This is a genomic window from Treponema saccharophilum DSM 2985, from assembly GCF_000255555.1.
Taxonomy (GTDB): domain Bacteria; phylum Spirochaetota; class Spirochaetia; order Treponematales; family Treponemataceae; genus Treponema_D; species Treponema_D saccharophilum.
In genome coordinates this window covers 1-57,671 of sequence record NZ_AGRW01000040.1, presented here as the reverse complement: position 1 = coordinate 57,671, position 57,671 = coordinate 1, and the positions used below count along the sequence as shown (strand labels likewise).

General features: G+C 52.3%; 44 protein-coding genes and 1 CRISPR repeat array (1 of these 45 running past the window's edge). Of the genes, 25 read left to right on the top strand and 19 right to left on the bottom strand.

Features of this window, described 5'->3' with window-relative positions; all coding sequences use genetic code 11:
• Positions 1-195, bottom strand: the 5' end (the start) of a protein-coding gene (locus tag TRESADRAFT_RS04335; protein ID WP_002703217.1) for a sensor histidine kinase. It extends 1,149 nt beyond the left edge of the window; the window shows 195 of its 1,344 coding nt (coding positions 1-195); it begins with the start codon at positions 193-195; the stop codon falls past the left edge of the window.
• 99 nt (positions 196-294) lie between these two features.
• Entirely contained in the window at positions 295-978 is a 684-nt protein-coding gene (locus tag TRESADRAFT_RS04330) for a response regulator transcription factor (protein ID WP_217169667.1), read from the bottom strand.
• 149 nt (positions 979-1,127) lie between these two features.
• Here TRESADRAFT_RS04330 and TRESADRAFT_RS04325 point away from each other — a divergent pair, with 149 nt between their 5' ends.
• From TRESADRAFT_RS04325 to TRESADRAFT_RS14950, 5 genes are all read left to right on the top strand, one after another.
• Positions 1,128-2,777, top strand: a complete 1,650-nt coding sequence (locus TRESADRAFT_RS04325; protein WP_002703213.1) for a Na/Pi cotransporter family protein — start codon at positions 1,128-1,130, stop codon at positions 2,775-2,777.
• A gap of 285 nt (positions 2,778-3,062) precedes the next feature.
• Entirely contained in the window at positions 3,063-4,949 is a 1,887-nt protein-coding gene (locus tag TRESADRAFT_RS04320) for a methyl-accepting chemotaxis protein (protein WP_002703211.1), read from the top strand.
• A 506-nt stretch (positions 4,950-5,455) separates the two neighbouring features.
• Positions 5,456-5,701 carry a poly(ADP-ribose) glycohydrolase catalytic domain-containing protein gene (locus TRESADRAFT_RS04315; protein WP_141607115.1) on the top strand — a complete coding sequence of 82 codons (246 nt, stop codon included), beginning with the start codon at positions 5,456-5,458 and terminating at the stop codon, positions 5,699-5,701.
• Positions 5,702-5,803: 102 nt separating this feature from the next.
• The gene (locus TRESADRAFT_RS04310; RefSeq protein WP_002703207.1) at positions 5,804-6,562 is read left to right on the top strand and encodes a hypothetical protein; all 759 of its coding nucleotides are present in this window, start codon (positions 5,804-5,806) and stop codon (positions 6,560-6,562) included.
• A gap of 243 nt (positions 6,563-6,805) precedes the next feature.
• Positions 6,806-8,353 (top strand): P83/100 family protein, encoded by a 1,548-nt coding sequence (locus TRESADRAFT_RS14950; protein ID WP_002703205.1) that lies wholly within the window; start codon positions 6,806-6,808, stop codon positions 8,351-8,353.
• Between the two features lie 408 nt (positions 8,354-8,761).
• Here TRESADRAFT_RS14950 and TRESADRAFT_RS04300 read toward each other — a convergent pair whose 3' ends face one another.
• From TRESADRAFT_RS04300 to TRESADRAFT_RS04260, 10 genes are all read right to left on the bottom strand, one after another.
• Positions 8,762-9,196, bottom strand: a complete 435-nt coding sequence (locus TRESADRAFT_RS04300; protein WP_141607113.1) for a hypothetical protein — start codon at positions 9,194-9,196, stop codon at positions 8,762-8,764.
• Positions 9,197-9,296: 100 nt separating this feature from the next.
• Positions 9,297-9,920, bottom strand: coding sequence for an HNH endonuclease (locus tag TRESADRAFT_RS04295; protein ID WP_141607111.1), 624 nt, complete (start codon positions 9,918-9,920; stop codon positions 9,297-9,299).
• 110 nt (positions 9,921-10,030) lie between these two features.
• The gene (locus TRESADRAFT_RS04290; protein ID WP_002703199.1) at positions 10,031-10,423 is read right to left on the bottom strand and encodes a toxin-antitoxin system HicB family antitoxin; all 393 of its coding nucleotides are present in this window, start codon (positions 10,421-10,423) and stop codon (positions 10,031-10,033) included.
• A gap of 1 nt (position 10,424) precedes the next feature.
• On the bottom strand, positions 10,425-10,676 hold the full coding sequence (locus TRESADRAFT_RS15600) for a type II toxin-antitoxin system HicA family toxin (RefSeq protein ID WP_081478481.1): 252 nt from the start codon (positions 10,674-10,676) through the stop codon (positions 10,425-10,427).
• 42 nt (positions 10,677-10,718) lie between these two features.
• Positions 10,719-11,051, bottom strand: a complete 333-nt coding sequence (locus tag TRESADRAFT_RS04285; protein ID WP_040842273.1) for a DUF7683 domain-containing protein — start codon at positions 11,049-11,051, stop codon at positions 10,719-10,721.
• A 207-nt stretch (positions 11,052-11,258) separates the two neighbouring features.
• On the bottom strand, positions 11,259-11,624 hold the full coding sequence (locus tag TRESADRAFT_RS04280; protein ID WP_040842272.1) for a cupin domain-containing protein: 366 nt from the start codon (positions 11,622-11,624) through the stop codon (positions 11,259-11,261).
• Positions 11,625-11,742: 118 nt separating this feature from the next.
• Positions 11,743-12,417 carry a class I SAM-dependent methyltransferase gene (locus TRESADRAFT_RS04275; protein WP_002703197.1) on the bottom strand — a complete coding sequence of 225 codons (675 nt, stop codon included), beginning with the start codon at positions 12,415-12,417 and terminating at the stop codon, positions 11,743-11,745.
• A gap of 375 nt (positions 12,418-12,792) precedes the next feature.
• Entirely contained in the window at positions 12,793-14,487 is a 1,695-nt protein-coding gene (locus tag TRESADRAFT_RS04270; protein ID WP_040842271.1) for an ABC transporter permease subunit, read from the bottom strand.
• A 9-nt stretch (positions 14,488-14,496) separates the two neighbouring features.
• Positions 14,497-15,990 (bottom strand): sugar ABC transporter ATP-binding protein, encoded by a 1,494-nt coding sequence (locus tag TRESADRAFT_RS04265; protein ID WP_002703193.1) that lies wholly within the window; start codon positions 15,988-15,990, stop codon positions 14,497-14,499.
• Between the two features lie 85 nt (positions 15,991-16,075).
• On the bottom strand, positions 16,076-17,281 hold the full coding sequence (locus tag TRESADRAFT_RS04260; RefSeq protein WP_002703191.1) for a substrate-binding domain-containing protein: 1,206 nt from the start codon (positions 17,279-17,281) through the stop codon (positions 16,076-16,078).
• Positions 17,282-17,509: 228 nt separating this feature from the next.
• On the opposite strand from TRESADRAFT_RS04260, the gene TRESADRAFT_RS04255 reads away from it, so the two are divergent.
• The 10 genes from TRESADRAFT_RS04255 to TRESADRAFT_RS04210 all read left to right on the top strand — a co-directional run bounded on the left by TRESADRAFT_RS04255 (position 17,510) and on the right by TRESADRAFT_RS04210 (position 28,361).
• A complete protein-coding gene (locus TRESADRAFT_RS04255) occupies positions 17,510-18,049 on the top strand; it encodes a glutathione peroxidase (protein WP_002703190.1) in 540 nt (179 codons plus the stop codon).
• 84 nt (positions 18,050-18,133) lie between these two features.
• Positions 18,134-19,033, top strand: a complete 900-nt coding sequence (locus tag TRESADRAFT_RS04250) for an NAD(P)/FAD-dependent oxidoreductase (RefSeq protein WP_002703188.1) — start codon at positions 18,134-18,136, stop codon at positions 19,031-19,033.
• Positions 19,034-19,189: 156 nt separating this feature from the next.
• On the top strand, positions 19,190-20,311 hold the full coding sequence (locus TRESADRAFT_RS04245) for a cation diffusion facilitator family transporter (RefSeq protein ID WP_002703186.1): 1,122 nt from the start codon (positions 19,190-19,192) through the stop codon (positions 20,309-20,311).
• 88 nt (positions 20,312-20,399) lie between these two features.
• Complete coding sequence (locus TRESADRAFT_RS04240) at positions 20,400-20,855, top strand: MarR family winged helix-turn-helix transcriptional regulator (RefSeq protein WP_002703185.1); 456 nt, start codon at positions 20,400-20,402, stop codon at positions 20,853-20,855.
• Between the two features lie 154 nt (positions 20,856-21,009).
• Positions 21,010-22,023: a LacI family DNA-binding transcriptional regulator gene (locus TRESADRAFT_RS04235; protein WP_002703182.1), complete on the top strand. Its 1,014-nt coding sequence runs from the start codon at positions 21,010-21,012 to the stop codon at positions 22,021-22,023.
• Positions 22,024-22,077: 54 nt separating this feature from the next.
• The gene (locus tag TRESADRAFT_RS04230) at positions 22,078-23,370 is read left to right on the top strand and encodes an ABC transporter substrate-binding protein (protein WP_002703180.1); all 1,293 of its coding nucleotides are present in this window, start codon (positions 22,078-22,080) and stop codon (positions 23,368-23,370) included.
• Positions 23,371-23,499: 129 nt separating this feature from the next.
• Positions 23,500-24,591 carry a carbohydrate ABC transporter permease gene (locus tag TRESADRAFT_RS04225; RefSeq protein WP_002703178.1) on the top strand — a complete coding sequence of 364 codons (1,092 nt, stop codon included), beginning with the start codon at positions 23,500-23,502 and terminating at the stop codon, positions 24,589-24,591.
• Positions 24,588-25,487 carry a carbohydrate ABC transporter permease gene (locus TRESADRAFT_RS04220; protein ID WP_002703176.1) on the top strand — a complete coding sequence of 300 codons (900 nt, stop codon included), beginning with the start codon at positions 24,588-24,590 and terminating at the stop codon, positions 25,485-25,487. Before TRESADRAFT_RS04225 ends, TRESADRAFT_RS04220 begins: the two co-directional genes overlap by 4 nt.
• A 3-nt stretch (positions 25,488-25,490) precedes the next feature.
• Complete coding sequence (locus tag TRESADRAFT_RS04215) at positions 25,491-27,308, top strand: alpha-amylase family protein (RefSeq protein WP_002703171.1); 1,818 nt, start codon at positions 25,491-25,493, stop codon at positions 27,306-27,308.
• Between the two features lie 69 nt (positions 27,309-27,377).
• Positions 27,378-28,361, top strand: a complete 984-nt coding sequence (locus tag TRESADRAFT_RS04210; protein WP_002703169.1) for a carbohydrate kinase family protein — start codon at positions 27,378-27,380, stop codon at positions 28,359-28,361.
• A gap of 229 nt (positions 28,362-28,590) precedes the next feature.
• On the opposite strand, the gene TRESADRAFT_RS04205 is transcribed toward TRESADRAFT_RS04210, so the two are convergent.
• The 5 genes from TRESADRAFT_RS04205 to TRESADRAFT_RS04185 form a co-directional block, all read right to left on the bottom strand.
• Positions 28,591-29,616, bottom strand: a complete 1,026-nt coding sequence (locus TRESADRAFT_RS04205) for a TRAP transporter substrate-binding protein (protein ID WP_002703168.1) — start codon at positions 29,614-29,616, stop codon at positions 28,591-28,593.
• Between the two features lie 122 nt (positions 29,617-29,738).
• A complete protein-coding gene (locus TRESADRAFT_RS04200; RefSeq protein ID WP_002703166.1) occupies positions 29,739-31,364 on the bottom strand; it encodes an InlB B-repeat-containing protein in 1,626 nt (541 codons plus the stop codon).
• 14 nt (positions 31,365-31,378) lie between these two features.
• Positions 31,379-32,890, bottom strand: coding sequence for a hypothetical protein (locus TRESADRAFT_RS04195; RefSeq protein ID WP_002703164.1), 1,512 nt, complete (start codon positions 32,888-32,890; stop codon positions 31,379-31,381).
• Complete coding sequence (locus TRESADRAFT_RS04190) at positions 32,880-35,666, bottom strand: FecR family protein (RefSeq protein WP_002703162.1); 2,787 nt, start codon at positions 35,664-35,666, stop codon at positions 32,880-32,882. The genes TRESADRAFT_RS04195 and TRESADRAFT_RS04190 overlap by 11 nt, the downstream gene beginning before the upstream one ends.
• A complete protein-coding gene (locus tag TRESADRAFT_RS04185) occupies positions 35,629-38,043 on the bottom strand; it encodes an adenylate/guanylate cyclase domain-containing protein (protein ID WP_002703160.1) in 2,415 nt (804 codons plus the stop codon). The genes TRESADRAFT_RS04190 and TRESADRAFT_RS04185 overlap by 38 nt, the downstream gene beginning before the upstream one ends.
• A 618-nt stretch (positions 38,044-38,661) precedes the next feature.
• Here TRESADRAFT_RS04185 and TRESADRAFT_RS04175 point away from each other — a divergent pair.
• A complete protein-coding gene (locus TRESADRAFT_RS04175) occupies positions 38,662-40,437 on the top strand; it encodes a bifunctional metallophosphatase/5'-nucleotidase (protein ID WP_002703159.1) in 1,776 nt (591 codons plus the stop codon).
• Between the two features lie 396 nt (positions 40,438-40,833).
• Positions 40,834-42,045 (top strand): TM2 domain-containing protein, encoded by a 1,212-nt coding sequence (locus TRESADRAFT_RS16470; protein ID WP_002703157.1) that lies wholly within the window; start codon positions 40,834-40,836, stop codon positions 42,043-42,045.
• 81 nt (positions 42,046-42,126) lie between these two features.
• Here the strand turns inward: TRESADRAFT_RS16470 and TRESADRAFT_RS04165 are convergent, their stop codons facing one another.
• On the bottom strand, positions 42,127-42,879 hold the full coding sequence (locus TRESADRAFT_RS04165) for a response regulator (RefSeq protein ID WP_002703155.1): 753 nt from the start codon (positions 42,877-42,879) through the stop codon (positions 42,127-42,129).
• A gap of 179 nt (positions 42,880-43,058) precedes the next feature.
• Positions 43,059-45,965: a response regulator gene (locus TRESADRAFT_RS04160; RefSeq protein ID WP_002703153.1), complete on the bottom strand. Its 2,907-nt coding sequence runs from the start codon at positions 45,963-45,965 to the stop codon at positions 43,059-43,061.
• Between the two features lie 280 nt (positions 45,966-46,245).
• On the opposite strand from TRESADRAFT_RS04160, the gene TRESADRAFT_RS16200 reads away from it, so the two are divergent.
• The 8 genes from TRESADRAFT_RS16200 (at position 46,246) to cas2 (ending at position 56,413) form a co-directional block, all read left to right on the top strand.
• The gene (locus TRESADRAFT_RS16200) at positions 46,246-48,354 is read left to right on the top strand and encodes a methyl-accepting chemotaxis protein (protein WP_002703151.1); all 2,109 of its coding nucleotides are present in this window, start codon (positions 46,246-46,248) and stop codon (positions 48,352-48,354) included.
• 146 nt (positions 48,355-48,500) lie between these two features.
• The gene (locus TRESADRAFT_RS04150; protein WP_002703150.1) at positions 48,501-50,822 is read left to right on the top strand and encodes a CRISPR-associated endonuclease Cas3''; all 2,322 of its coding nucleotides are present in this window, start codon (positions 48,501-48,503) and stop codon (positions 50,820-50,822) included.
• 200 nt (positions 50,823-51,022) lie between these two features.
• The gene (gene cas5c, locus TRESADRAFT_RS04145) at positions 51,023-51,787 is read left to right on the top strand and encodes a type I-C CRISPR-associated protein Cas5c (RefSeq protein ID WP_002703149.1); all 765 of its coding nucleotides are present in this window, start codon (positions 51,023-51,025) and stop codon (positions 51,785-51,787) included.
• Positions 51,784-53,565, top strand: coding sequence for a type I-C CRISPR-associated protein Cas8c/Csd1 (gene cas8c, locus TRESADRAFT_RS04140; RefSeq protein ID WP_002703148.1), 1,782 nt, complete (start codon positions 51,784-51,786; stop codon positions 53,563-53,565). Before cas5c ends, cas8c begins: the two co-directional genes overlap by 4 nt.
• A gap of 1 nt (position 53,566) precedes the next feature.
• Positions 53,567-54,433: a type I-C CRISPR-associated protein Cas7/Csd2 gene (gene cas7c, locus TRESADRAFT_RS04135; RefSeq protein ID WP_002703147.1), complete on the top strand. Its 867-nt coding sequence runs from the start codon at positions 53,567-53,569 to the stop codon at positions 54,431-54,433.
• Positions 54,433-55,071 carry a CRISPR-associated protein Cas4 gene (cas4, locus tag TRESADRAFT_RS04130; protein ID WP_002703144.1) on the top strand — a complete coding sequence of 213 codons (639 nt, stop codon included), beginning with the start codon at positions 54,433-54,435 and terminating at the stop codon, positions 55,069-55,071. The genes cas7c and cas4 overlap by 1 nt, the downstream gene beginning before the upstream one ends.
• A gap of 9 nt (positions 55,072-55,080) precedes the next feature.
• Entirely contained in the window at positions 55,081-56,112 is a 1,032-nt protein-coding gene (cas1c, locus tag TRESADRAFT_RS04125) for a type I-C CRISPR-associated endonuclease Cas1c (protein ID WP_002703142.1), read from the top strand.
• A gap of 10 nt (positions 56,113-56,122) precedes the next feature.
• Positions 56,123-56,413: a CRISPR-associated endonuclease Cas2 gene (cas2, locus tag TRESADRAFT_RS04120; protein WP_002703141.1), complete on the top strand. Its 291-nt coding sequence runs from the start codon at positions 56,123-56,125 to the stop codon at positions 56,411-56,413.
• A gap of 192 nt (positions 56,414-56,605) precedes the next feature.
• Positions 56,606-57,610: a CRISPR direct-repeat array (repeat unit 31 nt; unit sequence GTCGCACCCTCACGGGTGCGTGAATTGAAAC).
• Positions 57,611-57,671 lie beyond the last annotated feature (61 nt).

Below are 57,671 nucleotides of genomic sequence, written 5' to 3'. Positions count from 1 at the left end.
TCCGATTGCCTCGGCATGCCCCGACGTGACGTAGTTTTCGAGGAAGTCGCTCTCCGCTTTCAGCTCGTTGAAAATCTGGTTCTCGAAATACCCGTACATGTTGCTGATGAACAGGAACGCGCATATGAAATAGACGAGCGTGCCGACAAAAAAGGTGCTGATGAAGATTCTGAATGTCAGTGATTTGATTTTCATGCGGAACTCCTGTTTCCGTTTTGCTTTTCCTTCGACGCGATTTCGGGCAGCCGCCCCTTTTCATTGAACCTGTTCGGAAAGCTCAGTTTCAGGGCAGGTCTATTCGTTGTTGATGACGTAGCCGACGCCGCGCACTGTCTGGATGATGTTCTCCGTCTCGCCGAGCTTCTGCCTGAGCGTCCGTATGTGGACGTCGACGGTGCGGCTTTCGATGTCCGCGTCGATGTTCCACACTGAATTCAGAAGCTGCTCCCGGCTCTGCACGTGCCCGCGGTTGCTGATGAGGATTGCGAGGAGGTCGAATTCCTTCACGGTGAGGAACACCTGCCGGTCGCCGACAAAGACCGTGTGCTTCGAAATGTCGATTGTGACTGACGCGGCCTTGAGGATTTTCGGCTCGGACGATTTCTCGTACCGGCGGAGGACTGCCTTTATGCGCGAGACGAGGCTCATCATCCCGAACGGTTTCGTCACGTAGTCGTCGGCGCCCGCGTCGAGCCCGGCGACCACGTCGAATTCCGTGTCCTTCGCGGTGAGCATTATCACGGGCACCGGACGCTTTTCCGCCCTGATTTTCTTGAGAATCGAGAAACCGTCCTCCTCGGGCAGCATTATGTCGAGCAGGATGAGCTTCGGTTCCTCCGCCTCCATCTTCTTCCAAAATTCAGACGGCAGCGCGAATCCCTCGCAGCTGAAATTCTGGCTCCGAAGCGTGTAAACGATTAATTTCCGTATGTTGTCGTCGTCTTCGAGAATGTAAATCATGCGGACAGTCTTTGCCATTGCTCGTAAATAATCAATGCGCGCAGTGTTAAATTTTTGTAAAAGCGTCGCGTTTCCGCCCGCGCCCTGCCTCATGCCGGAGAAAATTTACATTGATTTTACAGAACGGGAGTTATTCAGAGAGGGGGGATTTCCGTATAGTGGGAACCATGATTTTCAGCATCGTCGCACAAATTGCGTGCTTTGCGGGCGCGCTCTGCCTGCTTCTGTTCGGCATGAACATGCTTTCCGACGGAATCCAGAAAGGGGCGGGCGGCTCGCTTCGGAAGCTCCTGTCGAAAATAACGGGAAACAGGTTCTATGCCGTGCTCACAGGTCTTGGCGTGACGGCGTTCATACAAAGCTCCGGCGCGACCACGGTCATGGTCGTCAGCTTCGTGAACGCGGAAATCCTCACGCTCGAGCAGGCTGTCGGCGTCATTTTCGGCGCGAACATCGGGACAACCGTGACGGCGTGGATTGTCGCGCTTTTGGGGTTCGGCTTTTCAGTCTCGGCTGCGGCCGTCCCGCTTTTCGGGCTCGGCTTCGTGCTGAAATACTTCAGGAAATCGCGGATACACAATTTTGCCGACTGCTTCATGGGGTTCGCGCTCCTTTTTATGGGGCTGGGGCTTCTGAAGGAAAGCCTCTCGCTCGGCGGGGTGACGGCGGGAATCCTTTCCGCGATTTCCGGGCTTGGCATACGGGGAATCCTCATCGGCGTTCTTCTCGGCGCTCTTGTCACGGCGCTGATTCACTCAAGCTCGGCGATGACCGCTATTGTCCTGACGATGGCGGCGAACGGCTCGCTTTCCTGGGAGCTGGGCGCGGCAATCGTCCTCGGGAGCAACATCGGCTCGACCGTCGATGCCGTCATGTCGAGTTTCGGCGCGTCGACGAACGCAAAGCGCGCCGCGCTCGTGCATGTCGGCTTCAACGTCGCGGGGACGTTCCTCGCGCTCCTCGCGTTCGGTTTGTTCCTGCGCTTTGTCGATTTTATCGTTCCCGGGCTTCCGTCGGAGAACATAACTGCGCACATCGCCATGCTCCACACGGTCTTCAATGTGTGCGCGACGCTCGCGTTCCTTCCGTTCGTGAACCAGATTTCAGCCGCGACCCGCAAAATCATCCCGGAACAGGCGGGGGAGGACGACGGGCATTACCGGCTTCCTTCGATAATAACGTCTGCGCGCACCGGCGGCGACCTTTATTCCGTGCAGGTGAACCGCGAGATTTCGCGCATGGCGTCGAAAGTGATGGAGATGTTCGATTCCGCCTGCACCGTCTTCCGGAATCCGTCCGCAATCGACGGCGAGTGCGCGAGCGTTGCCCGCATCGAAAGCTACGTCGACGAGATGAACGTCGTGATAAGCGATTTCTTGCAGTACTGCGCGCGCCTTCCGAGCTCAAGCGCGGACGACAGGCGCAATTTCACTCGGCTGATGAATATTTCGGGGACGCTTGAGGATTTGAGCGACGAGACGTGCTCGCTCATGCACACCGCGAGGAAATTCATCAAGAGCGGCTGCTGTTCCACGTCCGATGCGCGCGTCGATGATATCTGCGATTACCTTGAGCTTGTCAGGGTTTTCTTCGAGCAGACGTGCTCCTTCTTCGCCGTCGGGATTTCCGATGACCAGAAAGCGTCGGGCGAGGTTCTCGAGCGGAAAATCGACAGGACGAAGCACAGGCTCAAGAAATCGAGCAGGAAAAGGATTGAGGCGGGGGCGGACGTGAAAAGCGAGCTCCATTACATCGACATCGTGCGGAAGATTGAGCGCGCGGGCGATTGCGTCTGGTCGATGATGCGGGAGCTGTGATGTGCGGCACGGGCGGGAATGCCTGTCCGTTTTTCCCCACTGCGGGCGCTGCCCCCGTTCGCGGCTGGCGTCCTCCGGTCGTTCCCCCGCCGAAAAAGGCTCGTAGCGCGGATGCTCCTCACTCCTCCCGGAACGCTCCGCTCCATTTTTGCTAGACAGATTGATATTATGTGCTAGACTTAATCTACTGTTTAATACTAGACCTGTTAGATAGCTTCGTTATCGCTCAGGTCGGCGAGTCCAGAAACTGAAGTTTCCGAACTCGTTTACTTATGGAGGAGTTCTATGGCTGATGTAAATAAACAGGGGTTTTTCGGCAGCTTGAAGATGAAGGTGGGCGCGTTTTCTGTCTGCATCCTTCTTGCAGTCGCGGCGGTGTGTACGGGTTCTGCTTTGAGAACGATTGTTATGCTTCAGAAGTATACGCTGCAGAAACAGCGTGATGTGATGCTTGATTCATATGACGAGAAAATACAGTGGCAGGTTCAGAACGTCCTTTCCCTCATAAAGACATATGACTCGATATATTCCGGCGAGGGGCTTTCGCTTGACGAGCGGAAGGCGCGCATAAAGGAAATCGTGCGCGGGTTGCGGTACGGCACGGAGGGATATTTCTGGATTGACACCTATTCCGGCGAGAACGTACTTCTTCCGCCGAAACCGGAGACCGAGGGAACGAACCGACTCGACTGGAAGGACGAGGACGGAAAGTTCATGGTCAGGGATTTCATAGAAATCGGAAAGAGCGCGGACGGCGGGTTCACCGATTTCAAGTTCCCGAAGCTCGGAAGCGACAAGCCCGAGCCGAAACGCTCCTACACGGCTCCGTACAGCGCCTATTCATGGGTCGTCGGGACGGGAAACTACATAGACGACATCGACGCGGCAATCGCCGAGGAGGAGAAGGGGCAGCTCGTGATGTTCAAGACGATTCTCTGGACGCTCGTCGCCCTTGAGTTCATTGTCGTCATTGTCGCCTGCGTCGTGTTCGTCCTTATAATAATGAGGATTTTCGTCCGCCCGATTGCGCGGATAACGGACAATTTCAGGGACATATCGGAAGGCGAGGGCGACTTGACGGCGCGGCTTCCCGTTTCGGGACGCGACGAGATTGCCCGGCTGAGCGAGTATTTCAACAGGACGATTGAGAAACTGCGCATGGCGATTTCCCACATAAAATCGAACGCGGTCGACATGCGCTCGCTCGGAGACTCGCTTGCGGACAACGCGACGGAAACAGCCGTCGCGATAAGCACGATAATATCGAACATCGACAGCATAAACGGTCAGATTGCCGACCAGAGCAACGGCGTCCACATGGCGGCGGATGCGGTCGACACCATCGCGGAGAACATAACGAAGCTCGACGGAATGATTGAGAACCAGTACTCGAGCGTCACGGAGGCGTCGAGCGCCGTCGAGCAGATGATTGGGAACATACTGTCCGTGAATTCTTCCGTCGACAAGATGGCGTATTCATTCACGACGCTCGCGCAGAAGACCGACATGGGTGTCGCCAAGCAGAAGGACGTCAACGAGCGGATTCAGCAGATTGAGGCGCAGAGCAAAATGCTTCACGACGCGAACCTGGCGATTGCGAGCATCGCGAGCCAGACGAACCTCCTTGCGATGAACGCGGCAATCGAGGCTGCCCATGCGGGCGAGGCGGGAAAAGGATTTGCCGTCGTCGCGGATGAAATCAGGAAACTGTCGGAGACGTCGAGCGTGCAGTCGAAGACAATCGGTCAGCAGCTGAGCAACATCAAGGATTCGATATCCGGCGTCGTCGTCGCTTCCACCGAGGCGAGCAGCGCGTTTGCGGTCGTCTCCGACAAAATCGGCGAGACCGAGCAGCTCGTCAGCCAGATAAAGAACGCGATGGAGGAGCAGAACGAAGGTTCCCGCCAGATAAACAACGCCCTCCGCGGGATGAACGACAGCACCGGCGAGGTCCGCCACGCATCAAAGGACATCGCGGGACGGAACAAGCTCATCCTTGAGACGATGCAGAGCCTCCGCTCCTCGACGGAGACGATGCGCATCGGCGTGGAGGAAATTTCCGGCGGCGCGCACCGGATTGGCGACAGTGGCTCCGTCCTCGAGAAAAAATCGAACGAGGTTCGCGACGCAATAGAGGATATCACATCTCAGATAAACATGTTCAAAGTCTGATTGAAAAGTCCGTGCCCGATGCGTTTTTCCGCGCGCCGGGCACGGACTTTTTTTTGCGGAAGCGCTTTTCGGTGAAAAGCAAATATGAAGATGGGCAACTCGTCCTAATGGTGCCGTGTTCGAGCCTGGATAAAAATTATCCAGAAATGATGCTTCTTTCCAGCTTAGCGGTTCCCAGCCCTGAAAATGTGCGGGATTGTATCCATAAGCAGCATTTGAATTTATGACTATAGATTAAAAATCGGTGGTGTTGCGAAAGGTATGCTAATAAGGCGGCTGAGCGTGGTATAAGCCCGTTCTGTCGTGCAAGAATTGGTCATTTCGGCTTCGCCCGATAATGATATTCCCCGTACGGACAGAAGCGATTCTGTCCATGTCTGTTTTAAAGACCGCGGGGTGAGTCCACCCAACCTAAGCGGGCCGTCCTCCTTAATTAGATTATGCAGCGCCCCCTAGCTAGATTGGAGGCATACTCTAGCTAGAGTATGCTCCGCGGCTGGTGCTATATGCGCTCCCTGTTACGGGTATTCCGTTGCCCCCGGAACGGGGCGGACGTTCTCGTTCTCGGGGCGTTCGGGTGCGGCGCGTTCAGGAACAATCCTGATGTCGTGGCGAAGGACATGGTTTCGCTCGCGAAAAAGTACGCGCTCGCGTTCAAGGTAATCGAATTCGCCGTTTTCTGCAGGGGCTTCGACGACGTGAATTACAGCGCGTTCGAATCTGAGTTTGGGCGGCAGGGAATCGGCTGCTAGAAGGCACTGGAGCGGGGCTGCTTTGCCTGTTCCACTCTTCCGGCGTTTCGTGCTAGAATTGCCGCGTTGTCGGGAGTCCGTTCCTGGCTGGAGGAGTGGAAAATGGTTGTCGCAGGGGGCGTTTGTCTTTTTGTCGCCGCAATCTGTGCGGTGGTTTTCTGGATTCAGGTTGCAAGAGCCGTGATGAGGAAAGCCAACAAGAAAAATGTCGGCAAGGGGACGGTAATCTCGTCTGTCGTAGCGGGATTACTCGGCTGGGTGTTCTTCTTTTCCGCGCTCGCGCTTTTTTCCTTCCGCCTCATGAGCGGGGGCACGCGCGGGATTGTCGAGAAGGCCGCTGAGGTCGCCTCCGTGACGAGGGAAGCCGCGAGAAAGGGATGGACTGCGGGGCTTCTCAAAAAGCTCGGCTCGCTTGACTTCACGCTCGAGAAAATCCAGGAAGTCGAGGACGAGCTGAGCATGACAAGCTCATCGTACAGGACATACGAGGCGACCCTCGTCGTGAAAAATTCCGCCGGTCCGGAGGAAATCTCGTACAGGGAGCTTCAGCTTTCGAACGCGGCGTTCGTCGAGGACGAGAACGGGGTTTTCACGCCCGCATTTATCATCAACCACTCGAACCTCGACGAGATTCCCTGGCTGCTCCGGTTCCTGGCTCCGAATTACCGCCGGAAGCAGTCCGTCGAATTCATACCTGCGGGGGCGTCGTACCTCACCGTCCGCGCCGACATCGCCGAGGGGCACCGGATTGCCCGTATCGGGATTTGCGACAAGATGATTTCCGTCGATGAGGCGAACATCCTTCCGCTCAAAAAGGACGACAATCTTTCGAAGAACAATGGCCTCTTTGAGGAAAAATGACTTCCGCCCGCTCTGAAGGCCCGTCTCCGCAGTTTTCTTTTCCGACATCCTTCAATTCCCCCCGTTTTGCTCCGAAAATCTAATAGACCTGTTCGGAAACTTCGGTTTCGGAACAGGTTGCTTCGAAATGCGATGTTAAAAAACGTGCTGCTGGCGCGTTTTTTGCTCGTCGGCCTGAGCGATAACGAAGTTGTCGAACAGCTAATTATGGATGGCAGTCCCATCTTCAGGAACGGAGGATATATGAAAAAGTTTGTCTGCGCGCTTGCCATTGCGCTCGCTGTGGAATCGTCGTGGTCTATAGATGTCAACAGGGGCGAGCTTGAGAGCGCCGGGAATTCCGCGGAGGGAAGTTCCGTTGAATTCGAGAACTACGGCGGCCCGCACGCAGTCATCGAGTCGGCAAAAGCGATTCGGGATATCGGAGGCGCGCTCGGAAGGAGCGTTGCCGGGAATGTTTCCCAGCAGGCGACGTTCGGGGAGGGCGCGAAATACACGCTCGTCCACGCCGTCACGGAGGAAGAGAAGGGGAAGCTCGACGCCGATATCCTCATCCTGAACAAGAACGCCGGCGTCGACCATATCGTCAACCTCAGGAGAATCGTCTCCGGTTTCCTTTCCGAGGCATACGGCTATTCTGATGAGGATTCCCTCGCAATTGCGACGTTCGTCACGGTCTACAATGCGGTTTATCGCGGAAATATCGATGCCTTCCGCGGCAAATACAAGGAGAACGTCCTCTCGTTCCTCGACGATGAAAAAATCGGCCTGAGCACGAACTGGGAGGAATGGGCGGGTCATACCCAAATCGTCATCCCGCTCGGCGACCTTGACGGCGTTTCCGCGGTCGAGACTTCGGTCATCAGCGACGAGAATGTCGTCCAGGCGATACGTGAGAGCGGGGACAAGGGGATTGCGGAGAGGACGACGCTTGCGGACATAAAGGAACGGGAAGGAACAGACGCACAGCAGAAGGCTGCCGACGCGCAGAAGGAGGCGACCGAGAAGAAGCCTGCTGCGGCGGCGGCAAAGCAGGAGTCCCGCAAGGAGCCGTTGAACGAGGAGAAGAGGAAGAAGGCGGAGGAGGCGCAGAAGGAAGTCGAGAAGGCGCAGGCGCGCTCCGCCGAGCAGCAGCAGATTGCGGACAGGAAGCGCGACGAATCGCAGACCGAGCGCGAGAACATAAAGAAGGATATCCGCGCTCTTTCCGGGCAGCCCGATTTGTCGAAGGAAAGCTACGTAAACGGGCTTGTCCGCACTGACGAGAAGCAGAACCTGTTCGAGATTGTCAAGATTGACGCCGAAAGCGGAAAAGTCGTCCGGACGTCGCAGGTCAAGAACATTCGGAGCGGCATTTTCAGCGTGAAGAACATCACCATCAGGAATGAGGACGGCGAGGAGAAATTCGAGAACATGTACATCGCGGTGTGCGGCACATCTGACGGAAGGTCTGCCGTGAAGCTCTGCCTTATCGACACGCTGACGCTCGAAATGAAGAAGGAAAGCGAGGAGACACTTGCCGACGATTCATCGTTCGTGCAGCTCGGGGGCGATTTCTTTGCCGTCGTGAATGTCGATGGCGATTTCTATGTCGGCGACTACGACCAGAATCTGACGCTGAAAAAGCGCAGCACCGTTCCCGTAAAGCCGACTACCCCGATAAGCCTGACGCCGAAGGGGCTAATGGTTACGGATAAATCGGGGACGCCCGTCCTCCTGTCGGTCTCCGCTCTCGATTCCGTCGGCGGCTCAAAGCAGGACAAGAAGGAATCTGTTTCGGACGCGAAATAATACAGGGATTCCGCGCGGTTTTCGGAAGGGGGCTTTCTGAAGCCCTCTTTTTTCGCGGTCAAATCGTTCATTGGGCGGAGCCGAAATGAACAGTGGCTGTCCGGTAAGTTCGTTGCACAGTGTCATTCCGAACGTGTTTCGGAATCTCTGCACCCTCAACTTTAACGCTTGATACAGCACCAGGAGATTTCTTCGGGATTTGGCATATATCCAAAACTATATTTGTTAAAATTATTTAACTCTTTCATTTTTATTTCTTCTTCGGCTTGTCCCTAATCTTTTTCTCGTTAGCGCCCCTGTGCGGGCGTCCACATAACAATTGCTTAAACCGCAAAAACGGTTTTGCCCAACGGGCAAAATTGGCGCAAAAGGTGCGGTGGCGTAAAGCCGCGTACTAACATTTTATTATTAAAAATGAGCAGCATATGTACCTGCGTTTACCAGTCCCATAACCGCATTGAGTATAAGAGATATACAGGCAACTACGCCGCCTTTCTTTTCTTGCTTTAATGAACGAATTAGTTTTACTAACACAGTTATAAAGAAGATTGGAATTATAATAAACATGCTGATAAATTCAATATTATATACTAATTCAAAGAGGAGGCTGTAATTGCAGTACAGAAAATCGCCGGCAAAAGTATCAGTTAAATCACTGCCTAAAACCAGGAACAGATAAATCAAATGTATTATTCCGATTTTATCTGCTCCCGTCAGCTCTTTTCTGTTTTTGTCTTCTACTGCTGTATTTTTATTTTCCCTTATTTCTTTGAAAACAATAAACAATAAAGAAAGAGAAATAAGAATCAATATAATCGCTATTCTTAGCATTTCTGACTCCATACTTTTTTTACTTTATTCAGGCACCTCAAGTAGCGGGCGTTCATATAACAACTGGTTGTACCGCAGCTGGGCTTGACCCGCAGGCGGCATTGAAGCTTTGTTATGTGATTATCTTTTCTTCTACACATTTCCTTAGTGCTTTATCCCAAGCCTTAAAAGAGGTATCGCCTAAGGAAATATTATTATAATTTTTACTCATATAATTAATATACCATGATATCATCCCATCCCAATCAGATATATTTCCACCTGGCACAATTTTTAATCCAGTTTCTTCTAACAGAAATCCAGATTTTGACGAATTCATCATTTGTGAAGTTGTGACAATATTCGAACTTTCATCTTTTCCCCCTCGTGCAATTGGAACAATATGGTCATAAGTTGGAAACATCTCCCAATAAGCTATATGACAGTCCGACATTTTCCAGTTAGGATGATAGGGAAAAACATCTCCTAATTCAAAAGAAAGTATCCTTAAAACATTAGGAAAAAGTAATTTTTTACCAGTATAACGATCTATAAATCCATCTCTGATAAAAATCTTCAATTTTTCATAATAAGACATGTTCCTTGACTCATATTCTTGAAAGACATGTTTATAATTGGTTGTGATAAGTTTGACAGCAGAGTCTTTTTGATTATGGGTTATTTTGTCCAAAGCTTCTAATAAAATATCAATATGGGACATTTTAGTTTTCCTATTTTCCAATTCTTCCTCTATCATTTCATAACACTTCTATTCTTCGTAAATACAAGCGCCTCAAGTAGCGAGCGTCTGCCTAACAATTGGTTGTACCGCACGCGGCTTGACCGCGTGTCGGCTACGAACCTTTGTTATACGAGTACAGCTTGCTTTTTTGCAAAGGCAACATGTTCTTTTTCTGAATTCTTTGCAAGAAGATACACGCAATATTGATTCATACTTACGCCTTCTTTTTTTGAGTCCTCGGCGAGAGTTTTGTGTAATGTTTTTGGAAGACGCAGTTTGAACTGACCGGAATATGAATCAGCTGTTTCTGGTTCTGCAATTTCTATACCATCTTCAATAGCGGCGGTTAACCATGCTTTTTTTGCGTCTTCTGCATTTGCAACGGCATTAGCAATTGTTTCGCCGCAAGTAATACACCCTGGAAGTTCCGGATATGAAGCTACATAACCTGATTCTTCTGTATCTGGAATGATTTCCAATTTATAAGGCATTTTCATGTATTCATCTAATGTTTTCATATCAGTCCTCCTTGTTTTTTTCTTCGGATTCTACAATTTCCTTTACCATTCTTACATAAACAGTTTTTATAGGTTCATGATTTGGAATGGTAATTGGATTACAACCGGGTTTTCTGAAAATGTAATGACTGCTTCCACCTTTCGGTTGTGAAACCGAATAGCCATAACTTTGCAGAACTTTTTTAAGTTCTGCAAAACGCATGTCTTTATCGAGGGATTTTATTTTGCTTAAAAGTTTGTCCCATTGTGCCATAATTGAATTATAAGTGGTGTTATATATGGTGTCAAGTAAATCTTAAGTTCTATTCTTATTCATCCAATTAACTGCAAAGTCTACAAATACTTTCTGATTGATTAATTTACATTCTGCGTTTCCTATTCTTGCAGAATGAAATACTGTTATATCATTTTGAAATTCTTTTTCAAAATCAGAACCTATTTGATTAAAATCTTCATCTTGATATACAACATCGTCTTCTTTTATTTCATATTCATAATATAGTAACGGGTCGGTATTTAATTCTTCTTTATATTTTTTCTTTAAAAGACTAAAATTAGGTGTAATAACAATTTCCTTTATTAGCAATTCAGTTTTATTGTCAAAAATTGTTATTGAACGTTCTAACATTCATACTTCCTTTTCATTAAAAAATCAGGCTTGACCTGATTTTTTTGTTTACCGATATAACCGCTTCTTCGTTCATCGTTGCTTTTCACGCAGAAATAATTCTGATTACTTCGTCATTTTCTCTATAACAATGGCAGACAACCAGCACTTTAGAATTATTATTTATTCCGTCAAATAAAAAAAACACGACTTGACCGTGCTTAATATTTATTTCTTCTCCTTGTATGCATACCCAAAGTTTATAGGAGGAGATGTTACAGAGATATACTCAAATACATCCTGACTTTTATTTTTTAGTCCATGAATATCTCCGTCAGCAAAACGAACTACATCACCAGGTTCGAATACTTCTTCTTTGTTATCTGCAAGAAGTAAAATCCCTTTTCCTCTCACGGCAATCCATATCTGTTCCGAAGTATCATGTTTATGCCGAGGTTGTTCATTATCGGGCTGAACCAATACTCTTGTGATAGTAATTCTTTCGGATTTACTATTTTCTGGATTCAATAGCTGAAATGATTCAACACCAGAATTGCTTAAAATTTTGATTTCGGATTTTTTTATTATTTCCATTTTCAATCTCCGTGCACCAGTGGGCTGTGAGCATAACAATGAGTTAAACCGCACAGGCCTTGAGCCTGTGTCGGCTTTGAACTTCTTGTTATGGTTTTATTCTTTCACACAAATTTATTTATTTTACTGATACTATTACACCGAATTTTCCTTTTGAATATATGCATTCCACATTCCTAAAACCGGCATCTTTTAACCATTGGATTTCCTGATTGATTGAGATTTCGCGATCCAGTTTTTTTCTTTCAATCCATCGCGCATACTCTATTTCCGATACTCCCGATTTTTTTATTCCATTTATCCAATATTCCTCGATTTTTTCATTAATGACTGAACTGTCAGAGCAAAACTGGTCATAATTAACAAAAAGCCTGTCGTCCTCAAGAGATTCATAAACTCTTTTGAAAAGTCTTTTCTTGTCAGTATTTTCAAGATGGTGAATTGAAAGAGCTGAAATAATCAAGTCGGGATTGCCTTCTGGCATTGATTCTGAATAATCCAGGACTTTGTATTTTATATTCGCGCTTCCTGAAAACCTCTTTTTTGCAACATCCAGCATTTCCTCGGCAATGTCTATCAGCACATACTCTGATTTTGGGAAGTGCCTGTACCAAAAAGAAGAGAGCAGGCCAGTTCCTGAGCCAAGGTCATAGATAAGTTTCGGCTCATAATTTAATGTCCTGGCAATAAAATCTGTGCTTGAAATGTAATAATCGTCAAAGCATGGTATAAACTTCTTTCGATTTTCATCATAGCTTTTTGCAACTAAATTGAACTGTCCTTGAATATCCATTTTTTAATCCTTTTTTAACCACGCGACTGCGCCTGTCGTCATAACAATATTTATATTTCTATAAAACCACCAGCTCAGTGAGCCGTCCGTATAACAAATATTCTCCGTATCCACGGTAAACAGTTTATACTGCAAAAATGTCAGTGTAAGCTGAACCGTAAATATCTTAAGCCCTGTAATAACATGCTTTTATGCTTTGCCGCAATATTTTACACGGATACATGTAAAATCAAAGTCTGTCCAGGGGACTTAGCTCTTTGCCGGCACCGCGTTTTAGAACGTGGGTGTAAGTCCGCTGCGATGGCTTCGGTTGTGGGCAAAAAAACGCCCCGCGTGATTGCAGGGCGTTTTCCGGAATCGATTTTCCGTGGGAAATTACTTCCTCTTGAGGTACTTGACGCTGTCGAGCGCGACAGCCGCGATGATGATAAGTCCCTTGAAGACGAACTGGAGGTTCGTGTCGATTCCGAGGAAGGTGAGGCAGTATGTGAGGCTCGTGAAGATGATTACACCGATGACCGCACCTCCGATTTTTCCGATACCGCCGTTGAACGATATTCCGCCGACGACGCACGCGGCGATTGCGTCAAGCTCGTAGCCCTGACCCGTTCCCGCGCTGGCGTTCGCCTTGAACGCTTCGAGGAACGCGCCGCATCCGTAGAACACGCCTGCCATGATGAAAACGCCCATCGTGACCCAGAATACGCTGATACCGCTGACGCTCGCCGCCTCGGCATTTCCTCCGACCGCGTACATGTTCTTTCCGAACGTCGTCTTGTTCCAGATGAACCACGCAACGGCAATCGCGATGATTGCGGGGATGATGAGTTTCGGGAACGTTATCAGCTCTCCGCCGACATATCCCATAATCCAGCGTCCGCCAATCATATCCTTGATATCCGCGTCGATTGAGCCGACCGGCGTTCCGCTCGTTCCGAAGAAGAGCAGTCCGTAGATGATGAGCTGCGTCGCCAGCGTCGAGATGAACGGGTGGATTTTGAGCTTGGCGCTGAACACGCCCGCGAACGCGCTGAACGCGACGCACAATATGATTGAAAGGAAAAGCGCGAGGATAAGGCGGAATGCCATCGCGTGTCCGGTGAAGTCCCACGGCTCGGCGCCGAAGAACGTGACGATGTTCTGTCCCGGATGGAGGATAAGTCCCGTGATGACGGCACCGAGCGCGACCATGCGCCCGACGCTGAGGTCCGTTCCCGCGAGGAGGATGAGTCCCGCGACACCGAGCGCGTAGAACATCCTTACGGACGACTGCTCGAGAATCGTGAAGATGTTCGGCAGGCTGAGGAGGTTTCCGTTTCCGGAAAGCGGCGCGAGCACTATACAGACGATGAAGAACACGAGAATCGCGAGGTAAAGACCGTTGTCGAGGAGGAACTTCGACATCCTGAATTTGTTGATGTAGTTCTGCACTGAAAGCGTGCAGTCCTCCATGAAATTCGTCTGGCCGTTCCTGAGCGCGCGGTTTTTCTGCACGAAATCGACATATGCCTGGTTCTTCGCCGCCTTCGCGACGTCGACGGCCGACGTGAATTTGTTCTTCGCCTCGAAAACGGCTGAATCATGCTCGTAGTTCGCTATGCGGAGCTCTTCCTTGCAGTCCGCAACATCCTTCTGCGCCGTCTTTCCTGCGTATGATGCGACAATCTTCTGCTTGCGCTCGAGGGACGCCGCGTCAATCTCGGAAAGCTGCTTCTGGAAATCGGCTTTGAGGGAAGCGATGATGTCGTTCTGCTCTTTCGTTACCTTCGCGATGTTCGCCTTGGAGATTTCGTTGTTGCGCGCGACTGCTTTCTTGACGATTTCCGCAATCTCCGCCTTGTTTTTCTCTTCGACTATTTTTGCTTCCGCGATGCGCGCGTTGTTGCGCGCGATAAGGGCGGTGCGCTCCTCGGCTGAGAGAAGCTTGTTGCGCTTTGCCGCCGCATTTTCCTGCTTCAGGGCGGAAATGAGGTTGACGCCGTCTTTTCTGAGCTCGGTGAGGCGTGCGCTGTATTTCGTAAGTTCCTTGTCCTGCTCAAGGTAGCTTTTCTGTTCGTTGTCCATTGACATACTCCTTTTTCACAGATATTTCGCAGAAAGCTTGAGAAGCGCTTCCTGGTCGGTCGTCGCCGTGTCCACGATTCCGGCGAGCCTGTGGTTTGACATAACGGCGATTCGGTTCGTGATTCCGAGAATTTCAGGCATCTCGCTTGATACGACGATTATCGTCTTGCCTTCCTTCGCCATACGGATGATGAGTTGGTATATTTCATACTTCGCGCCGACATCGATACCGCGTGTCGGTTCGTCGAGGAGGAAAACCTCCGGCGAGCGCTCCATCCATTTTCCGATGATGACTTTCTGCTGGTTTCCGCCCGAAAGCGATGTAATCAGCTCCTCCGACGAAACGCATTTCGTGTGCATCTGCTTTATCTCGCGCTCCGCGGCCTCCGCCATCTTCCGCTCGGAAAGGATTCCAGCAGTCTTGTAGCTGTCGAGATTCGTTATGACGGTGTTGAATTTTATCGTGTCCTTGCCGAACATTCCGTTGAGCTTGCGCTCCTCCGTGACGAGCGCGAATCCATGCTCCATGGCGTCGCGGCTGTTCGAGAAGCGGAGCTTCTTGCCGGCATAGGAAATCGTTCCCGTTGAGATTGTGCGCACCCCGAAAAGGGATTCAAGCAATTCGCTGCGTCCAGCTCCTACAAGCCCGTACAATCCGAAAATCTCGCCCTTCCTTACCTTGAACGATATGTTCTCCAAAATGGGGGCGTATTTTGTTGATAGGTTATTGATTTCAAGACAGTAATCGCCCGGTTTGTTGTCGACGTCCGGGAAACGCTTGTCGAGGGAGCGTCCGACCATGGCGGTTATGAGCTCGCCCATCTCGGTTTCCGACGACTGTTTCTGCATAATCATCTTTCCGTCGCGCAGGACGGCAATCTGGTCGCAGACCTGAAAAATCTCGTCCATCTTGTGCGATATGTAGACGAACGAAACGCCTTTCTTTTTGAGCTCGCGGACAATCGAGAACAATTTCTGAACCTCGTTCTCCGTAAGGGAGCTTGTCGGCTCGTCGAGAACGATTATCTTCGCGTCATAGGAGACGGCCTTCGCGATTTCGACCATCTGGCGCTGCGAGACGCTCATCGTCCTCATTATCGTGCGCGGGTTTACGTTCATGTTCAGCGAGTCGAAAAGCTTGATGCTGTCCTTGAGCATCTTCGCCTCGTCGATGACGCCGAATTTCTTGGGGTATCTTCCGAGAAAAAGGTTGTCGGCGACGGAGCGGTCGAGACACTGGTTCAGCTCCTGGTGAACCATCGCGACGCCGCTTTCCAGCGCTTCCTTCGGGTTCTTGAATGAAACCTGTTTGCCACAAAGCAGAAACTGTCCCTCGTCCTTCGCGTAAATTCCGAAAAGGCATTTCATCATCGTGGATTTTCCGGCTCCGTTCTCGCCCATCAAGCCGAGCACCGAGCCTTCCGGAACCTCAAGGTTGATTCCGTCTAGGACTTTGTTCTTGCCGAATGATTTCGACAGGTTTTTAATCTGTAGAACTAATTCGCTCATATTTCTTCCTGTTGGTGAATTTTGCCAAAAAAAGACCACGCCCGTATTTCTCGGGCATGGTCTCCCGTTTCCTTATTGGCGGAAACTAGTACTTGAGCTTGTCCGTGTAGTCGCGTCCTGAGTTCGTCTTGACCATGTTGATTGCGAACGCATCGTAGTTTCCGAAGTTCGTGAACTTGTCAAGGCAGCTAGACTCGTTCTGACCGTCACCCTGAACGACCGTCAGCTTAAGTCCGAGGAGCGGCGCATAGTAGTTGAGAGCAGGAAGGTATGAAGATGAGAGGAAGTTGTCCGCAGAGTTGTAAATTGTGAGGAGAACTTTCTTCTCGGGGGCGTTGCTCTGGCGAATCTGCTCGTCGCGCATACCAGCCTTGTAGAGCTGCCAGTTGTCCTTGTTGACGCCCGTGTTCTGGGCGAGGAGCGCCTTTGTCGAGGGAATGTAGTCGACGGCAGCGGAAATCTTGTTTCCGTACTTGTCGTTCTTCGTGATTCCGCTCGTGACGACATCGTCTCCTGTGAGACCGTCAAGAAGGTTCCTCAAAACCTGGAGCGTAGCCGTAGCCTGCGCGTCGACGTTCTGGGAAACGGTTCCAGTGAGCTTACCAGCACCGATTGCCTCGATAGCGTCGGCATTCGCATCGTATCCGAAAATCGGAACGCCGGCAGGGAAGTTTGAAGCCTGAAGGCATCCCATGGCCATTCCGTCGTTGTTTGAGATTACGAGGTCGATTGCATCGCCGAACTTTGTCGCCCAACCGCCCATAGCCTCGGTAGCGGCGTTCGCGTTCCATGTAGAACCGTCGGTTCCGGTCATCGCTTTTCCTTCAAGCTCGACGACCTTCATCTCAGTTCCGCCGACGTTGACTTTTCCTTCCTGAATTTTTACCGGGTCAGGAGAGCCTGCCCATGTTCCGAGCGCGCGCCTGATTCCTTCCGTTCTCGCCTTCGAGTCGTTGTGTCCGACATCGCCGATGCAGAGAACGTAGCCGATTGTTCCGTCGCCGTTGCGGTCAACGACAGCCGGATCGGATTTCGCGAGGAAGTCCGCGATGAGTTTTCCCTGGACAGCACCGCCGCCGGCCGCATCGAAACCGACATAATATGTATTGTCGTTCCAGTTCATTGAAGCCATGTCGATTGCGCCTGTCTGCGGGTCTGAAGGCTGCCTGTTGAAGAATACCAACGGTTTGTCCTTGTTGAGGACCTTCGGTGCTGAATTCTTCTCGTTGCACCCTGTGAGAGCTCCAGCCGCCACAGCAACGGCAATCAATGAGCCTGCCAACTTTTTCATAAAAAAACCTCCTTTATTTATGAAAAGACGTTCATTAAGAACTAAATCCGGTTTTTCGGACAAGGGACAGTGTAAAACAGAAAACCAAAAAGTCAACGATTTTTTTCTATAAATTAGTCTTTAGAGAAATGTCGCTTTTTTTTATTTTTTTTCGATATTTTTTTATTGACAAAATTATGTTGTATCAAATATAATCAAGTCAAATATAAATCAAGACGGAGGCAAGATATGGCAATCTACGATTACACAGTCAAGAACAGGGCGGGGGACGATGTTCCGATGGCGAATTTCAAGGGGAAGGTTCTCCTTATCGTGAACACCGCCACGGGATGCGGCTTCACCCCGCAGTACAAGGGGCTTGAGGAGCTTTGGCAGAAGTATCATGAGCGCGGGCTTGAGATTCTCGATTTCCCCTGCGACCAGTTCGGTCATCAGGCTCCGGGCGACGATGACGAGATTCACGAATTCTGCCAGATGAGATACAAGACGAGCTTCGACAATTTCAAGAAAATCGAGGTGAACGGCAAGAACGAGATTCCGCTCTACACGTTCCTCAAGTCCCAGAAAGGGTTCGCCGGTTTCACCGGCATAAAGGGCGCGCTGATGAGCGCCGTCGTCGGGAAAATCGACCCGGATTACAAGAACAACGCGAACATAAAATGGAACTTCACGAAATTCCTCGTCGACCGCGACGGAAATGTCGTCGAGCGCTTCGAATCGACCGTGGAGCCGTCAAAAATCGACGAGAAAATCGGCGCTTTGCTGTAGAATGGGAAAGGACGCGGCAGCATGCCTGCCTTGCCGGTATGCTGCCGCCGCGATTTCGTTCCTGATAAAGAGAGGAGATTTTTTATGTACGATGCGATAATCATAGGGGCTGGTCCTGCGGGAATCTCGGCGGCTTTGTATGCGAAGCGTGCCAATCTCAGCGTCCTCGTCCTCTATCACGGCGAATCCCAGCTCGGGAAGGCGCACAAAATAGACAACTACTACGGTTTCGTCGACGGGATAACCGGCGCGGAGCTGTATGCCGCGGGAATCGAGCAGGCGAAGAAGCTCGGAATCGAGGTCGTCGAATCCGAAGTCACCGGCATTCAGTTCGAGACGGAGCAGTCCTATTCGGTCGAGACACCCGGGAAGGCTTTTTCCGGAAAATCCGTCGTGATAGCGACCGGGAACAAGAAGCTGCGCCCCGCCGTAAAGGGAATAAAGGAATTTGAGGGGAAAGGTATAAGCTATTGCGCCGTTTGCGACGGTTTCTTCTACAGGGGAAAACGCGTCGTCGTCGTCGGGGACAAGCTTTATGCGTTCCAGGAGGCGTCGCATCTTGCGCCCATCGCGTCGTCTGTCGTCGTTCTGACGGACGGGAAGGACACGGCGGAGATTTCCGCGCTTGTCGATGGTGCTGGGCCCGCGCTCGCAGGAAAAATCACCGTTGACGGAAGAAAGATTGCCGAGATAACGGGCGGGTCGAGCGTCGGCTCGGTCGTTTTTGCTGACGGCGGCTCGATTCCTGCCGACGGCGTTTTTGTCGCGCTCGGCTCGGCGGGCGGCGCTGATTTCGCGAAGAAGCTGGGGCTTGCGCTTGACGGGGACTCGATAAAGGTCGACCAGAAGATGGCGACGTCGGCGCGCGGAATCTTCTCGTGCGGCAACGTGAACGGCGGGCTTCTTCAGGTATGCAAGGCGGTCTACGAAGGCGGCGTCGCGGGACTTTCCGCGGTGGAATACGTGCGCTCGCTCTCAAAATAGAAGTGTCGGCTGCAAATTTTTATGCGATGCTGCGAAAAGTATGCTGAAACGAAAATCGGCCATTGAGCAGGCTTCGACCGCGCTCTGTCAACGTATTGGCATACTTTTTGTACCATCGCGGATTTAGGGAATGTCGGTTCGCTTCGGGAGGTTTTCATGCCGAAAAACGGGAAAAGGGAAAGCACTATTGTCCGGACAAGCATCGTCGGAATACTCGTGAACGTGGCTCTTGCCGCGGTCAAGGCTGCTGTCGGGCTTATGTCGAATTCCATCGCGGTCGTGCTCGACTCGCTGAACAATGTCAGCGACGCGCTGTCGTCCGTCATAACGATTGTCGGGACGAAGCTCGCGCTCAAGCCTGCGACGAAAAAGCATCCGTTCGGGCACGGGCGCACCGAGTACTTGTCCGCGCTCATAATCGCGGTCATCGTCCTGTATGCTGGCATGACGTCCGCGGTTGAGTCGGTGAAAAAGATAATCAATCCTACGGAACCGTCCTACAGTGCCGCCGGAATCTCGTTCATCGCGGTCGCCGTTGCCGTGAAAATCGCGCTCGGGCTTTACTTCAAGTCGGTGGGAAAATCCGTCCGGTCGAATTCGCTCGTCGCGTCGGGGCAGGACGCGCTTATGGACTCGGTCGTCTCGGCGTCTACGGTGGCGGCGGCTCTCGTGTTCAAATGCACGGGCTTCCGGCTTGAGGCGTGGCTTGCCCTCGTGATTTCCGCGCTGATAATCAAAAGCGGGTTGGCGCTTGTCGCGGAGACGGTCAGCCAGATTCTGGGCGAGAGAATCGACCCGGAGCTTTCGCGGGGAATCAAGGAGACGGTGTGCGGCGTCGACGGCGATATTTTGGGCGCGTACGATCTCGTGCTGAACAACTACGGCCCGGACCGCTTCCTCGGTTCCGTCCACATCGAGGTGCCTTCAGACTGGACGGCGGAGAAAATCGACATCGTGACGAGGAGAATACAGGACGAGGTTTTCAGGAAACACAGCGTCGTGCTCGGCGGCGTCGGCATTTATTCCGTCAACTCCGGGAATTCGTCTTCGTCGGCAATTCGCGCCGCGGTGGAGAAGGCCGCCGAGACATACCCGGAAATCCTCCAGACGCACGGATTTTTCGCGGACGTTCAGAACAGGCGCATCTCCTTCGACGTCGTTGTCGCGTTCGGGACGGACGGGAGGCGCGACGCATACGAGCGGTTCTGCCGGCAAATCCGGAACCTTTTCCCCGGATACGAAGTCAGCATCCACCTCGATGCCGATATGAGCGATTGACATTTGTCCGCTCTCGTGTGAATTTATTCTGAATTTTTCGCCATGCGCCTGTTGAATTCACGCGCAGCTTTTCCATATGGAGGTTTTGATGAACTGTACGGACGAGATAAAGTGTTCCGAAGATAGATTCGAGAAGCTCAAGCTGAAGAACCAGCTCTGCTTCCCGATGTATGCCGCTTCCCGGGAAATTCTCCGGAAATATACGCCGCTTCTCAAGCAGCTCGATTTGACGTACACGCAGTACATCGTGATGATGGTTCTCTGGGAGGAAAAAAGCGTGACCGTCGGCGACCTCGGAAAGAAACTTTTCCTCGATACAGGAACTCTCTCCCCGCTTCTCAAATCGATGGAGAAAAAACGCCTCCTCACGCGGGCTCGTGACCCGTCGGACGAGCGGATTGTGCGCATATGCATAACCGGGGAAGGCGAGGAGCTGCGGAACCGCGCCGTCGATGTCCCGGAAAAGATGGGCGGATGCCTGAAGCTTTCCGAGGAGGAAGCCGCGACGCTCTACAATCTCCTCTACCGTATTCTCACCCACTGATTTTCCCGCCATAAAATGCGCCCGCGTCCTGTTGTGGCGTTGTTGCGGCGGATTCGTTTTTCTGCGTGTCCGCTGCATCGAATCAAAAAAAATAAAAAAAAACGATTTTTTTTGTTGACATCGTTTTTTTTTGCCGTATACTGAAATCAGTTACATGAAAGCAGTTTCAAAAACAAGCACAATATACGACGTTGCCCGTCTTGCCGGGGTCAGCTCGGCGACTGTCTCGCGTGTTCTCAACGAGCCGAACCGCGTGGCGAAGGAGCGTCGCGAGCGCGTCCTCGATGCGATAAGGACGCTTGGTTTCGTGCCGAAGGCTGATGCAGTTGCAAAGGCGCGAAAGTCGTACAGAAAAATCGGTGTTGTCGCGCCGTTCTTCACGCAGTCGTCTTTTATGGAGCGGCTCCGCGGAATCGCGACGGTGCTCGGCTCGCAGCACTACGAGCTTGTCGTCTACTCAATCGATACGGCTGAGGATTTGGCGAGCTACGTCTCGATGCTGGTGAACACGCGGCGCGTTGACGGGCTGATTTTCCTCTGCGTCCGTCCGGGCGAGGAGGTAATCGGTATGCTCCGCGAGGCGGATTTTCCGGTCTGCTTCGTCGAGACGGAGCTCGATGGATTCGATTGCGTCGCTGTCCAGAACCTCAAGGGCGGGCAGCGCGCGGCGGAATTCTTGTTCCAGAAGGGATGCAGGCGCCCCGGTTTCGTGGGGGAATCGACGCGCGTGTCCTATGCGGTCGGCGCGACGGAGGAGCGTTTCCGCGGGTTCGAATTCTTCTTCGCGAACCAGGGAATCGTGATTCCCGAGAGCCGAATCTGGATTGGGGAATTCTCGGATTCGCAGCTCGACAGCGGAATTGCGTCGTACCTTTCTCAGGGCGACCTTCCCGACGGCGTGTTCTGCTCGAGCGATGTCGTCGCGGCACGGTTCATCAGGTTCGCGCGGGCTAGGGGAATCAGGATTCCGGAGGACGTGATGGTCGTCGGGTTCGACAACATCGAGATTGCCGACTATCTGGGGCTGACTTCCGTGAGCCAGAGCCTTGAGGAATCCGGCGCGATTGCGGCGAGGCTCGTCCTCAACAGAATCTCGGAGAAGGATTCCCCGTGCGTCGTCGTTCAGGTTCCGATAGGGATAATCGCGCGGGAGTCTACGGGGAAGTAATCCCGCGCGGTTCGGGGAAAATTGCAAAAAGTCCACTTTTCAAAAGGAGGCTATATGAAAAGGGTTGTTAAGATTGGTGCGGCTGTCGCCGCTGTGGCTGTTCTCTCGCTTTCGAGCGGATGCAAGAAGAAGGATGCCGTCGTGCAGAAACCGGCTGATGACGGAACAATCCGCATCGAGGGCGCGTTCCGCGGCGAGGACGAGGCGAGATTCCATGAAATCGTGAAGATTTTCAACGAGAAGACCGGATATCACGTGACGTATGAGGGAAGCCCGGACTTTGAGGTGCAGATACAGGTCGAGACGCAGGCGAACACGCCGCCTGATATCGCGGTTCTTCCGCAGCCGGGCACGATGAAGCGGTTCGCCGACGCCGGATATATCAGGCCGATGAGCGCGGACGTCGTTTCGGCAATCGACTCGAGCTACGCGCCCGTATGGAAGGAGCTCGGCTCGCACAACGGCAAGGTCTACGGCATATTCCACCGCGTCAACGCGAAGAGCTTCGTCTGGTACAACAAGAAGGAATGGGAAAAGCGCGGGTACTCGGTTCCGAAAACGTGGGACGAGCTCCGTGCGCTTGAGGAGCAGATGGTCGCGGACGGCGTTATTCCGTGGTCAGTCGGGTTCGAGTCGGGAGCCGCGACGGGATGGCCGGGAACGGACTGGCTTGAGGACATGGTTCTACGCACTGCGGGCCCGGAAATCTACGACAAATGGGTCAACCACGAAATCGCGTTCGACGACCCGGCGATTGTCAACGCGCTTTCGTATTGCGGCGAGATTTTCCTCAACGACAAATACGTGTACGGCGGTGCTGCGAGCATCGTCACGATGAACTACGGCGACAGCGTGAAGCCGCTTTTCGAGAATCCGCCCCGCGCGATGATGAACAGGCAGGGGAATTTCATCACGGCGTTCATGCAGCAGGAAGTTCAGGCGAACCTTGAGGAGAACGTCGGCGTGTTCGCGCTTCCCGGCGTCGACCCGAGATGGGGAACGCCCGTCCTCGGCGGCGGCGACCAGTTCGTTGCGTTCACGGACAAGCCCGGCGTCGACGAATTCATGAAATTCCTGACGACGTGGGAGGCGTGCGCGCCGTGGGCACGGAGCGGCGGCGCTCTTTTCCCGCACAAGAACCAGAACTTCGACGATTACGGGAATTCGCTTGAGCGCGACATCGCGAAAGTTCTTGTCGGCGCGACGGTCTTCCGCTTCGACGCGTCTGATTTGATGCCGACCGAGGTTGGTTCCGGCTCGTTCTGGACGGGCATGGTCAACTACGTCAGCGGCGCCGAGACGGCGGAGTCCGCTCTCAAATTCATCGAGGAATCGTGGGCGCGCTGATGCGCATGTCATAACCGCGCTGCCTGGGTGGGGCGCGCGGTCAGGCGGCAGTTCCCTAAAAGCGTCAAATGCTCTTCTCCCGAAAGGGAAAGTGCCGCCTGTTTCGGGCATCACAATTTGGAGACACATATGAATGAATCGAGAAAACTCGGAAAGCGCTTTTCGTCCGCGGAGCTTTTGAGAACTGCCCTTGTCGTGGCGGCGACAGTCGCCGTCGTGGGGCTCGGGTTCTCAATCCTCAGGACGAACGCGCTCCCGCAGCTCGCAACCACGCTCGTCGCGATTGTATGGGGCGTGTCGTCCGTAATCCTGATATTCTATTCGCTGAACCTTCTGGCGCAGATTTTCCCGTCGAAGGTATACAACAAGATTGTTCCGTACATATTCATCGGGCCTGCCGTGCTCATAATGGGATGGTATCTTTTCCTCCCGACGCTCCGCTCCCTTCTGCTGAGCTTCATGGACAAAACGTCGACGCGCTTCGTCTGGTTCGAGAACTACCGGTATTTGTTCTCCGACCGCTCGATGCTCGTCTCCATCAGGAACACGCTCATCTGGCTCGTCTGCGGAACGGGATTCAGCGTCCTCATCGGTCTTACGGCCGCAATTCTTGCCGAGAGAAGCTTCGTGAACAAGCTTTCAAAGACGCTGATTTTCCTTCCGATGTCGATTTCCCTCGTCGGCGCAGGCGTCATATTCAAATTCATGTACGCGGCGAAATTCGGCGGCGCGGAGCAGATTGGACTTCTGAACGCGATTGGCGTCTCGCTCGGGATTGAGCCGCAGAACTGGCTCGGGAAGGCTCCGTGGAACAATTTCTTCCTCATCGCGATTTTCGTCTGGCTTCAGACGGGGTTCGCGCTCGTCGTCCTTTCGGCGGCGCTCAACGCAGTTCCCGAGGAGATGATTGAGGCGGCTCGGATTGACGGCGCGGGCGAATTCCGCATACTCATGCAGATTGTCATCCCCAACATCAAGGCGTCGATTATCAGCGTCAGCACGACGATACTTCTTGCCGCGCTCAAATGCTTCGACATCGTCTACTCGATGACGAACGGCATGTTCGGGACGGAGGTTCTCGCGAGCCAGCAGTACAAGCAGATGTTCACGTTCCAGAATTACGGGCGCGGCTCGGCGATAGCGATTCTCATACTCGTCGGCGTGAGCCCGGTCATCTATTACAACCTCAAGGAATTCCGCAACAAGGAGGCGTTCAAATGAACCAGACAAAAGGCACGTTCGGAAAGTACGTCATAACGTTCATACTGATATTCTTCTGCATACTCTGGACGCTTCCGACGGTGGGTATATTCGTCACGTCGTTCAGGACGGCGGACGCGGCAAGCTCGACCGGATGGTGGAAGGCGTTCTCCGACCTGGGGAATTTCACGCTCGACAACTACAACCAGGTTCTCTTCGGGCAGCGGTACAGCGTCGGAAGCGCGTCGGGAACACAGACCGTGCGCGGCGCGACGATGCTCAGCGCGTTCCTCTCGTCGATTACCGTCACGCTTCCGTCCGTCATCATCCCGATTCTCATCGCGTCGGCGGCGGCATACGGCTTTGCGTGGCTCAGTTTCAAGGGCAGGAACGTCCTTTTCGCGACGATAATAATGCTCCTCGTCGTTCCGCTCCAGATTTCGCTCATCCCGATTCTGCGCGACTACAACAAGGTCGGTCTGAACGGGACGTATCTGGGAATATGGCTCGCGCACTGCGGCTTCGGTCTTCCGCTGGCGACGTACATGATGTACAACTACATCTCAAGCCTCCCGCGCTCCATCCTTGAGTCGGCGTTCATCGAGGGCGCGAGCCACTTCACGACGTTCGTCAGGCTGATTCTTCCGCTTTCGGCTCCGGCAATCGCGTCCTTCGCAATATTCCAGTTCATCTGGGTCTGGAACGACATGCTCGTCTCGCTCGTCTTCCTTTCCGGCGCGGGGCAGAAGCTTCAGGTCGTCACGGTGCGGCTGATGAACATGGCGGGAACGCGCGGGACTGACTGGCACCTGCTCACGGCGGGCGCGTTCGTGTCGATGATTCTGCCGCTCGGGGTGTTCCTCGGCCTCCAGAAATTCTTTGTCCGCGGTCTTCTCGCGGGTTCGGTGAAGGGTTGAGAGATGTATCAGGAACTTCTTGAAAAGAATATGCCGTCCCTCGTCTCCCGGCTTTACGAGCTTTACGGCGGGCGGTGGGATTTCTACAAAATTGTCTCGCGCCTCGAGAGCATGATGAGGAAGGCGTCGGCGGAACGAAACGCGGGCGGCTATCTTTCAAGGCTCGACGCGGAGGCTATAGCGTCGGCGGACGATAATCCGTGGTATCTGAGCGGAAAGACGGTCGGCATAATGCTCTACGTCGACCTGTTCGCGGGAAACTTGAGAAATCTCGCGGGAAAAATCCCGTATCTGAAGGAGCTCGGCGTGAACTACGTCCACCTGATGCCGCTGTTCGACTGCCCGAAAGGCGAGAACGACGGCGGATACGCGATAAGCTCGTACAGGAAAGTCCAGCCGCGGCTCGGGACGATTGGCGACCTGAAATTCGTCGCGGACGAATTCCACAAGAACGGGATTCGACTCGTCCTCGATTTCGTGTTCAACCACACGAGCGACGAGCACGTCTGGGCGAAGAAGGCGCGGGCGGGCGACCCGAAATTCAGGGATTTCTACTACATCTACAAGGACAAATCCGAGGTGGACAGCTGGAACGCGACGCTCCGCGAGATTTTCCCGACCGTGCGCCGCGGCTCCTTCACGTATATCGAGAAGAACGACGAGTGGGTCTGGACGACGTTCAACTCGTTCCAGTGGGATTTGAACTACTCGAATCCCGAAGTGTTCCTTGCGATGTGCGAGGAGATGCTTTTCATCGCGAACCTCGGCGTTGACGTTCTTCGGCTCGACGCGCTCGCGTTCGTCTGGAAGGAGAAGGGAACCGTCTGCGAGAGCCTTCCGAAGGCGCATACGCTCATCCAGGCGTTCCAGTACGTGGCGCGGATTGCGTGCCCGTCGCTCCAGTTCAAGAGCGAGGCAATCGTGCATCCGGACGAGGTGATAAAGTACATAAACCCGTCCGAGTGCCATTTGAGCTACAACCCGCTGCAGATGGCGCTGTTCTGGTCGACGGTCGCGACGCGGAACACGGAGCTTCTTGCGCTGTCGCTTAAAAGGCGCTGGGAAATTCCGTCGTCGTGCGCGTGGGTGAACTACATCAGGTGCCACGACGATATTGGCTGGACGTTCAGCGACGAGGATGCGCGGGAAGTCGGCATCGACGGGTTCGCGCACCGGCAGTTCCTCAACAAATTCTTCACCGGACGGTTTCCGGGAAGTTTCGCTTGCGGGGAGCCGTTCCAGCTCAATCCGACGACGGGAGACTGCCGCATCTGCGGGACGATGGCGAGCCTTTCCGGTCTCGAGCAGGCGGAGAAGTCGGGAAATCCGGAGCTTCGCAGGATGGCGGTGGCGCGGATGAAGATGATGTACGCCGTGCAGATGGCGCTTCCGGGAATTCCCCTCCTGTATGCGGGGGACGAGCGCGCGGTGATGAACGACTATTCCTACCGCGACGAAAAATCGAAGCGGGACGACTCTCGCTGGGTGCACCGGACGGCGGCCGACTGGAGCGGGAATTTCCTGCACGAATCGCAGGAAGAGGTCTTCGAATTCCTGAAAAAAGTCGTCGGAATCAGGAAGGACGAGCCGCTTTTTGCGGGAAACGACATCGCGTTCTACGACGTTCAGGACAGCCGCGTGTTCGCGTTCCGGCGCGGGACTGTCCACGTAATCGCGAATTTCAGCGACAGCGCGGCGTCGTTCAGAAGCGGCGCGTGGTCCCGCTGCAGCACCGACCTCATCACGGGAAAAACGTACAGCAACTACGACGCTGTTCCGCTTGCACCCTACGAGGTTCTCTACCTGAAGGAGCAGCTTTGACGGTTCCTGTTCCCGCAAAATGGAACGCGGGAACAGGGCTATTTCATCAGTTCGGGAGGTTTTTGTTTTATGGAAAAATATGATGTCGTCGCGCTCGGCGAGATTCTCATCGACTTTACGTTCGCGGGAAAGAACGCGGGCGGAAAGAACGTCTACGAGGAGAATCCGGGCGGCGCGCCCGCAAACTGTGCGGGCGCTGTGGCGAAGCTTGGCGGACGGAGCGCGTTCATCGGCATGACGGGGTTCGACTCGTTCGGCGACGACGTGCGGAAGGCGCTTTCGGAAATCGGGGTCGAGACGAAAGGAATGCGGAGTACTGGCAAGCAGCACACGACGCTCGCGTTCGTGAGCCTCGACGAGGGCGGGGAGCGCCATTTCAGCTTCTGCAGGAATCCGGGCGCGGACACCCAGCTCTCTCCGGACGACCTCGACAGGGAAATGCTTTCCCATGCGCGAATCCTTCACGTCGGCTCGCTTTCCCTTACCGACGAGCCTGCGAAATCCGCGACGCTTGAGGCCGTCTCCCTCGTAAAGAAAGCCGGCGGCATAATCTCCTACGACCCGAATTACCGCGCGTCGCTCTGGCACGGAAGGTCTGATGCCGTTCCGCTTATGAAAAGCCTTGTCCCGTTCGCCGACATCGTGAAGGTCAGCGACGAGGAGCTTTCGCTTCTCTACGGGAATGAGATTGGCGTTGATGACGGGGCGGAGGCGATTCTCTCGGAAGGGGCGCGGCTCGTCCTCGTGACGCTCGGGGCAAAAGGTGTGCATTACGCGGCGCGGACGGATGGCGGGGCTGTCATTTCCGGGACGCTCGGGGTGCCGTCTGTTACCGTCGTCGATACGACGGGCGCTGGCGACAGCTTTACGGGAGGTCTCCTTTTCAGGCTGACGAGGAGGGAGCAGCCGCTTTCGTTCACGAAGGATGAGCTTGAATCTGACCTTGCGTTCGCGAATGCAGTCGCGTCGATATGCGTGACGCGCCGCGGCGCCCTTCCCGCGCTTCCCACGTTCGGCGAGGCTGAGTCGTTCGTGCGCGTGAGGATGGGATGACAAAACCGGCGCTTGGAGCGATATACGTCGCCATGCTGAATATAGCGGTGTCTGGAAAAATCGGTTGATTGGATTAGACCTGTTCGGAAACCGCAGTTTCAGAGCAGGCCTGTTTTGTCATGCTGAGCGGGATTCCGAAACGAGTTGCGGAATGGCTGAAGTGTTGCCCGGAATGACGATGAAAGTCTTGCGTCTGCCGGAATGCCGGGCAGGGCGATTCGATTTGCGGCTATTTCGTCCCGCGCACCATCCGCAAAAGGCGCTCCGTTCCGGTGCGTTCGGCAAAATCGTCCTGAATCGGAACCGCTATCGCCGTGAATTTTCCTATGTCGACCTCGTTCCGCTCCGTTATCGTCGCGCCGTCCTCCGTGACCTGCCACTTTGAAATCGACTCCATCTCGAACGCGCGCTCGCGCTCAAGCTCCGTGGCGTACTGTGCCGCCTCGTCTATCCACGCTTTCTGCTGCGCGCTCAGCGAGTCGTAGAGCGCGCCGTCCATCAGAAGGAACCGCGTCGTGAAGTCGTGGTTCGTCTCGCTGATGAACGTGCCGTTCTTCATTTTGTGGTGGCCGTTCAGCAGTATGTTCGTGTAGTCGTTCTCCGCCGCGTCGATAAGTTCCTTTTCGAGCGACTTTTCCATCTCCGACCACGGGATGACGGAAGGCTCGGCGCCGCATTCTTTCCAGAACTGCATCTGCGGCGTTGACGGCTGCGTCCGTATCCTGAGCCCCGCGAGGTCTTCCGGAGCGCGGACAGCTTTCTTCCCGTAATAGTTCCTCACGGATGCCGACCAGTATCCGAGAATGCGGAAATGGTTTCCGCTCCGTTCCCTCACAATCTCGGAAAGCTCCTTGCCGAACTGCCCGTCGACGTTCTTTTTCCAGTGGTCGGCGCTTTCGAACAGATAAGGGAGCGAGAGCATGTCGACTTCGGGGATGCCGAGCGACGCCATGAAGCCGGGCGAGACGACGACGATGGACGCGGCGCCCATCTGCATTTTTTTCACAAGCTCGTCCTCGTCCTCTGCGAGCGTTCCGTTCATGCATTCGACTGAAATCGTCCCGCCGGAAATCTCCCCGATTTTTTCTTTGAACGCATGGCTTCCGTATGAATAGGGGTTCAGGACGGATTTCTGGTTGTGCGCGAAAATGAGCGGGAGCTGGCGCGGCGCGGCGTCTTTCCTGCAGCCTGCGAGCCAGAGCAATGAGACGACGGCAATGGTCAGTGCGCGTGCGACTGCTGCTATTTTTTTCATAAAAAACTCCTTTTGCGTCTGCCGTCCATTGCGCGCCTGATTCTTTCCGGAAGAAAGCGCGCTTTTCGGCATTTCGCGGAAAATACCCCTGTCCGGAAACTGGATTTCCCGGGCAGGTTCAATCAGTTCACGACGAACGAGAATGAGCTGACTGTTACCGGCAGCTCTGGCGGCTCGACGTCATCTTCCATTATCAGCGTCAGCGTCCTTCGCACCCCGTCATCGTAATCGTCGTATAAGAGCGTTATCGAGCTGCCGCTTCCGATTATCGAGCCGCCGCTGATTTTCCACGAGTAAGACGAATGCGCCTCGGTCGAGGTGAACGTGACGCCTGTCGCCGAGTACGTTACGGAGATTTTCTCCTGGTCGGGCTGCATGGAGAACTGGATTCTTCGGCTCCAGACGGCGTAGAGCACGTTCGTCGTGTCCGCGGCGTACGTGAATTCGTCCCAGTTCGCTTCGGTTATCTCGTCTCTGTCCTGGAACTGCGCTGATTGCGCAGACGGCGCGAGGCTCCAGCCCATGAAGTTGAATCCCGTGTTCGAGAATCCGTTCTGCGGAAGCGTGAACGGAAGCGAGTCGAACGGAATCGTCTGGTCCGCCATCGTTCCGCTTCCGCCGTCCGCATTGAACGAGAGCCGCAGCGTCTGCATCGTCCATTGCGCGTATACGGTCGTGTCTTCGGAAAGCGAAATCGACTCGCCGTCCGCGTATGATGTCCCGCTTCCGTCCGCCTGCGTGTTCCAGCCGGCAAAACTGTATCCCGTCTTCGAGAACGTGCACCCGCCGAGCGGCTGTTCCGTCCCGAACGTGAATTCCTGCTGCTCGCTCGTCGATGTCCCGTCGTTGCTTTCCATCGTCAGGATGTACGTGTTCGGTTGCCACTGCGCGACGAGCGTGATGTCCTCGTTCGGCCAGTTCTCCTCGGTGAGCGTCTCCCCGTCGGAGTATGAGAGCGCCGTCCCGTCCGCTTTCGTCGCGCTCCAGAAGGAGAACGTGTGCCCGGTTTTCGTGAGCGGATTCGCGGGAAGCTGCGTTCCGACGGTGATGTCCTGCAGCGGGGGGAGCGTGCCTCCGCCGCCGTTCGCGTCGAACGAGATGGTGATTTTCGTCTTGTGCCATATCGCGTAGAGGGTTATCGTCGCGCCGTCGCTCTCCGCCATGTTGAGCACGGACGCGCCGTCGTCGAACGATGTCCCGCTTCCGTCGGCGACGGTGTTCCACGATTTGAATCCGTATCCGTTCCGCGTGAAGGCGTTTCCCGCAAGAGGTGATTCCGTGTCGTATTCGAGCGACTGCCGTTCCATCTCGCCGCTTCCGCCGTTCGCGTCGAAAACGACGAAATACGTTATCGGCGACCAGTTCGAGACGTAGAACCGCTCCGGTTTCGGCGTCACCGTGACGGAGCTGACCGTCCCGTCTTCGAGAAGCGCGATTGTGTCGGGAACCTGCGCCTCGTCCCCCGCGAATTTCCAGCCGTCAATCTTGTATCCCGCGCGCATGTTCTCGAACGGGCAGTCCGCCGTCGACGGAAGCTCCGCCGATGAGAGCGTCGTCCCGATTCTGTACGATATGTCCTTTCTCTGCGCCTCCCCGGAAGATTCCGGATTGACGTCGAAAAACGAATAGGACGACGACAAATCCTCTTCGATTGATTCGGAAAGCCCGCCGCATCCCGCGAGGAATGCAGAGGCAGACGAGATGAGGACGGCAAGCGCCGTCATGAAAAGCGGTTTTCTCGCGTTCATTTCCGTGTCCTCCTTTAAATCCTCAGCCCCAGCCTGATGTACGGCAGAATGAATCCCGTCGGCATCGAGCTGATTGCCGCGTGCGTGAAGTCGAGCCCCGCCTCGACGGCAAGGTGCGTCATCGGAATCCAGAAAAGCGACACGCCCGCGCAGAAAGATGCGTCGAGAAACGTTTCCGAGGCGGGTTGCCCGACACCCTCGTCGTGGCTCGTGTACTCGATTTCCTTTCCCGTCATTAAAAGCCCGAATCCCGCCTTCGCGGACACGTACCCGTTCTTGAAAACATTCATCTGCGCTAGCGCCTTCGCGTCGATTTCGGTGAATGCGAGGCGCGCGGTGAGGAACCGCTCTTCCTTTTCGAACGCGCTTCTCCACGCGCCTGCCTCCGCTCCGAACCTGAAATTGCCCGCCTTTATCGGGATGTACGACACCCGCGCGTCGAACGAAAGCGCGCCGTTTCCCGCCGTTTCCGAAACTGTCCCGTCGTATGATGCCGCCGCAAAGCCGAGACCTGCGAGGACGGTGATTTCCTTCGGCTTGTAGGGGTGCTCCTCCTTGTATTTGCGCTTCGCTTCTTTCTCGAGCCGCTTGCGCTCCTCTTTTTCCGCCTTCTCGCGCTCGAGCCTCTCCTTTTCCTGGCGCTTCAGCTCCGCCTTCTCCGCTTTCTCGTTTTCTTTTCTCTCCCGCTCAAGCCGCTCGCGCTCGTCCCTGTCTGCCTTCTCCTTGTCGAACCGTTCGTTCTTGAGGCGCTCCCGTTCGAGCGAGAGACGTTCTTTTTCCGTTTTTGTGGAATCGGCCGCCGCAAGAAGCTCCTTCTGGAGGCGCTCGTTCTCCGCCCGCTCCTTCTCGAACATGTCCTTGAGCCGGGCGATTTCCTCTTCCTTTTCCTTCTCCGCCCGCTCCTTCCTGAGCCGCTCTTCTTCTTCGGCTTTCTTTTTTGCGTCGTCCTCTGCTTTGCTCGAAACGCGTATGCTTTCCGGCGTCTCGACGCTTTCCCCGCCCGGATTCGTCACGCGGATTTTCCATTCGCCTGGCGGAAGCTCGTCGAACTGTGCGCGGACGCCCCGTATGACTAGGTTTCCCCTGATTGTCTCGTTCGTCGCGGGGTTTATCATCTCGACGACGCTGTTTTCCTCGACGTCGGAAACCTCAATCGGAATCTCGACGGAGCCGTCCGCCGCCGCGACCGAATCGTTTGCCGCGACGATTTCCGGTTTGACCCTTCTCTCCACGACGAACGATGTCCAGCTGGAAACGTCGGCTTTTCGCCCGAGAAAATCGTAGACGGTCACGCGGTATCTGTACGAGCCGACGGGAAGGGACAGCGCGAGATACGGCTCTGTCGTCTCCGTTTCGATTGGCTCGAACAATGCGTCGGAATCGGAGCGGAGCTCGACCTCGTATTTGAGCGCGTTCTCGTCGCCGACCCATTCGATTTTCTGCGGCGTGTTTTTTTTCTGGGCGTGCGGCTGCGCCAGAGCCAGTGCGGCAAGAAGCGCGGCCGGGAGCAGTTTTTTATTCACCATACATTTTCCCCGGAGTTTTTGTCTCCACCTGCTTCGGAAGGTCGAATTTTATTGTGAATTCAGCCTCAAGCGCCTTGCTTTTTCGTTCCACAAACCCGTCTGACGCGACTTGCCGCGCCGTGACGGAATATTCGAACGAGCCGACGTCGAAAAGCGACAGGTCGCTTATCTCGATTCTCGTCGAGCTGAGCGTCCTGCTCAGAATGGTCTTTCCCGATTTCCGCCTGAGCGTGAATGTGTACGATGTCGCGCCGCTGACTGCCTTCCACCTGAATTCGATGCGCCTGTTCTCCCTGAAATACGCGCCGTCGAAAACAGTGCCGTTTTTCGGCGTGACAGCCACCGGCGTCGGAAGGTCTGGCACCGGAAGTACCGTGAAGACAGAGCTTTTTGATTCGAGCGCGATGCCGGAAGCCGTTTTTCCGGTGACTTTCCATTCGTATGTCCCCGATTTCATGCGCTTGAGCGAGAGCGATTTCTTTGACGTGCGGATTGTCTCCACCTTCTCGCTGTCCCCGCCGCCCGTTTTCCTGTCGAGCGTGAACGTGAACGTTTTTGACGAGTCGCGCCCCGTCTCCCAGCGGAATTCCGTCGGTTTCCTGAGCGCGGCAAGCCCGCCGATTTTCTCGCCCTGCGCCGGCGAGAGCGCGGAGATTTCGTCGGGACGCCTGGCGGAGAACGATACAGCCGAGAAACTGCTGCGCCGTGCCTGCGCCGATTCAGACGATTTCGAGTTCGCCCGTATTTCCGCGGTGAAAATTCCCTCTGGAAGGTTGACATCGGCGCGCATCGTGCCCGAGCCGTCCTCCTTTATCTCGAATTCGCGCTTTATTCCCGCGCCGGACAGTTTTACGGAATACGAGTCCGCGCCTTTTACGGGCTTCCATTCGATTGCCACCGCCCGGTCTTTTTCGACGACAAGCTCGCTTCCGTCTTGTGGAATCAGAATCGCCGGGGCCGAAAGCAAACCCATGACGCTGAACGAGCGCGGCTTCGTGATTTCCTTTCCGTCCGCGGAAAAAATTCCCCACGTGTACGAGCCTTTCGCGAGCGAGAAATCGTCCGGCAGGTTTTTTCCCGCGCCGCATTCGCCGGATTTGTTTCCGGCGGCGTCCGAGATGCGCATCACCGCGCCGTTTTTGATGTCCTCCGCGGATGACTTCCACAGGAAATCGTTCGCGGATACGTTTTCGAACGAGTAGCCGTCGGCGGGGGAGAGGAGCTTCGTTTTTTCCGGGACGAATTTCCGTATCGTGAACGAGCGCGGCTCCGATTCCGGCTTTGAATCGCTCACTGACGGGTCGCCTGAATGGCGCACGACTTTCCACCAGTACGTTCCGTCCTCGTCTGCGCTGAACTCGGCTCGCTTCGATTTTGTCGTCGCCGCGAATCGCGCGTCCGAGAAATTGCGTTTTCTCGCGACGATGACGTTGTATTCCGCGTCCTTTATGTCCGATTTCCAGATGAGCGGGACGGTCCTGCTTTCCTTCCACGCGATTTCCGCGCCGTCTGCGGGGGATGAAAGTTCGGGCGGCCGTGTTTCGCTTTCTTTTTCGATGCGGAACGAGCGGATTTCGCTTGCGCCCGCGAATCCCGTTCCGTTTGCCGGATAATACGGCTCGACGTTCCAGTAGTACGTTCCCTCCCCGAGCGATGAGACCGAGGCGAACGCGTCGTTGTGCTCGCTGCTGTGGACGATTTCCGAAAGGTCGGGCGATGTCGATATGACGAGCCGGTAATGCGCCGCGAGACGGTTCCCCTGCCATCTGAAATCGACGCGGGGCGGCTGTGTCCGCTCCGGAAATGCGCATCCGTCTGTCGGAGAGAAAAGCTCTGCGGGCGCGATTCTCTCGGAAACAATCCGCCCCGCCGAATAGTCCGGGGTTTCGCTTCCGTCGTCGGAAAAGACGCGCCAGTACGTTGCCCCCGGCCCGACCTCGACCGAAACGTGCCTGCCGTCGCCGCTTCGGACAACCCGCTCGTAATCCACCGTCCTGAAATCGCGCGACGGAGATGTCTGGATTACGACGTCATGCTCGGCGCCGAACGCATTCCATGAAAAATCGACGATGCTTTGCGTTCCGTCAAACAAAAGCAGCGTCATCTCCTTGGGCGGCGAGATGACGGTGAGCGCTTTTCTGCTGATTGAAGGGCTTCCGTCCTTGTCCGTTATCGAAGCCGACTGCCCCGACGAGAGCACCGCCATTTTTTCGCCCGATTTCACGCGGACGTTTCCTTCGATGACTTCGATTCCCGGTTTCATGTTCTCGCCGCTGCTCACGGAAACCTGCGTTCCGCCGTCAACCTCGACGACGGAGCCGTCGGAGAATTTCACGGAAACGGGCTTGGAGCCTTCGGGGGAATCGACCTGGATGCTTCCGTTCGAGACTATGATTTGCGCGCCGCCTTCCTCGCTGTAGGTGATTTGTATCATCGAATTTCCGCGCATCTCGAGTTTCGTTCCCTCGTCGTCGTCGAGCGATATCATCGCCTGCGCTCCTGACGACGTCCTGATGGTGTCCTCGTCGTAAAGCGCCGAATTCTGCGGAATCCGCTCCCAGACGACCCTGTCGTTGAATTTGCGCTGGACAATCCGCTGCTTCGACTGAAGGTGTGCGACGACAATCTTGTCGTTCCGCGTCGTCGCCGAATTCAAATCCTTCCAGAAAAGAAAGCCGAAGAAGGCGGATGAGAGAAGACCGAACAGTATTACCGCAAAATCGCGGGCGCGGAGGGCATCACTGTGCCGACGGCTGAATCTTGTTCTCTTCCGCATCGAGGTTCACCTTCTCAAATTCCGGCTCTGGAATTCCGAGCAGCACCCGCAGCTCATGCAGGTTTTTCGGCCCGTCCTTCCCGACAACGTTCATGCAGTCCGCGTCCGCCTCGAACGACGGGTCCCCGCGCCTGAAAAAATCCGTGACGTCGAAATTCGGCATGTTGACGACGCCGTAGAAATGCTGCTTTCCCTTTCCTTTGACTTCGAATTCGACGGGAATCTGCTCGACGATTATCTCGTCCTTCTTGCATTCGTCCGCAATCTCGAATCCGTTCGCCTCGCTCCTGATGTAGTCGCCGAGGAGCGCGAGCGTGTCCTCCGTGATGAGGATGTCCGTCCCGCACGGCTTGTTCGACGCCTCCGTCCTGCTCGCGAGGTTCACGGCGTCCCCGATGGAGGTGAATTCCATTTTGTCGAACGACCCCATGAAGCCGACCGTCACGCGCCCCGAGTTCAGGCCCGCGCCGATGCGTATTTCGGGCTTGTACTGCGCGAGCGGCTCGTTCTTGTGCGCCTCCGTGAATAGCCGCGCGTCCTTGTTGTATTTCCTGAGCGAGTAGCGCATCGCGATGCAGCTCGTTATCGCGCTGAGGGCATCCTCCCGGACGTGCATTTTGTGCATTTCCCTGTTCATCAGCGCGGTGACGGAGATTTTCCCGCGCGGAAGCCCGCTTTCGATGTCGTCGGCCTCGTTGCGGAGGACTCCCCAGCACGCCATTATCGCGTCGCCCTCGAATTTGTCCACGACGCCGCCCGTGTTCTTTATGCACGTCACCATGCGCCCCATGTAATCGTTGAGGAATCCGATTATCTCCGCCGCGCTCTTCTCCCCGAACCGTTTCTTGAACCCGTCCGATATCGCCGTGAACCCGCGGATGTCGGAGAAGAATATCGTGACGTCCTTGAGGTGCGGCTCGAAGTCTATCTGCTTCGTTATAACGGCGCTCGTCACGCCCTTGTTCGTAAGCCGCGAGAACAAGTCGAGGATTTCCCGCTCGTTCTTCGTGCTTTTTACGAGGACCCCGATTTCGTCCTTGCCGTTCGTCTTCAGGGAGTTGAAAAGCTCCGTGTTGAAATTGCCCCGGTTTATCTCGTTGACGACGGCGGTGAGCGCCTTGAGCGGCACGCTGAGGGAGCGCGAGAAAAAATAGATAATCGTTATCGCAATCGACAGGACGCCGAGCATTATGTAGAAATTGCGCCGCGTCGTTCCGTTTATCCCCTCAAGGACGACGGACATCTTCACCGTCGTTATCACGCCGCCGTTCCCGAACGACATCCGCTTGAACGCCGCGATGTATTCCTCGCCGTTTTCGTCGCGGAACGTCATCTGCCCGTTGTTCATCAGGCTTTCCGACATTTTCCTGACGACGGGATTCCCCGAAATCTCCTCGCCGCGCCGCGCCATGTCAGCGTCTCCGTGGACGAGAATCTCGCCTGCCGAATTCACGAAGCACGACTGGTTTATGTGCCCGTTCGAGAACGTCTCGGTGATTTCCTCCGCGCTCGTCAGGATGCACGTTACGGGGTTGTCTTCCCCGGATTTGAGCCTGCACGCAATCGCAATCATCGGAACGCCGAAGAACGGAGTCGCGTTTATGAGCTCGAACGCGCCGCGCCCCGCCTTCTCCACGGAGTCGCTTTCCTGCGCGAAGAACGATTCCACCGCCGTTTTCTCTATTTCGTGCGAGATGAGGAACGTCCTGTTCGAGAAAACCTTGTTGCGCTCCGGAACGAAAACGGCGGCGAGCGATTTGTTGCGCTCGAAGAACATCGCCTCGATGCTGCCGAGCCGGTATTCGTCGCCGTCAGCGGTCGAGATGAGGTCGAGGAAAAGCTCCGCGGAGCTCGTCGCGTTGAGAATCCTGTTCTCGCAGTCCGATGCTGTCCGCTCGTTTATCGCAAAATTGTTCTCCTCGGCGCTCATGCGGACATCGTTCGTTATGAAATACGAGACGAGAAGCGTCACTCCGCCGAGCGCGACTATGACGAGAAGCGAGGTGATGAGGATGAGCTTCGCGCCAATCGGGTGCTTGACGCGGGCTGCTTTTGACTCCTCGCGTTTGCGTGCCTTCTCCTCTCTCAGCTGCGCGCGCCGCCGCTCCTTGAGCTCGCGCTTTTCCTGCTCGATGGCGCGCTTTGCCATCTCGATGTCGGATGCCGTGCCGGTGCGGCTGCTTTCTTCCATAAAAAAATCGACGGGGACGCTCATCGATGCCTGCCTCACGATGTCCGGCTCCGCCTCCTTTTTTTCGGGCGATGCGCTTTCCGTCGGCGGATTTTTGTCGCGGGATTCCTCCTCTGCGGGTTTTTGATTTAGGGAGAGTTTCCTTCTTTTCACCGACTTCGATTTCTTGTCAGAGCCTTCGTTCATTTCCCACCGTCCAGAATCATCGGAAAAGCCCGACGATAGCATTCCAGTTGTGTTATGAAAAGGATGCCGATTTTTTTGCCCTGCTCGCATGTCGGCCGGCTCGTGTTTTCCGGTACCATTCCGAGCAGCAATGCTGAATCATGTTCAGCACGGCATACCTTTTGTAACAAATCCAGAATTCCTTATTGAATTGGTTTGTTATTTTTTTCAATATAGTATCAATTGATATGCGTTTTGGAAAGTTTCTGCCGCGTCCTGTAGCCATATTTTGCGGGCGGGGGAGCCGGGGCAGGGGAATACGTTTTTGACGCTGATATACGGCTCGCGGACATCGGGAACGCCGTCGGCAAGATTTGAGCGCGCAAAAAAAGCAGCATCCGCCCGAAACGCAACGCTAGTCGGCATTAAAAAGTCCAGCCTGCAACTTTTTCCTTGCGTCCGCTGCAAGTTCACGAAGAAATTCCAAGTCATCTTCCTCCATTTTTCACCGTTTTCCCAAGCATCCGCGCCTGAATTCAGTGCAAGGCGTTGAGAATGCGGAAAGCGTGCCGCCAGGGGAATTCACCCATTTTGCGAACTCGAATATACTAGGCGGGAATTTATTTCAAGGAGTTTTTTATGAGAAAGAACGTTCTTAAGTTCGCGGTGGCGTTTCCCGCGGCGCTGGCGCTTTTCGCGTCGCAGGCGTTTGCGGAGAAAGTCTCGATTACGATGCTTGAGACGAGCGACATCCACGGCGCGATTTCGCCGTACGATTACGCGACTGACAAGGAGACGGACAACGGGCTTGCGAAAGTCGCGACCGTCGTCAAGGCCGAGCGGGCGAAAGACCCCGACCTGCTTCTGTTCGACGCGGGCGACTGCCTTCAGGACAACCTTATCCAGGAATTTCGCTTCGAGAAGAAAAACCCGATGATTAACGCGATGAACGCGCTCGGCTACGACGCGAACATCCTCGGAAACCACGAATTCAACTTCGAATTCAAGACGCTGCAGAAGGAAATCAAGCAGTTCAAGGCGCCCGTCCTCGCCGCGAACATCTACAAGAAGAATTCGAAACGCTTCGTGAAAGGCTGGACCATTTCGAACGTCAAGGGCGTCCGCGTCGGCGTCATCGGAATCACCGCGCCGCACGTCCCGATTTGGGAGGCGAGCGCGCCCGAGCACTACAACAAGATGAAATTCACATCGCCGATTGAAGAGGTGGGGACGGTCCTTTCTGAGATTGAGGGAAAGGCGGATGTCCTCGTCGTCGTGGCGCATTACGGGCTGAAGGGTGAATTCGGCGAGCACGGAATGGGCGACGTCGCGGAGAAATTCGGCGACAGGATTCCCGTTTTCTTTATCGGGCACGCGCACGACACCGTGAACCAGACCGCGTCGAACGGAGCCGTGATAATGGAGCCGGGCGCGAAGGGCGCGTATGTCGCGAAGGTCACGATGGAACTTGACAACGAAAGCGGAAAATGGGAGGTCGTGTCGAAGAAAGGCGAGCTTCTTCCCGTTTCGAAGGCGAACGTCGAGGCCGATGCCGAGATTCTCGCGCTCAACAAGGCGATCCACGAGAAGAGCCTTCAGATTGCCGGAAAGGTCGTCGGTCAAATAAAGGAAGATTTCCTCCCGTCTTTGTGGTGGAACGGCCTTGAGGGAATCCCGACAGCCGCCGTTCAGGACACCGCGATGATGGATCTCATAAACAAGGTGCAGATGGACAACGCGACGCTCGGCGGGAAAAAAGCCGACGTCTCGATGGCTGCCCTCTTCGAGTCGTACTCGAACCTTGAGAAGGGCGACTTCCACAAGCGCGACGGCGTGAAAATCTACAAATTCGACAACACGCTTTTTGCCGTGCGCGTGACGGGAAAGCAGCTCAAGGCCGTGATGGAAAAGCAGGCGGGCGATTTCTTCAACACCGCGAAGGAAGGAGACGTGACCGTGTCGTTCAACGAGGACATGCGCCTCTACCTGTACGACATGTTTGCCGGCGTCGATTACGAAATCGACATCTCGAAGCCCGCCGGAAGCAGGATTCAGAACGTCATGTTCCGGGGAAAGCCGCTTTCCGACGACGAGACGCTCATCCTCGCGCTCAACAACTACCGCTTCGGGAACCTCAAGTCGGCGGGAATGTTCGGCGACAGTCCTGAATACCGCGACACGTCGCTCGCAGTCCGCGACATGATAAGCGATTACGTCGCGTCGCACAGCCCGCTTTCGCCCGAATGCGACGGAAACTGGAAGATAACCGGATTCACGCCGGCTCCTGAGGCGGAGAAAGTCTACGGGCTCGTCCGCGAGGGAAAGATAAAGGTCCCGTCAAGCGCGAACGGAAGGACGGTGAACGTCAGGGCGCTCAACGTGAACGAGCTGAAGGCGCAGGGGCTTCTCGATTAGCGCGTTTTCAAAAGCAGCGAAAAAATCAGGAAGCGCTTTGAAAAGTATGCTTTAGAAACTATTGCCATGCGGAAACCGGCCATTGAGCTTGTCGAAATGACCGGTTTCTCTTTTTATGAATGTTTTCGGCTGCGCTCAGCTGCTCGGTTTGTTGTGGTGACGGGAACATCAATTTTATAGGCAAGTTCCTTTCGGGAAAGATTTTGAAATTCCAATTCGCAGCAGACTTTTTTCCAAAACGACATATTGAATGATAGAATAAAAACTTCTGTCGCATACTTCTCCATTTTTGTAACTTATGTTACTCTTGAGTCAATATGCGACAGAAGTTCTTTTTTGAGAAAGAATTGGAACATTGTCGCATTGAATCTCGAAAAAAAACTGTTGGAGGATTTTATGAGAAAACAGTTCTTTGGAATTTTTTCTCTTTTGCTTTTAATTTCTGCAGAGTTGTTTTCACAGAACAAAAAAGATTTCGTGCCATACAATGTAGTTGTCACTCAAGGAAACTATCGTACAGTTGCTGTTTCAAAAGAAAACAGAACAAGAGAGAAACTTCTTCTTCTTGGGAACGAGCTGGAAGAACAGAACAAAAACACTTATCAAATATATATTCTAGTCTTCGACGATGAAAAAGCCGCAAAGCTTTACTCAAAAATAGACAATCTTTCTGCCAGTGAACACAATTTTTATGCAGAGCATTACATAGCAACATATTGGAAGAGTCCGTCAGCCAGGCATGATTTTACAATTATGCTCGACGGAATGAACGGTAGTATTGAGAAAATTGATTATAAAGATTCTATTAAGACAAACGATTCCGAATCTTCCGAAACGAAATATGAGGCAACCGCAACAGATGACACTATTGGAAAAATGGTATCAACCATATTTTTTCTTTGGATAGTCGGGCTCATTGTTGTTCTGTGCTTATGGAAAAAATTCCGATACAAAGTCTGGTTTGAATTTTTCGTCGCTTTGTTCTTGGGCTTCTTTGGAGTCCAGAAATTCCGCGAAAAGAAAATTGGCTTAGGTGTTCTCTATATTTTCACTGCCGGTTGTTTTTACATTGGTTGGTTCATCGATGTAATACGATATTTTATTGCCGCAATTCGCAACAAGCCGATTTTGCCTGTTGAAACTACTTATACACCAAAACAGGAGCTCATCACATTTGACGATGTTTCCGAGCTTCCCGTTGTTCAGCCTCTTGGTCTTATCTTGCAAGGTTCGGAAGTGTGTCATTTCTCAGAAAATGCAAACTATGTGGAAATAAAAAATGTAGTTGTCGGAAGACGGACTAGCGGAGGAGGGCGTTCGACTAGAATCTTCGGAATACGAGTCAGTGCCGGGAGTGCTTATTCGCAGTCGGTTCGTGATAATATCGCCATAAAAACACCGGGAACTTTCTCGATAACAAGCCAGCGGGTTGTGTTTTCTGGTATGAAAGGAGCATTCAACAAAAAACTTTCGGACATAACAGCATTGACAGGCTACGATGACGGAATCGGGTTTCAGTTCAATGATAAGCATTTCGTCATTCAGATGGAAAATGCACCGTTGGCGCAGGCAGTATTGAGTCTGCTTTTGTCAGCGAGCCAGAATTGAAGAAAATCCCGTCTTTGAAGCGCGCTCCAAAAGACGGAAACGGTTTTTTGGAGCGCGCTTTTTTTTTCGGAACGGCTTAGGTCAGTTTCCGGAGAAGAAGTCGTGGACGCTTTTTACGAGCGCCTCAGGCGCCATCGTCTTGAGCAGGTATTTCTCAGGTTTCGCCGAGAGAACCTTCATGACGGTCTCCTTGTCGTCCTTCGCCGTCAGGAAAATGACGGGGATGTGTGCCGTCGCCTTCTCGCTCCGTATCATCTCGAAAACCTGGAGGCCGGACGCGACGGGCATCTCGTAGTCGAGCAGAATCAAATCGACGTTGTTCTGCGCGAGGAACGAAATCGCGTTCATGCCGGAATTCGCCATGTAGACGTCGTAATCGGCGCTCAGCCAGTTCTTCATCGTCCGGAGGAGGAGCGGATCGTCATCGACGACGAGAATCCGCTTTTTCCTGCTGAACCCGTGGAGCACAACGTCGTCGAGCGCGTTGATAATCTCCTTCATGTTGACCGGGCGCACGAAGCTCGTCGCGATGAACGTCCGCGAGACCGACTCGAGCGCCGTGCCGATTTCGTTCTCGTTTCCGATGAGGTACAGCAGGCGCGATGTCTCTCCCTCCGCGATTTTTCCCTTCAGGTATTTGAGCGTATCGGAGAACAGCTTGGCGTCGCCCTCCAAATACACAAGATAAATGTCCGGAAGGTTTTTGATGAGGTCAATCTCGACCACGTCGGGTTCGGCTATGACAACCTCATAACCGGCTTCGTTCAGCGATTTCACCATCGTTTTGATGAGGAATGTCTGCTTCTCGCTCACAAATAAAACACGTTTGTCCATACGTTCTCCAAAATGTGCCTGCCGGAAAATTCGATTCCCGGCAACACTGAATTATAAATTAAACCTGGTCGGAAACATCTGTTACAGAACAGGCTACCTTAAAATGCGATGTTCAAAAACATGCTATCTGCACGTTTTGAACCCGTCGTCCTAAGCGATGACGAAGTTATCGAACAGGTCTATTGACGGCTATTTTTTTCAAACAGATTCAATATCCTGGCGCGGTCGAGCGAGGCGCACGCGGATTTCAGCTTTTCGAAGAATTCGCGGCGGCTTTCGGGTATTCCGCTTTCGGAAAGCATTCCGGCCGCGAATCCTACGCTGTCGAGGTCGAATGCCTCTGCAAATTCCCGTATGCCGCGCGCCGCCTCGTCGAATTCCTCCTCGCTGATTTCCGTTTCCGTTTTTTCCGGGCCCGACGCGGATATGGGCGCGAGCGATTCGGAAAGTTTCCTGTATTCGGCGAGGAGCGCGGGCGTTCGCGCCTCTATTTCCGCTGATTTTTTCTCGTCGCCGCATTGCTCGAGGAATTTCGCGTCGTCGGAAAGCGCTGACGCCCCGATAAGGCGCGCGGTGCTTTTGAGCGAGTGGACGAGTATCGTGAATTCTTTCCAGTCGCGTTTTTTGACGCACGACTCAATCGCGGCCGCCTTCTCCGTTATCGACGCGCGGAATTCCCTCATCGCGTCCAGAAGAATCGCGCAGTTCCCGCAGTTCCGGATTCCCTCCGCGATGTCGATTCCTTCCATGTCGGGGATTCCCTCCGTCCCGCCGCCGTTGATTTTCTCCGCGCGGGTGATTTTTTCGCCCGGAATGTAGTCGAGGAGCATTTTCTCGAGCTTCTCGTAATCGACGGGTTTTGAGAGATAGTCGTCGAACCCCGCCTCGATGTACATGTCCCTCGCTCCGGAAATCGCGTTCGCGGTGAGGGCGATGCACGGAACGCCTTCGTTCATGTTCCCCTCAAGCTTTTTCATTTCGGACAGCGTCTCGATTCCGTCCATACCCGGCATCCTGTGGTCGATGAAAATGACGTCGTACCGTTTTTTCTTGACGAGCGACAGCGTCTCGTGCCCGCTTTCCGCGGTGTCGATTCGAATCATCGTCTGCTTCAGGAGCCCCTTCATCACGGTGAGGTTGAGCCGGGTGTCGTCGACGACGAGAATCTCCGCGTCGGGCGCGTGGAACGATTCCTTGTACGAGCGTGCCTTCGCCAGAGATTCCCTGAGCTTGTCCGAAAAATCGCCGACCCCGCTCCACTGGAGGACTTTCTGCCGTATGCTGAACGAGAACGACGAGCCTTTGCCGTACTCGCTTCTCACCTCGAGCTTCGCGCCCATCAGCGACAGAAGCCGCTGGACGATGTTCATCCCCAGCCCCGTTCCTTCCGTCGTCCTGTTCCGCTTCTCGTCGAGCCGCTCGAATGCCGTGAACAGGCGCGCGATTTCCTCCTTCTTTATGCCGATTCCGGTGTCGTCCACCCTCACCGAAAGCATGATGTGCTCCGTTCCTGTCTTCTCGAACCCGATGCTCATCGTCACGCCGCCCTCGTTCGTGTATTTGAAGGCGTTCGTCAGTATGTTGAGTATGCACTGGCGGATTCTCACGTCGTCGCCGTAGAGGAAATTTGGCGTGTTCCTGTCCACGTCGACCTTGAACGAAAGCCCCTTGTCCTCCGCGCGCTTGGAGACCATGTTCACGAGGTCGTTGACCATGGAGCTGAGCTCGTAGCCCGCCGGGATAATCTCCATCTTGCCCGCCTCGATTTTTGAGAAGTCGAGGATGTCGTTCACGATGCCGAGGAGGGCGGCGCCCGCGTTCTTTATGTCCGCGGCGTAGCGGATTATCTGCTCCTCCCCGCTTTCGCGCAGAATCATCTCGTCCATACCGAGAATCGCGTTTATCGGCGTCCGTATTTCGTGGCTCATGTTCGACAGGAAGCGGGATTTCGCCTTGTTCGCCTCCTTCGCGACCTTCAGGTCCTCCTCAAGCTTCTTTTCCTGCTGGAGCTTTCCGATGAATGTCGACAGGCGCTTCGTCGTCGCGACGAGCGATTTGTGGAGCTCCTCTATTTCGTCGTGCGTGTCGATGCGCAGGAGCCGTATGTCGAGGACGGAAAGCTGCTGCTCCTGGGTGACGTCGCTCGTGAAGTCGCGCATCGCCGTTGACATGAGCTGGAGCGGGTAGGCGATTTTGAGCTGGACGAAAAGGTTCACCAGCATCGTGAACGGAATAGTCGCGTTGAGCATGAGCATCACAAGCTTGAGCACGTATGACAGACGCTCCGGCTTCTCGTGCATCGGCATGAGGAAGAAGGAGACTTCCGGCTTCGGTTTCATCGATGATATGAAAAGAATGCTTATCGTTATTATGAACAGCGCCTCGATTACGATTGCGGCTGTGAGCTTCGTGCTCAGGTGCGTGGGGCTTTCAAGCTGCGTCCTGCAGAAATCGGCGTAGTCGTCCGTGTATTTTATCCCGTTCAGCGTCCTCAGCTTCACGGAATCGGGCGCCCGCGTGAAGAACGCCCTCGACAGGAACGCAAGCATCAGGCACATCGGAAGCGCGTTCACGAAATCCGCGATGAAATCCGGAATCGTCGTGCCGTGCTGCACTATCGCGTCGAAAAGCGCGCTCCAGCACGAGCCGAGCACGAATGATGTGAGAATCGCGGTCATCGCCGTTTTCGGAATGCTCATATACCATCTGAAGCGCACGGGAAGGCCTGCCATGAATATGCAGAGGAGAAAACCGAATTCCGCGAACGCGAACGCTCCCATTATCGCCGACTGGAGGATGAAGCAGAGGAGCATCAGGACCGTCGCGGGAAAACTCCCGAAAACCGTCGCGAAAACCGAGATTATGAGGAAATCGATGTAGTCGTGAAGCGTAAAGCTGCTGAAAGACGGGATGAATATGTGGAAATCCCTCGGCATGAACATCCTGTGCATGAACAGAAGAAAGAAGCAGACGATTCCCGCCCCGATCTGCGTCAGGAACAAAGCCTTCCGTTGGCTCGGTATCATCGATTTTATGAAAAAAATGCTTGACTTGTACGTGAACAGTTTCGTTAAGAAATTCCTCATAATGCGATTATACATTGTCCGGACGGCGTTTGCCATGATTCTTCGGGCAGGCGTCTCGTGGCAAACGGGAAGCGGCGCGTTCTTGAATCTATATTGAAAATTGTTGCATTGGTTTTTTTGATATTGTCATGATATTATTTTAATGAGGAAACATGAAAAGGTTACATCTGATGCCGACGTTTTTTTGGTTCGGGACAAGAGAACGTCGGAACAGTGCGGATTGTCTTTTCATGCGACTTCTGGAGATGCAACAGAATCACTTTATTATTGGAGGTCAGTTTTGAGCAGAAAAGTGAAAAGCCTTGACAGATTTGACAAGACCGCAAAGCGCGATTTTTCGATTGTCTCAAAATTTCTATTTATCATCGGCTTGTCCGTTGGAATCGCGACAATCGGAGTCGTCTCCGTAACGCTTGGTATTTTCGAAAAACGGGTAATAGATTCGACGGAATCGGGGCTTGAGAACACGTCGCAGGGTGCGCTCCGCGTTCTAACCGACTGGATTGTCACGCTCAAGGGATATTCCGTCCTCGCCGCCTGCAATCCTGATTTGAAGGATGCTCTTGCAGAAAACGACTCGGAAAAGCTTTCCAGCCTCATGTCGGTTTACTCGAACGAGCTTGACTACGAGATTATGGCAGTCGTCGATGAGAACGGCGTTGTCGCTGCGGGCGGCGGAAGCAACATTCCCGACGGAACGAACGTCATGTCGTCGGTATCCATTCAGAACGCGCTCCGCGGAAAGCAGTTCTTGAGCTATGAGCCGTTCGGAACCGCGCCGTACGGAGCGGTCTATTCGGTTCCGGTAATCGACGGCGGAAAGGTTATCGGCGCGGTCGTCTCCGTCTACGACCTTACGACCGATGATTTCATAACGCTTATGAAGAAAGGTCACGGCGTGGAATGCACCCTGTTCATCGGACCAAAGCGCGTCCAGTCCACGCTTGAGGGCGTGATAGGCACTCTTGTGGACAATCCCGTCGTCGAGAAGACCGTCCTCGTGAACGGCGAGCAGTTTTTGGGTGAGGTTTCTGTCGCCGGAAAAAGATACTATTCGGTCTACACGCCGCTGAAGGACGACAGCGGTCACGTTTCCGGCATGATATTCATCGCGAAGGACCTGCACCTCGTCGAGAACATTGCGCTCTCATCGCTGAAAATCGTCATCCCGATTGCGCTGTCCATATTCATTATCCTCATGTTCATCGGCTGGCGCTTCATCAAATGGCTGATGAAGCGAATCGGCAACGTCTCGAACTTCCTCAAAGACCTTTCGACCGGCGAGGCTGACCTCACCAAGCGCTGCAACCTCTACGTGCGGGATGAAATCGGCGACCTCGTGATTTATTTCGACCTTTTCATGGACAAGCTGCAGGAAATAGTAAGGGAGGTCAAGAATTCGAAGTCGGAGCTTTCCTCAAGCGGCGAGGCGTTGTCGGACAGCACTCAGGATACTTCGAGCGCGATTACGGAAATAATCGCGAACATCGAAAGTGTCCACAAGCAGATTCGCCTGCAGAACGAAAGCGTGGAAAGCTCAAGCGAAAACGTCACCGGAATATCGGATTCCATTTCCGTGCTCGACCACCTCATCGAGGGGCAGAGTTCCGGCGTGACGCAGGCTTCCGCCGCCGTCGAGCAGATGATAGGGAACATAACGTCCGTCAACAAATCCGTGGACAAGATGAGCGATTCGTTCGAGGAGCTGCAGCAGCACGCCGAAATAGGGTTCAGGAAGCAGCAGGACGTCAACGAGCGGATTGTGCAGATTGAGGGGCAGTCGCAGATGCTTCAGGATGCGAACACTGCGATATCGTCAATCGCGGAGCAGACGAACCTCCTCGCCATGAATGCCGCAATCGAGGCTGCCCATGCGGGCGAGGCGGGAAAGGGATTCGCCGTCGTCGCGGACGAGATTCGGAAACTGTCGGAAACGTCGTCCGTCCAGTCGAAAACGATAGGCGAGCAGCTTTCCAACATACGGAATTCGATTGCCGATGTCGTCGCCTCGTCGAACGAGTCGAGCAGCGCGCTTTCGTCCGTGTCGGCGAAAATCAAGGAAACCGATCAGCTGATGCTCCAGATAAAAGCTGCGATGGACGAGCAGAACGAAGGCTCGAAGCAGATAACCGACGCCCTCCGGAACATGAACGACAGCACGGTGGAAGTCCGGAAATCATCGCGGGAGATGTTCGGGAAGAGCAAATCGATTGTCGCCGAAATGGAGAATCTCCGCGATTCGACGAGCGCCATGAACACGAGCATGGACGAAATGGCGGTCGGCGCGCGTAAAATCAACGAGACAGGCTCGATGCTCACTGATATTTCGGAGCATGTGAAAAAAGCCATAAAGAAAATCGGCTCGCAGATAGACCTTTTCACCGTCTGACGTGACGCCTTGCCGAACACCCCCTCCTGAAACTGGACAAGTAAAGTTCACTTTTAGGAGGGGGATTTTTTGCAAAAATGAGAAATCATCTTAAAATTGAATGAAGGTGTATGCCTTAAGTTTTCGTTTGATTTGGAGGATTTTTTATGGATTTGATAGCGCACAAAACTGAAGAGGGGCTTGAGCAAACTCTTTCGGAACATTTGAAGAACGTTGCCGAGCGTTCCTCTTTTTTTGCAGAAAGCTTTTGCAATGCAGATTGGGCATATTTTGCAGGTATGCTGCACGATTTGGGAAAGGCCGATTCTGACTGGCAGAAATACATTCGCGGTGAAAAGTCTACATCGGTGAATCATAGTGAAGCTGGTGCGCAGTTTGCCTATTCGAAGATGGATTCAAGAGATTTCTTTTCAAAAGTAATTCCGTATTTGATTGCAGGTCATCACGCAGGGCTTCCTGATTGGCATGAAGGAAGCGGCAACAGTTTGAAATCTATTCTTGAAAAATCGGATATTTCATATTTGGAGAAATTACTTTCAAATTCAAAATTGAAAGAAAATGTTGAATCTTTTTTGCCAAAGTCAATGCCATTCGGAAAAAACGATTTGAAAAAAGACAATCCGCAGGAGTTGCTTGAGCATTTTCATTTGTGGATACGAATGTTGTATTCCTGTCTTGTGGATGCTGATTTTCTTGACACCGAGCAGTTCATGCAATCTGAACAGTCTGGACTTCGTGGAAATTATGCAAGTCTTGAAGAGTTGAAGCAGCGGTTTGATGTTTTCATGGCGGAAAAGACAAAAAGTGCTCGTCCCTCCAAGATAAACGAAATCCGTTCTTCAATTTTGGAATCATGCAGAGAAAAAGGAAAACTTGAGCCCGGCTTTTTTTCGCTCAACGTTCCGACCGGTGGAGGAAAAACGCTGTCTTCTATGGCGTTCGCTCTTGAGCACGCTCTTGCGCATCAAAAAAAGAGGATAATCATGGCTATTCCCTACACGAGCATTATTGAACAGACAGCAAAAGTGTACAAATACGGAACAGATAATGATGATGAGATTGAAGAGTTCAAAAAGTCCGGCAAATGCCTTTTTGGCGAAGAAAATGTGCTTGAGCACCATTGCAATTTTGATTTTGACAAAGATGATGAGAATGGTATCCTTGCAAAACAAAAATTGGCTACTGAAAATTGGGACGCTCCGATTATCGTGACGACAAACGTTCAGCTTTTCGAGTCTCTGTTCAATGCACATTCGTCGTCATGCAGAAAACTGCACAATCTTGTCGATTCTGTGATAATCCTCGACGAGGCTCAAATGTTGCCGCCTGAATATTTAAAGTCAATTCTCTCTGTTCTGCGCGGCCTTGTGAAATGTTTTGGCGTTACTGTCGTTTTTTGCACAGCGACACAACCAGCTCTTGAAGGAAAAATAGGTTCTGATGTCGCCTCTTTTGATGGCGTTCCGGCCGATTCGATAACTCCTATTATCGATAATCCTGCAACATTGGCGGAGCAATTAAAGCGTGTTGAAATAAACACGGAGTACGCAAAAGAAAAAATGACGGATTGGCAGACTGTTGCTGATAAACTTTGTGAGTTTGAGCAAGTGCTTTGCATTGTTCAGACTAGAAAAGACTGTCGAGAACTTCATAGGCTTATGCCGGCGGGAACAATTCATCTCTCTGCATTGATGTGCGCGGAGGAAAGAAGCGATGTGATAGCTGAGATAAAAGAAAGATTGAGAGACGGAAAAACTTGTCGTGTCATAAGCACTCAGCTTGTTGAATGTGGAGTGGATATAGATTTTCCTGTTGTGTTTAGAGCTATTGCTGGTTTGGATTCTGTGGCGCAATCAGCAGGAAGGTGTAACCGTGAGGGAAAAATGGAATGTGGCACGGTTTATTTGTTTAATCCGCCGACAAATGTTCCAGCAGGACTTCTTCGTAAAGGTGCTGAAGTTACAAAAGAACTTTTAGAATTGCATGACTATACACTTTCTCTTACACCAGATTTGTATAAAGAGTACTTTACCAAATACTATAAATCTTTGAATGATTTTGATAAATGCGAGTTTGAAATTCGTATGCAGGCATATAAAGCAAATATCCGTAAAAACCGTGACGGTTGTCTACAGTTCAGAACATTGTCTGATAATTATCATTTGATTGATAATGCTTATCAGGCTACTGTCTATGTGCGGTATTGTTCTTCAAGAACTGGCAAAGACAACATCAATCTGTTAACAGCATTAGAAGTTTGTGAAATTGACAAGAGTCTTTTCAGAAAGCTTAATCGTTATTCAGTTAATTTGCCATTAAAAGAGATAAAAGAGCTTGTGAAAGAAGGACGGGTTCTTGAACCAATAGACGGTGTATTTATGCAGTCCTTAGATGATGCAAATTTATATCAAGCAGGTCTTGGCTTGGTTGCAGATTCTGTAAAATCATTTGAAACTTATATATTTTAGTTTTCTAGCTACGGCTTTTTGGTTGCTGTAAGCTTTCTGTTTTTTTATCCGAACGTGCTTTGGAATCCAGATGGAATAAAAACATAATGCTGAAACGAATTTCTCAAGACATAATAATACGCAACCGGTTTGCGGAACTCGTTTTTGATTTTTCAGGTGATGAGAGTTATACTATCAGCAGTTCTGAGGAGAAAAAGTAAATGAAAGAGTTTTTCGACAAGACTTTTTGCCTTGAAGTGTGGGGTGATTATGCTTGTTTTACAAGACCTGAAATGAAGGTAGAGCGCGTGAGTTATGACGTTATGACACCTTCTGCCGCACGTGCAATTTTTGAAGCGATTTTTTGGAAGCCTGCTTTTGAATGGAAGATAAAGAGTATCGAGGTCTTGAACCCCATCAAATGGATTAACCTTAGAAGAAACGAAGTCGGAGTTGTTGCTTCGGAAAATTCTGAAGGTTTTTGTGTGGATGAAATAGATTCTAGGGGGAGCCCTAAGTACAGGCAGCAGCGCGCTGGACTTTTTCTAAAAGATGTACGGTATCGCATTTATGCAGAATTGGCATACATTCCGGTGTCAAAGCGGAAATCGGATAGCCAAAAGAAATCCCAGGAATTGGATTTGTTCAGTTCTGTTGAGGAAAATGTTCATGAAAACGAAAATCCTGAAAAATACAACAGCATGTTTGAACGCCGTGCTAAAAAAGGTCAGTGCGTTTTCCAGCCGTATTTGGGATGTCGGGAATTCAGTTGTTTTTTTAAGCTTGTTGATACTGAAAGAGAGCCTGCAGTACCGATTCCTGAAACGCGCGATTTGGGCTTCATGCTCTACGACATGGACTATTCCGGCATAAAAAATCCCGAAAAAATCGGTCCCGACGATATCAAAGCGTGTTTCTTCCGTGCAAAACTGGAAAACGGCGTTGTGAATGTGCCCGATTGGAACAGCAAGGAGGTTTATCGATGATTTTACAAGCTCTTTATGATTATGCGCAAAGAAAAGGTGACGAACTTCCTGAAGACGGTTTTGAAGATGTAGAAATCAAATATCTCATAAAAATCCGTGAAGACGGCTCTCTTGTAGATTTGGTTTCTACCATTGAAGACAAGAAGGGGCATGTATATTCAAAAGTTCCAATGCGTGTTGCTCGAACTAGTTCCCCAAAAGCTTCTCTTTTGTTGGATAATGCTGAATACGTTCTGGGAATTCCAAAGCAAATAAAAGAAACTGAGCAAAACTACGAAGCTAAACAAAAGAAAGCTAATGAAAAGGCTTTGATTTGTAATGAGCTTTTTGTAAAAGAAATTGAAGGTCTACCCAATGAAATTTTAAACGAAAAAGAAATCAAAGCTGTAATTGCTTTTTACAGAAGCAACAGACAAAATGGATTTGATAAAATTTCTGCTTGCGAAAAGTGGGAAGAATGTCAAAAAACAACAGGAAACATTTCCTTTGTTCTAAACGGAGAGATGTCAATTATTCCTCAACTTGAAAGCATAAGGAAATATCAAAGAAAAATAACTGCTGCAAAAAGTGAAAGCGATGATGAGAATTCTGAAATTGTAAAAGGAGTTTGCTTGATAACAGGAGAAGAGTCTGTAATAGCCAGACTTCATTCGGCGACAAGCATAAGAAACTCTCAAGCAACAGCTCCTTTGGTTGGTTTCAACAAAGATTCGTTCCTATCTTATGGAAAAAAGCAATCTTATAACGCTCCTGTTTCCATAAAAGCGGAGGCAGGCTATACAAAAGCATTGAATTATTTAATTCATTCCAAAGACAACAAATTTTTGCTTGGTGAAGACACAATCGTTTTCTGGGCAGAAAAGAGAGATGCTGAGACTTTTGAGTCATCATTTTCTGCATTCTTTACAACTGATTTTGATGCCCCTGACAGAAATGTAAGAGAAGTAAAAAATCTTTTTGCTGCAGTTCAGACAGGCAAACTTGAATCAATAGATTCTAACTTTTATGTTCTTTGTCTTTCTCCGAATTCAGGACGTATTTCAGTACGATTTTGGGAAACTGGTAAAGTTGAAACGTTTGCAAAGAGAATAAAGCAGCATTTTGATGATTTTGAAATTATAAAGCCAGCTTTTGACGAAAAAGAGTATTTAAATCTCTATCAGATTCTTTCTTCGACGGCATTAGAACATAAGATGGAAAATGTTGCTCCGAATCTTATCGGTTCTGTCATGCAGTCTATTTTGAAAAAATTGCCATATCCAGCGACCTTGCAGCAGCAATGTATTCGCAGAATCAGAGCTGAACAGAGTGTAACGCGCGAACGTGCGGCAATTTTGAAGGCGTACATAACTCGCTTGAATCGGCAGAAAAATATAAAGGAGGTTTCTGTGGCATTGGACAGAAATAACACAAACAAGGGATATCTTTTAGGACGACTGTTTGCGGCTTTTGAAAAAGTTCAGCAGGAGAGCGCTGATACCGAATTGAACTCAACAATTACGGACAGGTTCTATGGAGCGGCGTCTACAAATCCTGTAACGGTTTTTACTCAGTTGATGCGCTTGAATCGCAATCACATGAGCAAACTAAAGTCCAAAAATCGTGGTCTTCAGATAAATCGCGATAAAGAAATAGGTGAGATTATGAATGCGATAGATTCATTTCCGGCTCACTTGGATTTGAATGAGCAGTCATATTTTGCAATTGGCTATTATCACGAGAAGCAGAGCTTCTTTGATAAGCAAAGTAAATCTGAAAACTCAGAAGGAGAAAAATAATATGGCAAAACTTGAAAAACGCTACGACTTTGTGTTGTATTTCGACGTTAAGGACGGAAATCCAAACGGTGACCCGGATGCTGGTAACCTTCCTCGTATTGATGCGGAAACTGGAAACGGCATTGTCACAGATGTGTGCCTCAAGCGGAAAATCCGCAATTATGTGCAGATTTCAAAAGGCGCAGAAGCCGGCTATGACATTTTTGTCAAAGAAAAAGCTGTGCTAAACAAAGAGATTGATGACATATATAAAGAATTGGGAATAAATGCTGATTCAAAGAACAAGGCAAAAGGTGCCGACGTTGAAAAAGGCCGAGCTGGAATGTGCAAAAAATTCTTTGACATTCGCACATTTGGAGCAGTTCTTTCAACGGGAGCAAACGCTGGTCAGGTTCGTGGTCCAGTGCAACTGACGTTTGCCCGTTCTGTTGAGCCTGTTGTTGCTTTGGAGCATAGCATCACACGAATGGCTGTTACATCGGAAGAAGAATCGGAAAAACAAGGTGGCGACAATCGAACAATGGGACGCAAATACACGATTCCATACGGATTGTACAAGGCATACGGTTTCGTCTCTCCTCATTTCGCTTCAAGCACTGGCTTTTCAACGGAAGATTTGGATGTGCTTTGGGATGCACTGACGCAGATGTTTGAGCTTGACCACTCGGCAGCCCGTGGACTCATGACGACCAGACGGCTTGTAATTTTTGAGCATCAAACTGCACTTGGCACAAAACCTGCTGACGAGTTGTTCAACCGCGTGAAGTGCGAGCATACAGGAAACGTGCCTGCCCGCGATTTTTCTGATTACACGATTTCACTTGACGGAAATCCGTTGTCGGAAATAAAGACTGTTGTGGCGCTTTGATGTACGCAGAATCCGACTACCTGCTTCTGAGCGGTTTGCAGCATCTAAAGTTTTGCCCACGCCAGTGCGCTCTTATCCACACAGAGCAGGTTTGGTCTGAAAATTTCTTCACCGCCGAAGGCCACGTCCTGCACGAGAAAGTGCACAGTGGCATCGGCGAATCCAGGCGGGTAGTGCGGATTGAGAGGGACTTGAAAATTGCCTCCAGCGTCCTCGGAATCACGGGATGCACCGATGCTGTGGAATTCTACAAGGACGGGAAAATCGTTCCTGTTGAGTACAAGCACGGCGAGCCTAAGGAAGATTCCTGCGATGAAGTTCAACTTTGTGCGCAGGTTCTCTGCCTTGAGGAAATGCTCAAATGCAGAATCGACGAGGGGGCGCTCTTCTATTTCAAGAAGCGGAAGCGGATTTCAGTTCCGATTACGGAAGAGCTTCGAGAGGAGACTATTTCGCTTGCGAAAAAATTCCACGAGCTTGTCGAGTCTGGCGTTACGCCGGAGGCTGTCTATACGAAAAGATGCGGAAGCTGTTCTTTGACAGAATGCTGCTTTCCCGAATCTGCCGGCAAGGGCAAATCCGTATCGGGGTACATGAAGCGGCAGCTAGGGAAGGAAATCGGCTCCGCCGATTTTTGAGGAGGCGCAATGCAGCGATTTTTGAACACATTGTACATAACGACTCAGAAGACGTATCTTCATAAAAAAGGCGAAGCCGTCGAGGTGATTGTGGACGACGAGGTGAAGGCTTCCGTTCCCATGATAAATCTCGACAGCATTGTGTGCTTCGGGAATATTTATGTCAGTCCGTTCCTGCTTGGTTCGGCTCCTGAGCACAACATAACGATAAGTTTTTTGGACGAGCAGGGGAAATTCCTCGCCCGCGTGCAGGGGCCTGTGGCCGGCAATGTGCTACTAAGGAAAGCACAGTATCGTGTTTCGGATGACGAATCTAAATCGGCTTTTGTCGCCAGATTCTTCATCATTGGAAAAATTTCGAATCAATGCACGGTCTTGAAGCGAGCTGTCCGCGACCACAGAGACAAAATCGATTTGGAGCGGGTTCAGAATGCAATCGACGTCCTGTCCGGAAACATTCGGAAGGTGGAGAACGAGACCGATTTGGAGAGAATCCGGGGAATCGAGGGGGACTCCGCTGAAACGTATTTTTCTGTTTTCGACGAATTGATTACGGCGCAGAAAGACTGTTTCAGATTTGAAGGGCGGAACCGCAGGCCTCCGCTCGACAATGTGAATGCGATGCTTTCGTATGTGTACACTCTTCTTTACCATGACATGGTAAGCGCGTGCGAAGTTGTCGGGCTGGATCCCGCCGTCGGTTTCCTTCACAGGGACCGTCCTGGAAGGCTGAGCCTCGCGCTTGACTTGATGGAAGAATTCAGGGCTTCTTTTGCGGACAGGCTCGTTCTCTCGCTGATTAATCGCGGGGAGATTACGGCGAAGCAGTTCGAAAAAAGCGCAAGCGGAGCCGTTTTGATGGATGATTCCGCCAGAAAGACTCTCATAGGGGCTTATCAGGAGAAAAAGAAGACAGTCCTGACCCATCCGTATGTTGATAAGAAAATGTATTTGGCGATTTTGTTCCAAACACAGGCTCGGCTGTTGGCGAGGTTCATTCGCGGAGACATAGACGGATATCCGGTGTTCATCTGGAAATAGGAGGCGTTTTATGATGATGCTTGTGAGCTACGATGTCGCCCGTGACGAAAAAGGTGAGAAGCGGCTTCGACATGTTGCTAAAATCCTTGAAAACTACGGGCAGCGCGTGCAGTATTCTGTTTTCGAGTGCCTTGTTGAGCCTTCTCAGTGGGTCGAGTTGAAGTCGAAACTGCTGAGCGAGATTAATCCCGATTACGACAGTCTCCGCTTCTACTCGCTCGGAGCGAACTGGCAACGTAAAGTGGAGCATGTCGGTCAGAAGAAGTCTATGAATCTTCAAGACGATGTCCTGATTCTCTGAATTTTTGCTCGTCTGTAAATGCTGATGTCTCTTTTTTTTAAAGAGATATGAATTGAAACTTGCGAACCTACAGTGAACATGTTTTGGGATGTCTTGTTTCTGCGGTTTTTCCTTTGTTTTTTTGTAAAAAAACAGGGGTTCGCAAAATCCGTGTTCTTTTCCCTTTCCCAGCAATGCTGTAAACTATATGCCGTCGCACCCTCACGGGTGCGTGAATTGAAACGCGCCCGACTTGACGTCGTTTACAAGCCCCTTTGCGTCGCACCCTCACGGGTGCGTGAATTGAAACACGCAGAAAGCGAACGCGCTGCCGATTCGGATTGTCGCACCCTCACGGGTGCGTGAATTGAAACATCGAGTCCGTGAACACGGTCATCTGCACGATAAGGTCGCACCCTCACGGGTGCGTGAATTGAAACTCAAGCCCCTCGGGGACGCGAACGTAGAGGGCACGTCGCACCCTCACGGGTGCGTGAATTGAAACTCTTTTACCGTTCCCGAAAATTATACGGGTGGATGTCGCACCCTCACGGGTGCGTGAATTGAAACTTGACGAGACGGTAAGATGAGCGGGAAGCGTGACGTCGCACCCTCACGGGTGCGTGAATTGAAACAATTCTCGGGGGTGGGACGCCGGAACCGCTGAAGTCGCACCCTCACGGGTGCGTGAATTGAAACCGTTTTGGACGCGAGAAGCGAGAACGCGAAACAGGTCGCACCCTCACGGGTGCGTGAATTGAAACATTTTGACGGGTGAAAAAATTTTTTTGTTGTCAAGGTCGCACCCTCACGGGTGCGTGAATTGAAACTTGCCGTCAGCGGAAAGCGCCCTTTCGGCGCGGTCGCACCCTCACGGGTGCGTGAATTGAAACTGAAAAAACGCATTGACCGCGATAAGGGCGACGAGTCGCACCCTCACGGGTGCGTGAATTGAAACCTGTTTGGTTTAAAAAGAGGGACTACAGCGACGTCGCACCCTCACGGGTGCGTGAATTGAAACCGTATAGAAAGCCGTCAAGTTATCCCACGACCGAGGTCGCACCCTCACGGGTGCGTGAATTGAAACCTTTTACTAACCATTTTTTACCCCCCGCCCGGCTTGTCGCACCCTCACGGGTGCGTGAATTGAAACCAAACTGATTTCTTCTACTAACCATATTCATTCAGTCGCACCCTCACGGGTGCGTGAATTGAAACAAAGAGGGGCTGACGCACAGAAAAACTGTTCGTCGTCGCACCCTCACGGGTGCGTGAATTG

What these genes read in the sequence shown, in the direction of transcription:
- TRESADRAFT_RS15600 (WP_081478481.1), bottom strand. Translation starts at nt 10,676, where the DNA reads ATGGCACAATGGGACAAACTTTTAAGCAAAATAAAATCCCTCGATAAA.
- TRESADRAFT_RS04165 (WP_002703155.1), bottom strand. Translation starts at nt 42,879, where the DNA reads ATGGACAAACGTGTTTTATTTGTGAGCGAGAAGCAGACATTCCTCATC.
- TRESADRAFT_RS04195 (WP_002703164.1), bottom strand. Translation starts at nt 32,890, where the DNA reads ATGGTGAATAAAAAACTGCTCCCGGCCGCGCTTCTTGCCGCACTGGCT.
- TRESADRAFT_RS04295 (WP_141607111.1), bottom strand. Translation starts at nt 9,920, where the DNA reads ATGATAGAGGAAGAATTGGAAAATAGGAAAACTAAAATGTCCCATATT.
- cas8c (WP_002703148.1), top strand. Translation starts at nt 51,784, where the DNA reads ATGATTTTACAAGCTCTTTATGATTATGCGCAAAGAAAAGGTGACGAA.
- TRESADRAFT_RS16470 (WP_002703157.1), top strand. Translation starts at nt 40,834, where the DNA reads ATGAGAAAACAGTTCTTTGGAATTTTTTCTCTTTTGCTTTTAATTTCT.
- cas1c (WP_002703142.1), top strand. Translation starts at nt 55,081, where the DNA reads ATGCAGCGATTTTTGAACACATTGTACATAACGACTCAGAAGACGTAT.
- TRESADRAFT_RS04280 (WP_040842272.1), bottom strand. Translation starts at nt 11,624, where the DNA reads ATGGAAATAATAAAAAAATCCGAAATCAAAATTTTAAGCAATTCTGGT.
- TRESADRAFT_RS04225 (WP_002703178.1), top strand. Translation starts at nt 23,500, where the DNA reads ATGAATGAATCGAGAAAACTCGGAAAGCGCTTTTCGTCCGCGGAGCTT.
- TRESADRAFT_RS04205 (WP_002703168.1), bottom strand. Translation starts at nt 29,616, where the DNA reads ATGAAAAAAATAGCAGCAGTCGCACGCGCACTGACCATTGCCGTCGTC.
- TRESADRAFT_RS04270 (WP_040842271.1), bottom strand. Translation starts at nt 14,487, where the DNA reads ATGTCAATGGACAACGAACAGAAAAGCTACCTTGAGCAGGACAAGGAA.
- TRESADRAFT_RS04320 (WP_002703211.1), top strand. Translation starts at nt 3,063, where the DNA reads ATGGCTGATGTAAATAAACAGGGGTTTTTCGGCAGCTTGAAGATGAAG.
- TRESADRAFT_RS04325 (WP_002703213.1), top strand. Translation starts at nt 1,128, where the DNA reads ATGATTTTCAGCATCGTCGCACAAATTGCGTGCTTTGCGGGCGCGCTC.
- TRESADRAFT_RS04215 (WP_002703171.1), top strand. Translation starts at nt 25,491, where the DNA reads ATGTATCAGGAACTTCTTGAAAAGAATATGCCGTCCCTCGTCTCCCGG.
- TRESADRAFT_RS04160 (WP_002703153.1), bottom strand. Translation starts at nt 45,965, where the DNA reads ATGAGGAATTTCTTAACGAAACTGTTCACGTACAAGTCAAGCATTTTT.
- TRESADRAFT_RS04315 (WP_141607115.1), top strand. Translation starts at nt 5,456, where the DNA reads ATGCGCTCCCTGTTACGGGTATTCCGTTGCCCCCGGAACGGGGCGGAC.
- cas2 (WP_002703141.1), top strand. Translation starts at nt 56,123, where the DNA reads ATGATGATGCTTGTGAGCTACGATGTCGCCCGTGACGAAAAAGGTGAG.
- cas4 (WP_002703144.1), top strand. Translation starts at nt 54,433, where the DNA reads ATGTACGCAGAATCCGACTACCTGCTTCTGAGCGGTTTGCAGCATCTA.
- cas5c (WP_002703149.1), top strand. Translation starts at nt 51,023, where the DNA reads ATGAAAGAGTTTTTCGACAAGACTTTTTGCCTTGAAGTGTGGGGTGAT.
- TRESADRAFT_RS04210 (WP_002703169.1), top strand. Translation starts at nt 27,378, where the DNA reads ATGGAAAAATATGATGTCGTCGCGCTCGGCGAGATTCTCATCGACTTT.
- cas7c (WP_002703147.1), top strand. Translation starts at nt 53,567, where the DNA reads ATGGCAAAACTTGAAAAACGCTACGACTTTGTGTTGTATTTCGACGTT.
- TRESADRAFT_RS04330 (WP_217169667.1), bottom strand. Translation starts at nt 978, where the DNA reads ATGGCAAAGACTGTCCGCATGATTTACATTCTCGAAGACGACGACAAC.
- TRESADRAFT_RS04220 (WP_002703176.1), top strand. Translation starts at nt 24,588, where the DNA reads ATGAACCAGACAAAAGGCACGTTCGGAAAGTACGTCATAACGTTCATA.
- TRESADRAFT_RS04150 (WP_002703150.1), top strand. Translation starts at nt 48,501, where the DNA reads ATGGATTTGATAGCGCACAAAACTGAAGAGGGGCTTGAGCAAACTCTT.
- TRESADRAFT_RS04185 (WP_002703160.1), bottom strand. Translation starts at nt 38,043, where the DNA reads ATGAACGAAGGCTCTGACAAGAAATCGAAGTCGGTGAAAAGAAGGAAA.
- TRESADRAFT_RS04240 (WP_002703185.1), top strand. Translation starts at nt 20,400, where the DNA reads ATGAACTGTACGGACGAGATAAAGTGTTCCGAAGATAGATTCGAGAAG.
- TRESADRAFT_RS04285 (WP_040842273.1), bottom strand. Translation starts at nt 11,051, where the DNA reads ATGTTAGAACGTTCAATAACAATTTTTGACAATAAAACTGAATTGCTA.
- TRESADRAFT_RS04230 (WP_002703180.1), top strand. Translation starts at nt 22,078, where the DNA reads ATGAAAAGGGTTGTTAAGATTGGTGCGGCTGTCGCCGCTGTGGCTGTT.
- TRESADRAFT_RS04275 (WP_002703197.1), bottom strand. Translation starts at nt 12,417, where the DNA reads ATGGATATTCAAGGACAGTTCAATTTAGTTGCAAAAAGCTATGATGAA.
- TRESADRAFT_RS04260 (WP_002703191.1), bottom strand. Translation starts at nt 17,281, where the DNA reads ATGAAAAAGTTGGCAGGCTCATTGATTGCCGTTGCTGTGGCGGCTGGA.
- TRESADRAFT_RS04200 (WP_002703166.1), bottom strand. Translation starts at nt 31,364, where the DNA reads ATGAACGCGAGAAAACCGCTTTTCATGACGGCGCTTGCCGTCCTCATC.
- TRESADRAFT_RS04250 (WP_002703188.1), top strand. Translation starts at nt 18,134, where the DNA reads ATGTACGATGCGATAATCATAGGGGCTGGTCCTGCGGGAATCTCGGCG.
- TRESADRAFT_RS04300 (WP_141607113.1), bottom strand. Translation starts at nt 9,196, where the DNA reads ATGGAGTCAGAAATGCTAAGAATAGCGATTATATTGATTCTTATTTCT.
- TRESADRAFT_RS04245 (WP_002703186.1), top strand. Translation starts at nt 19,190, where the DNA reads ATGCCGAAAAACGGGAAAAGGGAAAGCACTATTGTCCGGACAAGCATC.
- TRESADRAFT_RS04235 (WP_002703182.1), top strand. Translation starts at nt 21,010, where the DNA reads ATGAAAGCAGTTTCAAAAACAAGCACAATATACGACGTTGCCCGTCTT.
- TRESADRAFT_RS04190 (WP_002703162.1), bottom strand. Translation starts at nt 35,666, where the DNA reads ATGCGGAAGAGAACAAGATTCAGCCGTCGGCACAGTGATGCCCTCCGC.
- TRESADRAFT_RS04175 (WP_002703159.1), top strand. Translation starts at nt 38,662, where the DNA reads ATGAGAAAGAACGTTCTTAAGTTCGCGGTGGCGTTTCCCGCGGCGCTG.
- TRESADRAFT_RS04265 (WP_002703193.1), bottom strand. Translation starts at nt 15,990, where the DNA reads ATGAGCGAATTAGTTCTACAGATTAAAAACCTGTCGAAATCATTCGGC.
- TRESADRAFT_RS04290 (WP_002703199.1), bottom strand. Translation starts at nt 10,423, where the DNA reads ATGAAAACATTAGATGAATACATGAAAATGCCTTATAAATTGGAAATC.
- TRESADRAFT_RS04255 (WP_002703190.1), top strand. Translation starts at nt 17,510, where the DNA reads ATGGCAATCTACGATTACACAGTCAAGAACAGGGCGGGGGACGATGTT.
- TRESADRAFT_RS14950 (WP_002703205.1), top strand. Translation starts at nt 6,806, where the DNA reads ATGAAAAAGTTTGTCTGCGCGCTTGCCATTGCGCTCGCTGTGGAATCG.
- TRESADRAFT_RS04310 (WP_002703207.1), top strand. Translation starts at nt 5,804, where the DNA reads ATGGTTGTCGCAGGGGGCGTTTGTCTTTTTGTCGCCGCAATCTGTGCG.